Here is a 57,671-nt window from a genome sequence, read left to right as displayed (position 1 = left end):
CTGCGCGACAACTCCGGGAGAAGTAGTAACCAACGGCTGGTCGCCTTCCAAACGAAACAACCCTTACGCCAATTCTGGCATTGTCGTGACTATCGATGATGAAGAATTAGCTGATTTTGAAATTTACGGGGCATTAAAAGGCTTAAAATTTCAGGAAGCTATCGAAAAAAAATGCTGGCAGCTGGCTGGTGAAACTCAGCGGGTTCCTGCACAACGGCTTCAGGATTTCATTTCCAGACGAAAATCCGCTTCCATACCCAAAAACTCTTATCAGCCAGGAACAACTTCAGTAGAAATGGACCAGATTTTCCCCAAAGCCATGACCAAAAGACTTCGTGAAGGCTTTAAGAAGTTTGCCCAAAAGATGAAAGGATTTGATCATCCCGATGCCGTAATTCTGGCACCAGAGTCCCGAACCTCATCTCCGGTAAGAATTCCAAGAGATGAAGCTAGTTTGGAACATCCTGAACTGAAGGGTTTATTTCCTTGTGGTGAAGGCGCTGGATATGCCGGGGGCATTATCTCTGCAGCCATTGATGGAGAACGCTGCGCCGAAGCGGTGTCTAAACTGTTATCCAAAACCAATCCTGGTATATCCTTATAAAAAAACGACCCGTCCAAAGACAGGCCGCTTATTAAGAATCTAATTTTGGCTAATTAATCCGCTTGATAGATTTCTAAAACTCTGGCAGAAGGATCTTTTACGTCCCCACACCATTTTGGCAACCACTGGTAAGGTGTTAATTGAAAATGAGAGCCATAAGTCTTTTCAAAAGTTTTCAGGTAAAAGAATGCTTCTTTGGAAGGTGGCTCTGGTGAATACTTGAACTTTTCAGATTGAAACTCTTCATCGGTCACCAAAGTTTCAATGTGGTCTTTGATCACCTGGCTCCACGACTTCTGCCTGCTGCTCACACTATCCGAAAATCCGTTTTTACGTCTCCATAAGACTTCGCTAGGGATTAGGTCCTCCCCTTCAAAAGCCTTTCTGATTAGGTATTTTTCAATTTTCTGATCTGAGAACATTCTATGTTCCGGAGGGATTGACATAAAGAATTTCACAAAAGCTTTATCAGCAAAAGGAACCCTGGCTTCCAGGCCTGCACTGGAAATCGATCTGTCGCCTCGTTTCATATCAAAAAACTGGATATCTTTTAACAACCTGATGGATTCCTGCTGAAAGCTAACTGAATCCGGGGCGTTCTGGAAATACAGGTAAGACCCAAATTCGTCGGCCGTTTCACCAGAGAACAGGACCTTCACCTCGGAGTGATCCCTGACGTATCTGGAAACCAACTGGTGTCCAACCGAAGCTCTAATCGTTGTTACATCATAGCTTCCAAGCATATAAACGGTATGTTCCAGTTCATCCAAAAAATCTTGTTCGGTACACACGATGCTGTGATGTTTGCTGCCAATATGATCTGCAACTTTCTGGGCTGCTGTGATATCTGGACTTCCTTCCAGACCAATCGAAAAGGTTTCCAGTTGTTTTCCTTTTTCTTTGAGTTTTCTGGCCAAAATTCCTGCTACCAGACTACTATCCAATCCACCGCTAAGCAAACAGCCTAAAGGGCGTTCGCTCATCATCCGTTTTTCTACAGATTCGGTAAGGAGTGTATTGATCCGCAGGCAGTATTCCTCTTCAGTAAATGCTGTAGCCTGATAGTCATGAGTAAAATAAGGGGTAATTTTATCTGTATAAGAGTTCCAGTAGTGACCCGGAGGAAATTGGTTGAGCTGTTTAGTAAAAGCAATAGCCTTGCTTTCTGAAGCAAAATAAATCCCGGCATCTTGATATCCCATATACATGCCTCTCACACCAAGATGATCTCGGGCGGCGATGTAAAAGTCCTTAGCTTCATCATAAAGAACAAAAGCAAACTCACCGTCTATCTCCTGAAGCATTTGCTCCTCACCTATCAAGTTATAGAGATCGATAAGAATTTCGCAGTCGGAACCTGTTTCTAACCTGATATCGTATTTTGCTGCTAATTCCAAAAAGTTGAATATTTCTGCATTTGCCACCAGCCAGACTCCATTTTTATACATAGGCTGATTACCTTTTGGGGTCAAACCATTGATGGCTAAACGATGAAAGCCAAAATAGGTATTTTCCCTGATACTTCTAAAGTCTGAAGCGTCTGGTCCACGATGCTTTATTTTCATGAACTCGTCAATTAAAAACTCACTTGATTTAGGACTTTCGATGGCAACAAATATTCCACACATAATAAAATAATTTAAATTATATAAAGCAAATAAGGCATATTACTTAATATAAATCAATACATATGCTTAAAATATTAAAAATAAGTTTTAAATTAGCTTTTAACTAAAAAATATAAAGATGATAGACCAAACTGACAGGAAAATCTTAAATATATTAAGTAAGGACGCTAAAGCTTCCTTAAAAGAGCTTGGAAATGCCTGTAATATGAGTCCTACAGCGGTACATCTGCGTCTTAAAAAGCTTGAAGACCAGAAAATTGTCACAGGATCCAAGAGTTTGATCGATACTTACCAGCTGGGATATCAGACTCAGAGTTTTATCGGGATCTATTTCAACAAAGCCAATATTTACAGAACGGTGAGCAAAGCCCTGCTTGAAATTGATGAAGTTGTAGAATGCAATTATACCACGGGTAATTTTTCGCTATTGATAAAAGTGGTCTGCAGAGACAATAAGCATCTTACCGAAGTTTTGAGTAATAAAATCCAGACGATAGATGGCGTCGCCAGAACGGAGACCTTCATTTGTCTGGAACAAACCTTTACAAGAGAAATTGAATTCTAAGCATTTCTTGCCAAAAATTTATTCCGTATAATTTGATCTACAGGTACATTATTGATTTTGCTTTCCAGCCAGGAAATGATATCTAAATATAAAAAAGCCCTGCGTTCGTAAGGATCATGTTCATACTTTTTCAGTTTTATAAGCACGGATTCAAAAGCTGCTTTGACATCATGCGGATAGATATCCGGTAATTTTTTCAGAAATGTAATGATTTCAGTTTGAACTTCGTTGAGTTCATTCATTTTCATTAAAAATTTGTAGGTACTTCTCAATTGGATTTCCAGATGATAATCCATTCCTGCATCATAGTGAGCAAAAAGGCTTAAAATTCTCGAAAAACACATCAAATCTTCCCTCATACTCAAGGATTTGTTGTTGATGATATAATTCAGAAATCGAATGCATTCTTTATTATTTCCCACACAAAAGTGCAAACTGGCTATTTTATAATAAAACACCATGATATGATGCTCATCAATTCTATTTTTGAAGCGTTTGATCCCTTTTTGGATGTTATCCACAAGAGCAAGCCCTTCATCAAAAAGACCTTTCATAAAACATAAATTCAGTTTATCCGTATTCAGGTATAAAAATACGAGCCCTTCTATATTATCATCTTTGGGAAAGGATTTATCCTGGATATTAGCTTCAAGCTCCTCCATCACCAGTTCAAACCGTCTGTGGTCCTGAATAAAAAACAAGGACTCCAAAAGGTATTGATTTCCCTTAAGATACCATACGGGATTAAGTGAAATCATCTTTGGGAAATCTTGAAACAGCTCTACCCATTTTTTCGAATATTTATAACAGGCTGAAAAATCCTGTACCAGGAAACTCAGCCATAAATAGGAGTTATAAAGCCATAACTTTTCTCTAAATCCTATGTCTTTAATATCAAACTCCGGTAAGTTTTGTCTAAAATAATTGAGAATTTCAATTTTTTGCTCATCGCTTTTGACGTAACCGGATTTGAGTATGATGCTGTAAAGTTTTAGGGATAAATTGGAAAGCCGCCCTGCAATAATATTGAGTTCGCTTACCGAATTGGACTGATCGATCAAGTCATCTGCCCGGCTTTCAATACTTCTGGTAATATATTGCGACTCGATAAGTTTTTCCAATTCCACAATCTCATAAACCAAGGTCTTTTCCTCATGGGTAAATGCCAGTTCTTTGGCTTTATCGAGAATCTTCAGACTCTGCTTATAGAGCCCTTTATGATAGAGAATAGTCGCAAATTCTGTTTGTTCCCGAACCTGAGAACGCAGGTTTTGATGTAATGGATTGAGTTTTAAACTGATTAAAATTTGCTTATACAAATGTGCTTTTACGTTGGCTAATTGTTGTTTTTTAACAAAGCCAGTATCCAAAATTTCTTTCTCATTATATTTTGGAGATTTATCTAAAAAATTAAATAAGTTTAAAAATTTGGCATCTGTATTTCCTTCTATTCGCCCTACATAAAGCTTGAATTGACGCTTTTCGGACTTCGTCAACGACTTAATCAGTAAAAATAAGTTGTCTTTTTGATCTCTTATCATCACTGAATTATTTTCTTATAATACTGATTATTAGGCATTTAATTTAATTAAAAAGTATTGAACATCGTAAAATGTCAAAAAACTGATTATGCATAAACCTAAGCTATCTATAGTTTTGAAAGTGAAACTTATAAATAAATTTGATATGTCACCTCATAAAGTTGAAATTTTTGACACTTCGCTAAGAGATGGAGAGCAAGTTCCTGGCTGCAAGTTGAATACAGAGCAGAAACTGATCATCGCTAAAAAACTCGATGAGCTGGGTGTTGATGTTATTGAAGCGGGGTTTCCCATGTCAAGTCCGGGAGATTTCGAATCTGTTGCTGAGATTTCTAAGCTTGTGAAAAATGCCTCCGTCTGTGGTTTGAGTCGAGCTGTAAAGAATGATATCAAAATTGCTGCTGAAGCCCTAGCCTTTGCCAAAAAGCCAAGAATACATACCGGGATAGGCACCTCAGACTCACACATCAAATATAAATTCAAATCCAACAGAGCAGAAATCATAGAACGCGCTTATGCAGCTGTAAAGTATGCCAAATCATTTGTAGAAGATGTGGAATTTTATGCTGAAGACGCTGGAAGAACAGATAATGCCTACCTGGCCAAGGTTTGTGAAGCTGCCATAAAAGCGGGTGCAACAGTCTTAAACATTCCCGATACCACAGGCTATTGCTTACCAAACGAATACGGAGCTAAAATAAAATACCTAAAAGAGCATGTCAAAGACATAGATAAGGCCATCATTTCCTGTCATTGCCACAATGACCTGGGGCTGGCAACTGCCAATTCTATTGAAGCCATTATCAATGGTGCCAGACAAGTAGAATGTACCATCAACGGCATCGGAGAACGTGCAGGAAATACCGCCTTGGAAGAGGTGGTGATGATTTTAAAACAACACCCTTACCTGAATTTTGATACCAGTATCAACACAAAACACCTTTTTACTATCAGTCAGCTGATTTCCAAACACATGGGAATTTCGCCTCAACCCAACAAAGCTATAGTAGGTGCCAATGCCTTTGCGCATAGTTCAGGCATTCATCAGGACGGCGTCATAAAAAGACGAGACACCTACGAGATTATAGACCCTGCAGATGTTGGTGTTACCGAATCGGCTATTGTACTAACTGCCAGAAGCGGACGTGCCGCACTGGCTTATAAAGCCAAGAATGTTGGCTATAATCTGACTAAACTACAACTGGATGAGGTCTATCTTAACTTCTTAAATTTTGCAGATCAGCGCAAGGAAGTAAACGATAATGACATTCATCAAATCATAGAAACAAGCAGAGTTTATCGTGAGATAAAATCAGCTTAAGCCAAAACGAGTTTTATGAGTAAAACCTTATTCGATAAAGTTTGGGATGCCCATAGGGTTCACTCCATAGAAAACGGCCCTCAAATTCTGTATATAGATAAACACCTGATTCATGAGGTCACTAGTCCTCAGGCTTTTAGAGAACTGGAGCTTAGAGAGATTCCTCTCTTTAGACCTCAGCAGGTGGTTGCCACAGCAGATCACAATACGCCCACCAAAGATCAGCACCTTCCTGTTAAAGATGAGTTATCCAGAAAACAACTGACACAGCTTTCTGAAAATTGTGAGAAGAACGGGATTCGATTGTATGAATTAGGTCATAAATACAATGGTATTGTTCATGTCATGGCGCCGGAGCTTGGCATTACCCAGCCTGGAATGTCCATCGTTTGTGGAGATTCCCATACGTCCACTCATGGGGCCTTCGGAAGTATAGCTTTTGGAATAGGCACCAGTCAGGTCGCACAGGTTTTTGCAAGTCAGTGTTTACTGCTTACAAAACCTAAAAGCATGAGAATTACTGTCAATGGAAAATTAAGAAAGGGAGTTTTACCAAAAGATGTGATCTTGTACATCATTTCAAAAATTGGCACCAATGCCGGAACAGGTTACTTCTGCGAATATGCCGGAGAGGTGTTTGAAAACATGTCCATGGAAGGACGAATGACTGTCTGCAACATGAGCATTGAAATGGGAGCCCGTGGCGGAATGATCGCACCCGACCAAACTACCTTTGCTTATGTAAAAGGAAGAAAGTTTGCGCCTAAAGGCGAGGACTGGGAATCTAAACTTGCGTACTGGAAAAGTCTGCCTAGCGATGACCAGGCTGAATTTGATAAAGAATACGCTTTTGATGCGGAGGATATTGAACCCATGATCACCTTTGGCACCAATCCGGGCATGGGTATCAAAGTCAGTGAAAATATTCCCAGCCGGGATGATGCTTCATTTGAAAAATCTCTGAAGTATATGGATTTTAAGAAAGGAGAATCCCTGATTCACAAACCCGTAAACTATGTGTTTATAGGAAGCTGTACCAATTCCAGAATTGAAGATTTTAGAGTAGCTGCAGAATTTGTAAAAGGCAGGCAGAAAGCTGAACATGTAACAGCCTGGCTGGTTCCGGGCAGTAAGCAGGTTGAACAGCAGATTGAAGCCGAAGGCTTAAAAGCCATCTTTACTGAAGCCGGTTTTGAATTACGCCAGCCCGGATGCAGTGCCTGCCTGGCTATGAATGAGGATAAGATTCCAGCCGGTGAATACTGTGTATCGACCTCCAACAGAAACTTTGAAGGAAGACAGGGACAGGGTTCCAGAACATTGCTGGCCAGTCCGCTTTTGGCAGCGGCGACAGCGATAGAAGGAAAAATAGTAGACCTTACAAAATTTTTGAACTAAGATGGAAAAGTATATAAGCCTAAGTTCAACGGCCGTACCTCTGCCCCATGAAAATGTGGATACAGACCAGATTATTCCTGCGCGTTTTTTGAAGTCGACCAGTCGTGAGGGTTTTGGAGATAATCTCTTTAGAGACTGGAGGTACCAGAAAGACGGAAGTTTGAATGCTGACTTTGTTTTAAATGACAATCGCTATAGCGGACAAATTTTGATTGCTGGCCACAATTTTGGATGTGGATCCAGCCGTGAACATGCCGCCTGGGCACTAAGCGATTATGGTTTTAAAGTGATTGTCTCCAGTTTTTTTGCAGATATATTTAAAGGAAATGCTCTCAATATCGGTGTTTTGCCCGTGCAGGTGAGTCCAGCATTTCTGGATGTTTTACTGAAGACGGTTCAAGAACACCCGCAAACCAAAATTGAAGTCAATTTGGAAGACCAGTACATCAGTGGTAAGCCTTCAGAAGATAAAGAACATTTTGAAATAGATAGTTATAAGAAAACCTGCCTTATCAACGGATACGATGATATCGATTTTTTATTGAGTAAAAGAGCTGAAATTGAACTGTTCGAGAAACAACAAGAATTAGCTCGCGTTAGCGATTGAACGGTTTGTTTGAGCTCTTTTTTCTTCTTGTTCTGAAGAAAAAAAGCGAGTAGTGAAAGCGCGACCTCCTCCCCCCAAAAAAAGTTTTTGGGGGGGAGGGGCAACGCCCAAAACATAATATTGATTTTATACATCTTTACACATGAAACTAAAAATTGCAGTATTACCCGGAGACGGAATTGGACCTGAAGTCACGGAACAAGCTATAAAGGCGTTGAACGCCATAGCCTTGGAATTCAATCATCAATTTTCTTTCAAGCAGGCAGATGTAGGAGCTATTGCCATAGACAAAACAGGGGCTCCTCTACCCGATGTGACTTTGGAACTTTGTAAAAGCAGTGATGCGATATTATTTGGCGCTATTGGCGATCCCAAATACGATAATGCAGAAGGGGATGTACGTCCAGAGCAGGGTTTGTTAAAACTAAGAAAAGAATTAGGTTTGTTTGCTAACATTAGACCTGTAAAGGCTTTTGAAGCCTTACTGGATTTTTCTCCCTTAAAAAGACATCTTATCAAAGGTGTAGATATAAGCATTTACAGGGAGCTGACCGGGGGAGTTTATTTTGGCAAAAAAGAAACTGCTGAGGATGGCAGTTATGCTTCTGACCTTTGTGAGTATTCTACTTCTGAAATTGAACGTATTAGCCATCTAGCTTTTAAAGCAGCGATGGAAAGACGTAAAAAAGTCACTTTGATCGATAAAGCCAATGTATTGGACACGTCTCGATTATGGAGAAAAACGGTCACTGAACTGGCTAAATCCTATCCGGAAGTCACCTTGGATTTTTTATATGTGGATAATGCAGCCATGCAGATGATTCTAAATCCAAAGCAATTTGATGTCATTCTAACCGAAAACATGTTTGGCGATATTATAAGCGATGAAGCCAGTGTGATTGGAGGTTCTATTGGACTTTTACCTTCAGCGTCTATTGGAGCAAAACACGCCTTGTTTGAACCCATCCATGGATCTTATCCCCAGGCTACAGGTAAAGGAATAGCCAACCCTATTGCAGCTATACTCTCAGCGGCAATGCTCATGGAACATTTTGGATTATTTGAAGAAGCTGAAATGATTAAAGGCGCCGTTGAAAAATCGCTAAAACTCGGTATCACCACGCCAGACCTTGGGGTCAGGCATGAACGTATGACCACCTCCAAAGTCGGTGATTTTATCGCTGATTTTATAAGTAATCCATCAGACTCCAATCATAATTTTTCTAATATCCATATCGGGCAATCCACCATTATTTAGAACATGATTTACTTTTATTAACACTTAAAACACCAGTTTGAAATCTTCAAGTCTGGTGTTTTATTTTGCGCAAAGCGGTTTCTGGTCTTTCTTGGTGTTCCTGAATTAAATGCATGATTTTTGGTCAACCCGTTTCAGGAAAAAATCTGTCAAAAAATCGACCGAGGTTTGGCCTTAGGTTTTTAAGCTGTTCGTTGCAATACATATCCATCTTTTCACCTGATTTAGTTTAGGCCAATGCTATTCTGTAATTATTTTTTTAAGCTTTTATATCTGGGGTTTAAACCAAAAATTGAAATAAATCCGGCTTGTTATTTAAATAATCCCCGTAAAAATTATTGTCCTTCATCCGTTGAACCAGAGGTTCGAAATCGTCTTTGGATTTTAATTCCAGGCCAACCACCGCGGCACCGTTTTCTCTGTTGGTCTTTTTGGTGTACTGAAAATAGGTAATGTCGTCTTTAGGCCCTAAAATCTCAGCCACGAATTGTCTCAGAGCACCTGCGCGCTGAGGAAACTTCACGATAAAATAATGCTTCAAATCGGCATAAAGCATAGCTCTTTCTTTGATTTCTGCCGTTCTGGTGATATCGTTATTGCTCCCGCTGATGATACAAACCGCTGTTTTCCCTTTGATTTCCTCAGCATAATGCTCTAGCGCAGCAATACTCAGTGCTGCTGCAGGTTCAGCAACAATAGCTTCTTTGTTGTAAAGATCTAAAATGGTCTGACAAATATGTCCCTCATCCACCGTAATCATATCGTGAAGATTCTCCTTAGCGATGGAGAAGGTAAGGTCCCCTACGCGTTTCACAGCAGCGCCGTCCACAAAGTTTTCAATCTTTCCCAGCTCAATATTTTTATCATTCTTGATAGAATTGGACATGGAAGGTGCACCCTTTGGCTCTACCCCTATGATTTTGGTTTTAGGGGAAAGAATTTTAAACATTTGAGACAATCCGGAAGCCAGACCTCCACCTCCCACAGGGAGAAACACATAATCGATCGGGTTATTTTCGATTTGATCCAGTATTTCCAAACCGACGGTAGCCTGACCTTCGATGACTTTGGGATCATTGAAGGGATGAATAAAGGTCTTGTTTTCCTCCAGACACTGTTTCATAGCTGAGGAGTACGCATCATCGAAACTATCGCCAACCAAAACAATATCTATATATTCCTCGCCAAACATTTTAACCTGCTCAATCTTCTGGTTTGGCGTGGGCGAAGGCATAAAAATAATTCCCTTGATCTTTAATAGTTTACACGAAATCGCAACGCCCTGCGCATGGTTTCCCGCACTGGCACAAACGATCCCCTGATTTGCTTCTTTTTGGGTAAGCGAAGACATTTTGTTATAAGCTCCCCGAATTTTATAAGACCTTACCTGCTGTAAATCTTCTCTTTTGAAATATACTTTAGACTCATACTGCTTGGAATATCTCAAATTCAGACTTAACGGAGTCACTGTAGAAATGCCTTTAAGTTTCTCCGCAGCAGTTTTGACATGATCAAGCTCCGGAACATATGCTGTTTCTAGCTTCATATTAATGTCTTTTCATTCTTCACAGATTTTACTGCTTTCATGGCGATCATGGCCGTTCTCAAACGTTTACCCACATGCTCAATGGGGTGATTTCTTATCTGAGCATTTACCCTGATGAGTTTGACATTATCCACCTGATTTCCTTCCGAATAAGCCTTTCCTATGACTGAGGTATCCAGGGTAGCCATAAAATCCTTAAGTAAAGGTTTGGCGGCATGGTCAAACAGATAACAACCGTATTCTGCCGTGTCAGAAATAACCCGGTTCATTTCATATAATTTTTTTCTTGCAATAGTATTCGCGATTAAGGGTAGCTCATGCAAAGATTCATAATACGCAGAATCTTCAATAATCCCGGCGCTTATCATGGTTTCAAAAGCCAGTTCGACACCAGACTTAACGAAAGCAACCAGCAGTACCGCATGATCGAAATACTCCTGTTCACCAATCTCTTCAGAGGTTAATGTGGTCTTCTCAAAAGCGGTTTCCCCGGTTTGTTCTCGCCATGTATGCAAATCGGCGTCATCATTTGCCCAGTCTTTCATCATGGTTTCAGAAAAATGGCCTGAAATGATATCGTCCATATGCTTTTCAAATAAAGGTCGCAAAATGCTTTTCAAATCTTCGGAAAGCTCATAAGCTTTAATCTTTGAGGGGTTAGAAAGTCTATCCATCATATTGGTGATCCCTCCGTGTTTAAGAGCTTCAGTAATGGTTTCCCAGCCGTACTGTATCAATTTCGCCGCATAAGCTGGCTCGATATCCTCTTCTACCATTTTATCAAAGGATAAAATAGCTCCGGTTTGTAACAGGCCGCAAAGGATAGTTTGCTCGCCCATCAAATCACTTTTTACCTCAGCCACAAAAGAAGACTCCAAGACTCCTGCTCTATGCCCGCCTGTAGCCACAGCATAGGCTTTAGCTTGCTCCAAACCTTTGCCTTCCGGATCGTTTTCCGGATGAACCGCAATAAGTGTAGGCACCCCAAAGCCTCTTTTATATTCTTCACGAACTTCCGTGCCTGGACATTTTGGAGCTACCATAATGACCGTGATATCTTTGCGTATCTCCATGCCTTCTTCTACAATATTAAAGCCATGGGAATAACTTAGTGTTGATCCTTTTTTCATGTGGGGCATCACAGAATTGATCACGCTGGAATGCTGTTTATCGGGGGTTAAATTCAAGACTAAATCTGCCTTAGGAACCAATTCCTGATACGTAGCAACTTCAAAATGATTTTCTTTGGCGTTTTTATAAGACTCTCTTTTTTCATCAATCGCTGCCTGGCGTAAAGCATAGGAAATATCCAGGCCCGAATCTCTCATATTTAAGCCCTGGTTAAGCCCCTGAGCCCCACAACCAATAATGACTATTTTTTTACCTTCTAAAGCTTTTACACCATCCTCAAATTCTGAAGAATGCATAAATCTGCATTTACCCAATTGCTCTAATTGCTGTCTTAAGGAAAGTCTGTTAAAATAATTTGACATGTTAATGTGGTTTAATTTGAAAATGCTTCCAGCATTTTACTTATTTTCATTTCTTCTTTAGATACGGCGATACGTCCGGAACGCGTGAGTTGCATGATCCCAAAAACTTTCAATTCTCGATGCAGCAGTTCTATTTCTTCACTTCTCCCTGACTTCTCCAGTACAAAAAACTCTTTGTTGACCGTAACAATATTGGCATTGCTTTCTTTGATTATGTTTTGAATCTGACGTTCTTCAAAAAGCAATTCTGATTTAATTTTAAACAGACATGATTCCTGATAGATGATTTCATCTTCTCTATGGTAGTAAGCTTTAATCACTTCCACCTGCTTTTCTATCTGGCCGATAATTTTTTTCATCCGCTCTTCTGTCAGTTGTACCACAATGGTCCATTTTGATATGTTTTCAATTTCAGAAACCGATGAATTTATACTTTCAATATTGATATGTCTACGCTGAAAAATAGCCGAAATCCGGTTGAGTAAGCCAATATTATTTTCAGTGTAAATTGAAATCGTATAGGTTTTATTTTCTTCCATATTATTCTAATCTTATATCCGATACACTGGCTCCTGCCGTAATCATGGGAAACACATTATCTTCTTTTTCTACGCAAACCTCCAAGAAATAAGCTCCCTCCGATGTCATCATTTCCCGGACTGCATCAGAAAGCTTTTCCCGGTCCGTTACCTTTTGAGCATCTATTTGATAGCCTTTGGCTATGGCCACAAAATCGGGGTTGGTCATTTCAGTGGAAGCATAGCGCTTGTCAAAGAACAGCTGTTGCCATTGCCTTACCATTCCCAAAAACTGATTGTTGAGAACTACGATTTTCAACGGAATTCTTTGCTGAAAAACGGTGCCGAGTTCCTGAATGGTCATCTGGTAACCCCCATCTCCAATAACAGCCACTACATCCCGGTCCGGGGCGGCCATTTTGGCTCCGATTGCAGCAGGTAAGGCAAAACCCATGGTACCCAGACCCCCGGACGTGATATTGCTTTTGGTTAAATTGAAATCCGCATAACGGCAGGCAATCATCTGATGCTGACCTACATCGCTTACGATAGCTGCATTGCCTTTACTCCGTTTATTGATTTCTTTCAGCACTTCTCCCATCGTCAAACCTTCTTTAGTAGGGTGAAGATCGTTTTTTATGACTTTCTCATATTCAATTTTATAGAGGTCTTTAAAGCGTTGATGCCACTCAGTATGCTCTTTTTCGTTGAGGTAAGGCAGCAGTTGCGTCAGGCTTTCTTTCGCATCACCCAGGACAGCAATATCTGCCTTTACATTTTTATCTACCTCAGCAGGATCAATTTCAAAATGAATGATCTTAGCTTGTTTCGCATAAAAATTCAAATTCCCGGTCACACGGTCATCGAAACGCATGCCTATAGCGATAAGCACATCACATTCGTTGGTAAGCACATTGGGAGCGTAATTACCGTGCATCCCCACCATACCCACATTTAGAGGATGAGAAGTTGGCAAGGCTGAAACCCCCAGAATGGTCCAGGCTGCTGGAATACCGGACTTTTCTACAATCCCTTTAAAAATAGATTCCGCTTCGCTTAAAATAACACCCTGTCCCCAGACGATGAGTGGCTTTTTAGCTGAATTGATCAGAGCCGCAGCTTCCTGAACTTTCTTTTCCTCAACCATAGGAACAGGCTTATAACTCCGTATGCCCACACATTTTTGATAAGAAAAATCAAATTCTTCAAATTGAGCATCTTTGGTGATATCAATCAGAACAGGACCGGGTCTTCCGCTTTTGGCGATATAAAACGCTTTAGCTAAAACCTTGGGAATGTCTGAAGCTTTGGTGATCTGATGATTCCATTTGGTAACCGGAGTAGATATCCCAACAATATCGGTTTCCTGAAAAGCATCACTTCCCAACAACTGAGAATTCACCTGCCCGGTGATACACACCAAAGGTGTAGAGTCAATTTGTGCATCTGCTATTCCTGTAATGAGATTGGTGGCACCGGGACCTGAAGTGGCTATAACGACGCCCACTTTGCCAGAAATTCTTGCGTAGCCCTGAGCAGCATGTACCGCACCCTGCTCATGCCTGGCTAACACATGATGAACTTTATCCTGATACTGATGCAGCTGATCATAAACCGGCATGATGGCTCCTCCAGGGTAACCATACAAGGTTTTGACTCCCTCTGCAAGCAAACTTTTGAGCACAGCTTCGCTGCCCGATATTTTTTCGGTTGTTACGACATCCTCCTTGTTTTCTAATGTAAAATGCTCTTTCATATGTGTTTTTTATGGGTCTTTGGGCTTAACTGTATATGAGATACAGGCTTGTCGACTAAATACTTGTTTTAAAACTCGTCAGTGACGCATCCTTTGGAAGCTGAACTCACGCTTCTGGCATATTTATAGAGTACTCCGCGTTTAAACTTTAAAGCTGGTGTCTTCCAGTTTTGTCTTCTTGTTTCTAATTCCTCTTCGGTTACTTCCAGGTTTATGGTATTGCTTTCCGCGTTTATACTGATAAAATCACCATCTTTAACCAAAGCTATGCTCCCTCCTTCCTGAGCTTCGGGAGTAATATGCCCTACAACAAAACCATGGGTACCCCCGGAAAAACGTCCATCTGTAATCAGTGCTACTTCTGTACCTAAACCTGCTCCCATGATAGCAGCCGTTGGCTTGAGCATTTCAGGCATCCCTGGTCCGCCTTTAGGTCCTTCATATCGGATGACAACCACGTCACCCTTTTGAACTTCACCGTTTTTAATTCCAGCGTTGGCAGCATACTCGCCTTCAAATACTTTGGCTTTCCCTCGAAATTGAAGCCCTTCCTTACCCGTAATTTTTGCCACGCTTCCCTCTTGGGCCAGGTTTCCATAAAGCATTCTTAGGTGTCCTGATATTTTAATAGGGGTTTCAATGCTATGAATCACATCCTGACTTTCTTTAAGATCATCGACTTCCATTAGATTTTGAGCTAAAGTTTTTCCTGTGACCGTCAGACAGTCTCCATGCAAAAGCCCTTTTTTAAGCAGGTATTTCATAACTCCCGGAATTCCACCAACTTCGTGTAAATCTTCCATCAAATATTTACCGCTGGGTTTTAAGTCTGCCAGAAATGGGGTGGCATCGCTAATTTTTTGAAAATCATGCAAACTAAATTCAATTTGAGCTGCGCGTGCTATAGCTAAAAAATGAAGCACTGCATTGGTAGAGCCTCCCAGGATTGTAATCAATCGTATGGCATTTTCGAGAGATTTTCTGGTGATGATGTCTGAAGGCTTAATATCTTTTTCAATCAAAAGCCGCAGGGCTTCTCCTGCCTGTATGCTTTCCTGTTTTTTCGCCCTGCTTAAAGCAGGATTTGAGGAATTATAAGGCAGGGCCATGCCTAAAGCTTCGATAGCAGAGGCCATGGTGTTGGCCGTGTACATTCCTCCACAGGCTCCCGCACCAGGACAGGCTTTTTCTATAATACTTTGGTATTCGCTTTCTTCCAGAGTTCCGGCGACTTTAGCTCCCCAGGCTTCAAAAGCAGAGACCACGTCCAGTTTTTTGCCATTATGACATCCAGAATCTATCGTACCGCCGTAAACCAATATACTGGGTCTGTCTAGACGAATCATCGCCATTAAGGCGCCCGGCATATTTTTATCACAACCAACAACGGTGACCAGACCGTCATAACTCATGGCTTGAACAACCGTTTCCATAGAATCGGCTATGATGTCTCTGGACGGTAGTGAATAGCGCATGCCCGGCGTTCCCATAGAAATGCCATCACTTACACCAATCGTATTGAAAATCAACCCAACAACTTCTACATTTTTGGTGCCCTCTTTTACAAGTTTTGCCAGATCATTAAGATGCATATTACATGGATTGCCTTCGTATCCGGTACTTGCGATACCAATGATAGGCTTGTTGAAATCTTCCTTGGTTAAACCTATAGCATGAAGCATCGCCTGCGCTGCAGGCTGGGTAGGATCCTGAGTAAGGGTTTTACTGTACTTGTTCAATTCCATTCTACTGAATTAATTTAAAGAACGAAATTATAGGTTCAATAGAGTTTAGTAGTGGTGATTTGTAAAACCTCTGTTAAATTCAATAGCTGCTATTACTTTGTAAATAGCTTAATTACAGTAAGTTAACTACTGAAGATTGGAATACTCAATTCCTCAAAATAATTGACATTTTTAAGTTTGAGGTTTTTGTTTGTCTTAAAGCACAAGACTGCCTTCTCTCCTTCAGTTGTATCTAAAGGTAAAGACGGCTGTTGAAATGAACTTGTTATCTCAAGCTGGATGTCTAAAAACTCAGATTCCTGCAGTGGCAAAATCAAAATAAAAACTTTTAAAAATCACCGAGAAGAATGGCTTTAAGCTCCTTGTAAGTGGATATAGGAATGGACTTTTTCTCCTGATTCATCACCGCTTTGATTTGAGTTGGTAATTCGATTTGCTCTGGAATCACTTGTTTCACAACGTCCAGAAACTTGGCAGGATGAGCGGTTTCCAAAAATAGGCAGTGTGTCCCTGGATGGTCTTTTTGATAAGCTTCTGCAGCCAAAAAGCCAATAGCCCCATGAGGGTCTGCGGTGTAATTGTAAGAATCGTAAAGCCTTTTCATAGCTTCCAGAGTTTCCTGATCTGAAAAACTGAAGGAAGTCAGGTTTGATTTTAAGGCCTGAAATTCATTTTTAAAGATTTCCTGAATCCTAACAAAGTTGCTTGGATTTCCTACATCCATAGCATTACTGAGGGTCTGGATCGTTGGCTTTGGGCTGTAATCTTCAGATTCCAGATATTCGGTCACGACCTGATTGCTGTTGTTGGCTGCGATAAAGTGATGAACCGGCAAACCGAGTTGCTGAGCCATAAAACCGGCACAAATGTTTCCGAAATTACCACTTGGTACGGAGAACACTATGTTTTTATGATGTTTATAAAGTTGCTGATAGGCAAAAAAGAAGTAAAACATTTGCGGTAACCAGCGCGCCACATTGATGGAATTGGCAGAGGTAATCTGAACTTTGTCGGTGATGGACCTGTCTAAAAACGCCTGCTTAACCATGTCCTGGCAGTCGTCGAAAACACCATCTACTTCCAGCGCAGTAATATTCTGTCCCAGCGTAGTGAGTTGTTTTTCCTGGACTTCACTGACTTTTCCACTGGGATACAAAATCACCACATTAATACCCTCGACACCTAAAAACCCGTTCGCAACTGCACCGCCGGTATCGCCAGAAGTGGCAACCAAAACAGTAGTTTCTTTTTTCTGATCACGGGTGAAGTATCTTAAACAGCGTGACATAAATCGAGCACCTACATCCTTAAACGCCATGGTGGGACCGTGAAATAACTCTAAAGAAGATATGCTATCCTTGATTTTCACAACAGGAAAATCGAAGCACAAGGTCTCTTTAATAATTCTTTTGAGCTCATTTTCAGGTATTTCAGGACTCACAAACTGTTTGATCACTTCAAAAGCAATGGCATTGTCTGATAAATCTGAGAGGGAATCGTAGAAGGAGGCTGGCAGCTTTTGGATAGACGTTGGAAAATACAGTCCTTTATCGGGTGCCAGGCCTTTGATGACCGCTTCCTTAAAAGACGTATTAGGTGCTTTGTGATTGAGCGAGTAAAAATCCATGACTTAGACTTATTTACTTATGGTTTTAATGCCTTCTTTATTGATTTTGGACAAATAGGTTTCAAATTGGAGGCTTGAACTTTCGTAAACCTTTCGCATTGCAGCCTCTACACTTCTGGCTGAATCCTCACCTTTCGTAATCGCAAATATAGACGGTCCAGAGCCAGAAATTCCAAAACCTAATGCCCCCTGCTTTAAGGCAGCTGTTTTTACCTCATCAAAATGAGGAATGAGCTGACTTCTATAAGGTTCGATCACTACATCCTGAAGTGAACGCTGTAACAGCGAATAATCATCGCTATGAAGTGCATGTACCAGGCTGCCAAGATTTGCCCATTGCGTGATGGCCTTCTGCAGGGGAATATCTTTTGGCAAAATAGCTCTGGCTTCTAAGGTTTTGATTTCGATTTGAGGATGGATAATAACAGCATAAAGTTCTTCTGGCGTGGGAAGATTCAGAATCTCTAATGGATTCAAACTCTTCACCAGGACAAAACCTCCAAAAATAGCCGGGGCCAGATTATCTGCATGTTCACTTTGGCTGGAAACAGCCTCGCCTTTCATCGCAAATGCTGTAAGCTGGGTTTTGTTATAAGGTTTGCCCAAGAGTTCATTGATAGCAAAAACACTTCCTGCAGCACTGGCAGCACTGCTTCCAATACCGCTTCCTGGTTTTATACGTTTGTAAATTTCAATCTCAAATCCAAAACCTGGCTGGAAATCCTCGATCAGTGCCAACGCAGAAACCCCGGCCACATTTTTTTCTGTCTCGTAAGGCAAGTCGTAGCCTTCTATTTTAGTGATGGAAATTCCTTGTTGTGGAGTTGTTCTCACCAGCATCTCATCACCAATATGGTCCAGACAAAAGCCTAAGACATCGAAACCACAAGCGACGTTAGAGACCGTTCCCGGAGAAAAAATTCGAATTTCTTTATTCAAAATAAACTTGATTTTATTTATTGCTAACTCTTATGATATCCGCAAATAATCCGGAAGCTGTCACATCGGCTCCAGCACCGGCCCCTTTTACAATGATGGGTTGTTCCGGGTACCTGTGAGAATAAAACATCACGATATTGTCTTTCCCTTCCAAATTATAAAACGGGTGTCCCTGTGGAATTTCTTTTAGACCAACTTTTGCCTTTCCCTTATCGAATTCAGCAACATACTTCAACTGAGAATTATTGGCTATCGCAGCGCTGAATAACTTCTGAAAATGCTCTTCATCTTCGCTTAAACTCTCATAGAAATCATCTACTGTATCACTTTCCAAATTGGCTTTAGTTAAAAAAGAGTCGTTTTCGATGTCTTCCAGATTCATCTCATAACCGCTTTCTCTGGCAAGAATAAGAATTTTTCTAGCCACATCTACTCCGCTCAAGTCTATTCTTGGGTCTGGTTCTGTAAAGCCTTCTTTCTGAGCTTCTTTCACCACGTCATGAAATTTGGTAGAACTGTCGAAATTATTGAACACAAAATTCAAACTTCCAGAAAGCACAGCCTGTATCGAGGTTACCTTATCTCCTGAGGCAACGAGGTTACTCAGGGTATCTATTATTGGTAAGCCTGCACCCACATTGGTTTCAAACAGGAAAGAAGCATTGTATTTTTTGGATAAATTCTTAAGTGTTTTGTAATTATGAAATTCACTGGAACAGGCAATTTTATTACAGGCAACAACAGAGATACTCCGTTTAAGATAGCTGGAATACATCTGAGAAACGGCTTCACTTGCCGTAATGTCTACAAAAATGCTGTTGCGTTTGTTGAGCTGAGTGGCTTTCTCCAGAAACCCGTCCAGAGAAGCCTGCTCTCCCTGTTCTAAATGATCTTTCCAGTTTCCTAAGTCTATGCCTTCTTCATCGAAATACATTTTCCTGGAATTTGAAATTCCCATCACTCTCAGATTGATTCTCAGTTCGTTTTTAAGAAACTTGCGCTGTTGTTCAATTTGAGAAAGTAAGCGATGTCCCACATTTCCAACTCCGGTTATAAAAACGTTGAGTTGCTTGGTCTTGACTTCAAAAAAGGATTCATGCAGTGCGTTTAAAGCTTTTTTTACATCGTTCTCCAGAATGACAGCAGAAATATTTTTTTCTGAAGCACCCTGAGCGATAGCTCTTACATTGACATTGTTTTTGCCTAAAGCACTAAACATTTTGCCGCTAATGCCCTGGTGATTTTTCATGCGATCACCTACCAGGGCGATAATGGACAAGTTTTTTTCGACCTCTACTGGACGGATTTTACGAGTAGAAATTTCATATTCGAAACATGCGTTGACGGAGGTCACTGCCAAATCGGCATCCCCTTCCGATATTCCGAAACAAATCGAATGCTCTGATGAGGCTTGAGTTATAAAAATGACGTTGATTTTTTCTAAGGCTAAGACCTCAAATAAGCGCTTAGAAAAACCGGGAATACCCACCATTCCGTTGCCCTGTAAGGTGAGTAAAGCAATATGGTCTACACTGGTTATACCGCTTACACTTCCAGAGGTTGAATTGGAGTGTGTTTTGATTAATGTCCCTTTATCTTCTGGCTTTAAGGTATTTTTAATCAGAATTGGTATTTCCAAGTCCAGTGCAGGCTGAACGGTTGGAGGAAATAACACCTTAGCTCCAAAATGGGAGAGTTCCATAGCTTCCTGATAAGATAAAACTTCAATAGGAACAGCCTGTTTAACCAGCTTTGGATTAGCAGTATACATTCCACTGACATCCGTCCAGATTTCAAGTTTTTTTACTTGGAGTGCAGCGGCTACAATCGACGCCGTAAAATCTGACCCGCCACGACCTAAGGTCGTGATTTCCCCCAGATTGGATTTGGCTACAAAGCCGGGCAACACCGTAAGTTGATGAGCGGTTTTAAAATAGTCCCTGATATTTTTATTGGTGACCAGATAGTTGACTTCAGCTTTGGTAAAGTTAGAATTTGTCACAATAAGCTCCTGACTGTTCTTGCGAACAGCATCAATACCTCTGTGTTTAGCTACTTCAGTAATGATGAAAGACGACAGCAATTCGCCAAAACTCGTAAGTTTGTCTGATGTTTTTGGGGTTAACTCATTAATGAGATAGATGCCATCTAATAAGTTTTTTAAATAGCTTAATTCCTCTTCCAGGTACTCCAAAACGTAATCATTAGCGTTTGGGATTAACTCTGAAACCAGTGATAAATGTATCTTTCTAATCTCATCAAATTCAGCAGCAAAAGACTCATTTTTTTCTAAGGCCAGCTGGCCAGCTTTAAGAAGTTTATCTGTAATACCTCCCACTGCAGAAACCACACAAACCACTTTTCCATGTTTTGAATACCGATCAAGTATTTCTACCACTTGATGTATTCGCTTTGAACTTCCTACTGAAGAGCCGCCAAACTTTAATACCTCCATCGCTTTTGATTTTAAAATACCCCTTTGAGAATATTTAGTTAAAAACAGTTAAAATATATTACAAATGACGGCATATTTCTTCTTAAACAAAAGACCATTCATACTTATTATCAAAAATTGACTATTTAATAATTTAAAGGCTCTTATTGTATCGTAAATTCATTAAAAGAAAAGAAAACTGAACAATCTCTAACGGACTGCACAGATGGATTTAAATTCATAAAAAAACTCCTCTTAAATATATAAAAGAGGAGTCTGAAATGAAAATCATTCTGAACGCTTAAGGTTTTAAAACCACACGAAATCTTGATTTGTTGTTGATCATTCTGTCGTAGGCTTCCTTGACGTCGTCCAGGCTATACTCTTCAATCATAGGCCTGGTATCAAATAAGGCACTAAAATTTAAAGTGTCTTCAGAATCTGTTGGCGTTCCGCTTGGCCATCCCGCCACAGATTTTCTGCCCATAAGCATCTCCATAGGAGACACTTCAACGGGATCTGGTGTTGCGCCTACCATCAATAATTTACCGTCGATACCAAGTCCGCCGATGACCGAAGTCATCGCTTCACCACTTGGCGCTGTTCCTAAAATCAATTTGGCACCCCCCAGTTCCTGAAGTTTTTCTGCGGCATCTTCGGACTTGGCATTGATGAAATGATGAGCCCCAAGTTGGGTAGCCAGTTCTTTTTTATCGTCACTTGTAGAAATAGCAACCGTTTTCATACCCATTTTATGAGCATATTGAATGGCTAAATGTCCAAGTCCGCCAATACCCTGAATAGCAACTAAGTCACCTGCTGTAATCCCAGAGTTTCTCAGCGCATTAAAAACGGTAATTCCGGCACATAACAAGGGTGCTGCTTCTTCAGATTTTAGTTCATCGGGGACGGCCACCAAAGCTTCCTGCGGGGCACACATATACTCGGCATAACCGCCATCGTAAGAAATTCCACTCACTTTGGCATTTTCACAGGAAATGAAATCCCCTCTTCGGCAGGGCTCACATTCAAAACAATGTCCGCCATGCCAGCCAACACCAACGCGCTGATCTGTATTCCATATAGTTACCTGTTCTCCAACCGCTTCAATAGTCCCTATCACTTCATGACCGGGAACTCTTGGGTATTCCAGACCCGGAAAAGTACCATCTTTTACAAAGGCATCTGAATGACAAATACCGCAAGCCTGAACCTTGATTAAAACTTCATTGGCTTTTGGAGTTGGTTTATCCAAATCTACAATATGAAACTCTCCTTCTGCTTCTTTAATTTGTGCTGCTTTCATGTTTGTTTGATTTTATAATTAATATTATTTGCTCTGAAGATGAAAATGTCATTGGCCTTTACAGCTTATATCAATTACTTTTCAGTAAGACCGGCTACTTCTTTTACAGTCACCTGTTTGCTGTCTATATCTTCGTTTCCGAAACTGTTCAGGATATAATTCATCACATCGGCCACTTCTCTGTCTGTCAAGCCCATCGACGTCATGTTGTTATTGTAGGTTACACCATTCACTTCAATTTCTCCCTTTAAGCCATATTTTACAGACTTTATGCTTTCAGTTCTTTTTTCTGAAAGCCAGTTGGAGTTTGCCAAAGGCGGATAAACCCCTTCCACTCCTTCTCCCTGGGGTAAATGGCAACGCATACAAAATTCAGAATAGATTGCTTTTCCATCTGCTATGCTTTGCTCCATATCTTTTTCCTGAACAATTGGCTCATAATGAGAGGATGAATAATCGGTTTGATACTCTTTGAGAAAGAAACTCATAACCACTATAATCGGTATTATATAGAATTTCATACTTAAGATTTTGGAAGCATTTTAATAATACCTACACCTTCAACACCTACATAAATAAATCCATCAGGGCTTTGTTTGACACTTCTTACACGCCCGATTTTATCCAGTAGTTTAACTCTTTTCTGAACCGTGTTTTCTTCCAGATCCAGATGTTCCAGGTACTGAAATTTGAGTGATCCTACTAAAAGATCGCCTTTGAGTTCAGGGTATTTATCTGAAGTGACAAAGCTCATTCCACTAGGGGCGATGGAAGGCACCCAGTAATGAAATGGCTCTCTCAGACCCGGCATGGACGTTTCATCCGTAAATTCAGTACCATCGTAATTGATACCATAACTGACAATAGGCCATCCGTAGTTGGCAGCCTTTTTTATAATATTGATTTCATCTCCACCTCTTGGACCATGCTCGTGTACCCAGATTTCACCGGTTTCGGGATGCATATCCATACCTTGTGGATTTCTGTGACCGTAGGAATAAATGGCTTTTTTGGCGTTTTCCAAAATGTAAAACGGATTGTCTTCCGGGATGGACCCGTCATCATTGAATCTATAAATCTTCCCGCCATCTCGGGTGATATCCTGGGGATTCACTTCTCTGGCTCCGCGTTCACCAATCGACATATAGAGATAACCTTCTCTGTCGAATTGTAAACGGCTGCCAAAATGAACACCTTTGGTCGTATTGGGAGAGGCTTTGTAAAGCAACTCGATTTCACCCATCTTCCCGTCTGTGAAAGGAGCTCTTACCAAAGCGGTATGGCCTCCTTCTTCTTCGCCGAGGGTTGAGGCGTGCGACATATATACCCAGGGCTTTTCGGGATATTCGGGGTGTATTTTTAAATCGAGTAAACCACCCTGTCCCCTGTTGTAAACATTGGGAATTTCCGCCACCTTGGTGGTCTCTCCGTTTTTATGGTAATACACCTGACCTTCCTTGGAGGTTGCTAAAAAGCTTCCATCCTTGAAAAAATCCAGTCCCCAGGCTATATCGATAGCATCGATAATGACTTCGTGCTCATAATCGTTTTCCAGGCTTTGAATACCTGTATCTTCTTGTGCACAAGCAAGAAAGCCTGCACAACATACAAAAAGGGTAATTGCTTTAATCTTCATCGTTATAAATTTTGCACTAATTTCGAAAAATGCTTTATAACGTGGACCTAATTATGAAAAATTTATTTTTTTGATTCTAATAATTCAATTTCATTCTGAAGTTCCCTGATGGTTTCTTCCTGATCATCGATAATTCTTTTACTGTTGTAATAAAGGAAGACGGCCAGCAAGGCACTTAATACAAAAAGGTAGAGGTAAATCGTTTTGGCCATTAGACTTCAATTTGGAGATTATCATAAGCCAGGTAGATGCCTTCAGGGAGTTCTTTCTGAACCTCTTCATGAAAACCCATGTGGTGACTTATGTGGGTAAAATACGCTTTTTCAGGTTTTAAAATATCAACCACATCGATGGCCTGTTCGAGACTGAGATGCGATCTGTGCTCTTCTTTTCTCAAGGCATTAAGCACTAAAGTTTTCACCCCTTTAAGTTTATCGAGTTCCTGATCGGGAATCACTTTAGCATCTGTGACGTAAGCAAAATCACCAAATCTAAATCCGTACACCTGGAGCTCGGGATGGTAGACATTGACGGGAACCACCTCTTTATTTCCCAGCATAAAGGGTGAATCGTCGATGATGTTGGTATCCAGCGTCGGGGCTCCGGGGTATTTATTTTCGGTTTCAAACACATATTCAAACCTGTGTTTTAAGCTTTCCAAAACGCGTTTATGGCTATAAGTTGAAATATTTCCCTGTCTAAAATAAAAAGGACGCACATCATCCAGACCTACCACGTGGTCATTGTGCTCGTGGGTATACAATATACCGTCAATTTTTTTAACATTATTGGCCAGCATTTGCTGTCTGAAGTCCGGACCACAATCGATGACATACGAATAGTCTTCCCATTCCAGCAAAACAGATACGCGCAATCTCTTGTCTTTGGGGTCTTTACTCAAACATACAGGATGTTCGCTTCCTATAATAGGCACCCCCTGAGATGTTCCTGTTCCTAAAAATGTTACCTTCAAAACGTTATTTTTGATACAAAACTATTGTTTTTTTTCCTTAAGCTAGGAGTATTAGTTACATTTGTTTAGAGTTTAATCACAGTTTAAGATTTTACAAAAACACAGCATATGTCTATAACAATAATGGGTGACAAAGATTTTGAAAGCGCACCTTCCATCAAAGACAAATCCCTTAGAATAAACCTTAATGAAAATATTTACGGCACCTTTGCAGAAATAGGAGCTGGCCAGGAAATAGTAAGAAATTTCTTCAGGGCTGGTGGTTCTTCCGGAACTATTGCCAAAACCATGAGTGCCTACGATAAAGATTTTAGTGATGCCATTTATGGAATTGAAGAAGACAGGCGTTATGTGACCGAAAGCAGACTTCAAAAAATGCTGGACCACGAGACCAAACTTATAGAAGAGCGGATTTCAAGAAATAAACATCCCAATAAATTATTCTTTACCTATGCCAATACGGTAGCAACCATCGATTTTGCGAAGCGTTACAAAGGTCACGGCTGGGTAGGTATCAAATACCAGTTAAAACCAAAATCAGAGTACAATAAAATTGTTTTACACATTCGTTTCAAAGAAAACGATGCCCGATTACAGCAAAATACACTGGGGATATTGGGTACAAATTTGATTTATGCGGCATACTATGCCCACAACAATCCCAAACAAATCCTAAACGAACTTTACGATCATCTCCATAAAGATCAAATTGAAATTGATACCATCAATTTTTCAGGTCCTGTGTTTGAAGAGGTGGATAACCGACTCATGAGCTTACAGCTCGTCAAAAACGGCATGACGGAAGCGGTTATGTTTGCACCAGATGGAAATAACATTCTACCTGCCAAAGCGCTTTACAAGAAAAACATTCTTGCTTTGAGAGGGAGTTTTAGACCAGTGACCAAAGTGAATATGGATATTTACGATACCGCTTTGGAGTTATTTGAAAAGGAAAAGAAAGTTAAAAAAGACAATATCCAGGCTGTTTTTGAAATTACATTATCCAATTTGAGATCTGAAGGAGAAATCAACGAGGAAGATTTTATGGACAGAGCAAAACTGCTTTGTGCTTTAGGGCATACGGTCATGATCTCTAATTTTCAAGAATATTATAAGCTTGTTGAATATTTTTCAAATTATACTAAGGAAAGAATGGCACTTGCGATGGGTGTCAATAACCTTATTGATGTCTTTGACGAAAAATACTACAGACATCTTAGCGGTGGAATTCTCGAAGCCTTCGGTAAATTGTTCTTTAAGGATTTGAGGGTTTATCTCTATCCGTATAAAGATCCTAAGACAGGAAAAATAACTACCAGCGATAACTTAAAGGTTCATCCTAGAATGAAAGAGCTTTACAAATTCTTCAAATATAACGGCCGAGTAGTTGACATTGAAGACTATAATGACGACTTATTAGGTTATTTTTCAAGAGAGCTTTTACAAAAAATATCCAGTGGAGAAGATGGCTGGCAAAAAGCTGTACCTGAAAAAACGGCCAAAATGATTGAGGAGCAGGAACTTTTTCAGAGAGATTATAAAAAAATAGCTGAAAAAGTAGGTTATTAAATTTTGACTCAAACCTTGGATAAACACAGCTGTCTCACTACTGAGGCAGCTTTTTTTTTAGGTGTTCTTCCAAAAATAAGGCGTGAATAGGATAAGCACTGTAAACAATTCTAGTCGGCCAATCAGCATAAGAAATGAACTCCAGTACTTTCCAAACACTGTAAGCGAAGCATAATTGTCTACCGGGCTTAAAGTCCCAAAGGCAGGACCGACATTGCCCAGCGAAGACGCTGAAGCACCCAATGCAGATTCGAAGTCTAAACCTGTTCCTGCAAAAACAACGGCACCGATGATAAAGGAAAGGGCATACAGGATAAAAAAGCCAAGTATGTTGTAAACAATTTTTTGATCTACGGAAGAACCTTTATACCGAACTGGTAATACCGCATTGGGATGCAGTATTCTTCTAAATTCCTGAAAACCGTTTTTAATCATAATAACGTGCCTGACCACCTTGACGCCACCAGAAGTAGAACCGGCTGAACCTCCCAGGAAAAAAAGTCCAAAAAACAAAAGGGTAATCAGTGGCGTCCATAAAGTGTAATCTGCCGTGACAAATCCCGTCGTGGTTATCACCGCTAAAACCTGAAACAATCCGTGTCTCACTGCACTTTCTGCTTTACCCAGAACCATGGGATAATCTATACTTGCTATACTTGGATCTGACATAAAGTAGATAGAAAGCGACGTGATTGCAGTAAATCCTGCGATAAAGAAAAAGTACCACTTGAATTCTTCATTATGCAATACTTTATTAATCCTTCCTTTGAAAGCATAGTAACTCACCACAAAATTGGTTCCCGCCAGAAACATGAACAAAATGATTATATACTGAATGACCGGAGAATCATTCCAATAGGCCAGACTTGCATTTTTGGTTGAAAAACCTCCTGTTGAAAGAGTGCTTAAGGCATGGTTTGTCGCATCAAACCAATTCATACCCGCCACTTTTAACAAAATGGTTTCAGAAAGGGTATAACCAAAATAAATAAACCACAGGCGCTTTGCTGTATCTGCTATTTTAGGCTTGACTTTATCTGCACTCGGACCGGGAGATTCTGCAGAAAATAACTGCATTCCCCCTATGCCTAAGAAAGGCAAAATAGCCACTGCTAAAACGATAATACCCATACCACCAATCCAGTGGGTTAAGCTTCTCCAGAGCATAATCCCCTGAGGTAAAGCTTCAATATCGTTCACTATCGAAGCCCCCGTTGTCGTGTAACCAGACATGGTTTCAAAAAAACTATTTTCAACACCGCTGATTTCACCGGAAATCACATAAGGAAGCATGCCGCTTAGCACCATGAATAGCCAACCCAAACTGACAATAAGATAACCCTCTTTTGGAGAAATGTCTTTGTCGTGTTTTCTTGTAAAGAACATGGCAGAAAGGCCTGCAGATATAGATATTAAGGCAGAAACAGCGATATCCAGTGCGACTAATTCACCAATAATCCAGCTATAGATTGAAGGGATGAGCATAAAGCCTCCATTGAAAAGAAGGAGAATACCCATGACGTGAGCTACGATTTTTAAATTTAAATTTGACACTAGCAAAACAAATTTTCTACACTCTTTATTGATTTAGGGAGCGTACAGACCACTACCCTATCCCCCTCCCGAATTTTGAAATCTCCAAGAGCGATAATTCCTTTCCCGTCTCTTATAACCCCTCCTACTACGGCTGTTCTGGGAAAATCTATATCTACGATTCTACTGTTTGTAGCTTTAGAACCTGCCTTCACGACAAACTCTAAGAGTTCGGCGTTCATATTATTAAGCTTGGTCATGGCAACGACTTCCCCTTTTCGTAAGTAGCGGAAAATACTGTTAGCCGCGAGTAATTTCTTATTGACCAGAGAATGAATTCCAATGGTATGACTCAAGTGAAAATAATCCATATTTTCAACTAAAGCTATGGTTTTACGAACTCCTTTTGAATTAGCTACCAGACAACTGATGATGTTGGTTTCAGAGTCTTCGGTGACCGATACAAAAGCATCCATCTTGCCGATGTTTTCCTCTTTCAAAATTTCAACATTTCTCCCGTCGGCATTAATCACGAGTGTTTCGGGAAGGATATTAGCCAGGTCGATGGCTTTTTTATGGTTCTTTTCGATCAGTTTTACAGAGAAATTATCATTGGAAAGGTCTTTCGCCAGGGTTCTTCCTATATTACTTCCTCCAAGAATCATCACTTTTTTAATAGAGCGCTTGACGGCTCCAGTCAATTTATACAATTCCTCAACGCCTTCCGTATCGGTAATAAAATAGACTCTATCGCCTCTCTTAAACTCTGTATCCCCTCTGGGAATTATGGTTAACTGAGTGCCATAGCGTTGTAAAGCTATAGGAACAAAGTGCAGTCCCGGAAATATATCGGCGGCTTCCTGAACTGTGTTCCCCACAAATGGTGCTTTGGATCTTAAGGTAAGCCCCATCATGGTGAGGGCGCCATCATCAAACTTAAAGGTATCGGTAAATGCCGACTGGTTCAGAAGCATTTTTACTTCATTGGCAGCCAGGGCTTCCGGTGAAATCATTTCGTCGATGCCTAAAGCTTTCATATCGATGACATCTTCAGAATCCAATAACTCCTGGTTAGACACCCGGGCAACGGTTCTGCCGGCTCCCATTTGTTTGGCAAATACGCACACAGAAATATTGATGGACTGATTGGAAGTGACGGCAATAAGCATATCGGTATGAGCAATATCCGCTTCTTTCAATATACTTGGCAAAGTAGCGTCACCAACAGATATCTTGATATCCAGGTGTTTATTGGCATACTCTAATCGTTCCTCATCGATATCAACCAAAGTGATTTCGTGAGATTCATAGGAAAAAAGCTGTGCTAAATGAAAACCCACTTCACCTGCACCTGCAATGATTATTTTCATAGAGGCAAAACTAAGGTAAAATTTTAAAAAAGCAGGCTTAAGTCATTTCTTATTAAGCAAGTGTATTCTTCAGAAGATGTATCTTCGCAAAAAAAAATTACATGAGCAAGAATGTAAAGCCCTATAAAGATTCTGAACTGGAAAAGAAAAAGCAGGTTGAACAGATGTTCGATAATATATCAGGAAATTATGATGACCTGAATCGGGTTATTTCCTTTGGTATTGACCAGAAATGGAGAAGAAAACTCATACGAATGGTCAAGAAAACCGACCCTAAATACATTTTGGATGTAGCGACGGGGACAGGAGATCTGGCAATTGCCATGGCAGATTCTGATGCCGAGAAAATTATAGGACTCGACATTTCTGCAGGTATGCTTCAGGTGGGAAAACATAAAATCAATGCTAAAAACTTGGATGATCGTATAGAAATGGTCCAGGCAGATTCCGAAAACTTACCTTACCCCGATCATACTTTCGATGCGATTACTGTGGCTTTTGGGGTTAGGAATTTTGAAAATTTAGAAAAAGGACTTTCAGAAATTTACCGGGTGCTCTCCCCGGGAGGCATTTTCGTTGTGCTGGAAACTTCCGTTCCTACCCAATTCCCTTTCAAGCAAGGCTACAGGTTGTACTCCAACTATATATTACCAGGCATAGGAAGGCTTTTTTCTAAAGATAAAAGCGCCTATCAATACCTAAGCGAAAGCGCTTCTGTTTTTCCCTATGGAGAAGAGTTCAACAATATTTTAAGGAAAATCGGGTTTACAGATGTAGAAAATCATCCACAGACATTTGGAGTTTCTACCATATATTCTGCATCTAAAACATAATTATGAGGTTTCTTATTGTTTTGATTTTTCTTTTGGGATACCATAGTACAAGCGCTCAGCTTTTCAGTAAGGAAAAAGTCTTGAATAAAGAAAATTTTGATAAACCCCGCTGGTCCTGGGGATATTTTCTAGGGAGTAATGTTTATGACTTTCAGATTAAGTATAGAGACGAGATGCAGGATATCGAAGTCGAAAAAAGTCCGAGTTTTAATGTCGGCTTAATCGGTAATTTGAGAATCAATGATTATTTAGATCTAAGACTGGAACCTGGAGTTGTATTTTCCAATAGAACCCTAGCTTTCCAAAATTTCGACAATGAGAACGATCGCATCAGAGAGGTAAATTCGACCTATATACATATTCCCTTATTGCTGAAATTTTCCTCTAAGCGGATCAATAACTTTAAGCCTTTTATGGTTGGCGGCGCGTCTATATCTCACAATTTATCCAGTAATGAAGACAATCCTCAGGACAATTCTGCAGGTCAGTTCCGGCTAAAAACACAAAATTATTATTATGAAGTCGGTTTTGGGATAGATTTCTATTTCGATTATTTCAAATTCACACCCTCCATACGAGGAGTTTTTGGAATGACAGATGAATTAGTTAGAGATGAAGACCCCAATAGTCCATGGACCTCCAATATAGAATCCTTAAAAACCAGGGGGATTTTTATCAATTTCACTTTTCAATAGCCTAATAGCCTATCGCCTATCGCCTTTTGAATTCACTCAAAAGGATTGCTCCAGCCATGGCCACATTGAGACTTTCAGCTCCCTGAGATTTTCCGTAACTCGGAATGGAAATCCGTTCATCTATATGAGGCTGAATAGCAGTACTAATGCCATTGGCTTCGTTGCCTAAAACTATAATTGCATTCTTGGTTTCCAAAGCTGCGGTGTAGACGTTGGTCCCTGTCATATAAGCACCATAGGTATATGCCGCAGATTCGGATAAAAAAGAATCCAAATCGGTATACGTAAATTTTACTCTGGTAAGAGATCCCATAGTGGCCTGTACTACTTTGGGATTGAAGCAATCTACCGTATCCTGAGAGCAAATAAGCTGCTCGATGCCAAACCAGTCGCACATGCGAATGATAGTCCCCAGATTTCCCGGATCCCTGATACCATCCAGAGCCAGGCTTAATGGAGAATTTGCATGAAGACTCAGGGGTTTTGGAATTTCAAAGACAGCCAGAGCGGTTTGCGGGGTTTTCAAATTTGAAATTTTGCCCAATTCTTTTTCAGAGACAATGTGGCTTTCGCCTTCTTCAATATGAAAAATATCCGCTACAGAATACAAAGCTCTTAAGGTGAACGAACTTTTTAAAAATTCTTTGATTACTTTTACACCTTCAGTTACGAAGAGACCGTGTTCCAAACGGTGCTTTTTTTTGTTTAAACTATTGATAAGTTTAATTTGATTTTTACTGAGCATTGAAAATTATATTTTTGAAAACATCACACACTTGAACAACGGACTCACAAAACTACCATTAATTCTTTTAATTACTTTCCTGTTTTTCTCCTGTGATGTCACAAGAAAATTAAGCGAAAACGAATTTTTAATTACTAAGCAAACGATTAGGAGTAGCGACACTTTGGTAACAAAGAACGAAATCTACAATCAGCTTTCTCAACAAACCAACACCAAGCTGCTGGGCTTCCCTCTTAAATTACAGATTTATAATTTAGCGCAAACCAAACCTGAAGAGCGTTTTATCAACTGGGTTGGGAAGCGAAAAAAACGTACAAACAGGTTAGTGTCTTTATTATCTAAAAGACAAGTTATTCAGCTTAAGAAATTCTGGGTTAACGCAAATAACACTATTAAAAACACGGGTGAACCACCTGCTTTATTTGATGAAGAACAAACTAAAATCTCACTGCAGCAACTGGAATCCTGGTACTGGAATCATGGCTGGTTTAATGCTAAGGTAAATTATAAAATCCAAAAAGACTCCTTAAACCAAACGGTTAAAATCGATTATAATATAGATCCTGGAGCTTTGTACACCATAGACAGCATATCAGAAAACATAGAATCTGAGGCTGCAGACTCTTTATACCAGCGCATCAAAAAAACCAACAGCATAGAGGTTGGAAAAGCTTATAGCACACAGGATTTTAATCGCGATAGAGACTTCATTAGCCGTTATTTTAGAAATCACGGGCTCTATCATTTTGAGAAAGAGTTTATTTCTTTTTATGCAGATACCTTAGGTAACAATCAAAAGATCAATCTTGAGCTTAATATTTCTAACCGCAGTGTAAACCTCCAGGATACAGTTGCTTCCATTCCCTTTAAGGTTCATAAAATAAGTCAGGTCAATGTTTTTCCGGACTATGATGGAACTACCAGAAAAGTGGAGGATTCCGTCAGATATAAAAAAACCAATATCTATACATTTGGAAATTTAAAGCTGAATCCAAAGGTCTTGTCCAATTTTATTTTTATTAAAAAAGACAGTCTTTACAGAGATATTGACAGGGCGAGAACCAATAACCGGATTTCAGAAACTCGAATTTTCAAATACCCCAATATACTTTATCAGGACGACCCCAGAGACTCTACGGGAACTGGTTTAATAGCTAACATTTTCCTAACCCCAAAGGAAAGATTTTCCACCAATTTTAGCGTGGATGTAAGCCAAAGTAACATACAGCAGTTTGGCATTGGATTCAACACATCTATTTTAGCTAGAAATGTTTTTAGAGGCGCAGAAACTTTAGAACTTTCTGGAAGAGGAAATTTCGGTTCTTCCAGAGACCTCGCAAATTCTGAAGATCAATTTCTAGATATTATAGAATATGGAGTGGATTTAAGGTTGAATTTTCCAAGAATTATTTTTCCCTTCTCTACTCAGAAAATTATCAAAAACACCATGTCTCCCTTCACTTCTGCCGGTATTGGTTTTAGCACCCAGAAAAATATCGGCTTAGACAGAAGAAATCTTAACGCCACCTTTGGTTATAGATGGAAACCCATGGATAGAACCTCCTATCAGTTTGACCTTATGAATATCCAGTTTGTGAACAATCTGAATGCAGCTAATTTCTTCAACGTTTTTAGGAATTCATATTCCGAATTAAACCAGATCGCAAGGAATAATATCGACGAGGTGAATCCTGAATTTCTTAGTGAGAATAATGAAGGCGAACTCGATTTAATCATACCAACAGGAACTCAAGGATTTATTGAAGCAATTAATAATCAAGACATAGACTTAAGCGATGAAGACCAACAAACCGCCGGTTCTCTCATCGAACGCCGAGAACGCTTAACAGAAAACAATTTGATTGTCGCCTCCAACTTTAGTTACGATTTTAGTACAAGACGAGACATTTACGATCAGGATTTTTCTCAATTCCGGGGAAAAATAGAACTGGCAGGAAATTTACTCTCTCTTTTTGCAGGTCCTTTAAAGCTGGAACAAACTCCGGAAGGCAATTACAGGCTATTCGATGTTCAGTTTTCCCAGTATGTCAAAACCGAACTCAATTATATAAAGTATTGGGATTTAGGAAGTCAGCAAGTGATTGCTGCTCGTGCTTACGGGGGGATTGCTATTCCTTACGGCAATGCGAATTCAATTCCATTCCCCAGAAGTTTTTTTGCTGGTGGTCCCAATGACAATAGAGGGTGGAGACCTTATGATCTCGGTCCCGGAAGCACCAATGCCGTCAACGATTTTAACGAAGCTAACTTCAAATTAACTTTCAATGCTGAATATAGATTTAATTTATTTGGAAGTTTAAACAGCGCTTTATTTATTGATGCTGGAAATATCTGGAACGTGTTCGATAATATAGATGACCCCGCGGCTACCTTTGATGGTTTACAGGATCTCAGCGAACTTTCTATCGCCTCCGGATTCGGTTTGCGGTATGATATTGATTTTTTTGTGATCCGGATGGACCTGGGTTTTAAAACCTACAATCCAGGGAATGAAGGGTCTAAATGGTTTAAAAACTACAATTTCAGCAATGCGGTTTTCAACTTTGGAATTAATTATCCGTTCTAGTAGATTTATATTTATTAATTTTACAAATCTGAATATTAATAAAAACAATACATTATGAGTCATAATATAAAGCCTGGCGTAGCGACTGGAAAAGAAGTTCAAGCTATTTTTCAACATGCGAAAGACAACAATTACGCTCTTCCTGCAGTAAACGTTGTAGGGTCCAATACCATAAATGCCGTTCTTGAAACCGCTGCAAAATTAAATTCTCCGGTAATTCTCCAATTTTCAAATGGAGGAGCTCAGTTTAATGCTGGTAAGGGTTTATCCAACGAAAATGAAATTGCTGCGATTAAAGGCGCTGCCTCTGGAGCAAAACACGTTCACGACTTGGCAGAAGCTTATGGAGCAACGGTGATCTTACATACCGATCATTGTGCTAAAAAATTGCTGCCCTGGATCGATGGATTGCTGGATGAGGGGGAGAAATTTTACAAAACTCACGGCAAACCACTTTACAGCTCTCACATGATAGACCTTTCTGAAGAACCTTTAGAAGAAAACATTGAGATTTGCAAAACCTATCTGGAAAGAATGAAAAAGATGGGAATGACTTTAGAAATTGAACTCGGTGTTACTGGTGGTGAAGAAGATGGTGTTGATAATACAGATATTGATTCCTCTAAATTATATACCCAACCTGAAGAGGTAGCCTATGCTTATGAGGAACTGAGCAAAGTTTCAGATCAATTTACAATTGCAGCAGCCTTTGGAAATGTACATGGCGTTTATAAGCCAGGAAACGTAAAACTCACTCCAAAAATTCTTAAAAATTCTCAGGAATATATCTCCAATAAATATGACGTAAAAGAAAATCATATCGATTTTGTATTTCATGGCGGTAGTGGTTCAACTGTTGAAGAAATAAAAGAAGCCATCGGTTACGGGGTTATCAAAATGAATATCGATACAGATTTACAATACGCATTTACAGAGGGCATTAGAGATTATATGACTTCGAAAATAGACTATATTTCTGCCCAGATAGGCAACCCTGAAGGAGATGATGTCCCTAATAAAAAACATTATGATCCAAGAAAATGGCTTAGAGAAGGTGAAAAAACATTTATCACCAGATTGGAAAAAGCTTTTGAAGATCTCAATAATATCAACACATTATAATATAGTACCTACAACATATGGCGGCAGCTTGGTTTAAAAGAAAGAAAAAAGGAATTCAAACAGCTACAGAGGATAAAAAAGATGTCCCTAAAGGGCTTTGGTATAAATCTCCTACTGGTAAAATTATCGATGCAGAACAACTTGCAAAAAACTTTTTCGTAAGTCCAGAAGATGATTATCATGTTAGAATAGGAAGTGCGGAGTATTTTGATATCCTTTTTGATAGTGGAAAATATGAAGAATTGGATGCTAAGTTGAAATCGAAAGATCCTTTAAAGTTTGAAGACACCAAAAAATACAAAGACCGGTTAAAAGAAGTCGAAGGAAAAACAGAACTTAATGATGCGATCAGAACGGCTATCGGTAAGTCAAAAGGAAAGCAAATTGTGATTGCTGCTATGGATTTCAAATTTATAGGGGGTTCCATGGGGTCTGTTGTCGGTGAAAAAATCGCCAGAGCCGTGGATCATGCTATAGCCCATAATTGTCCCTTGATTATCATTTCCAAATCTGGAGGTGCGAGGATGATGGAAGCGGCCTTATCGCTGATGCAGCTGGCAAAAACATCGGTCAAACTCACACAATTAGCTAAAGCTAAGTTACCGTATATTTCGCTCTGTACCGACCCAACAACTGGCGGAACAACAGCTTCGTTCGCCATGCTTGGAGATATTAACATTGCAGAACCCGGTGCCTTAATCGGCTTTGCAGGCCCTAGAGTCGTCAAAGACACGACAGGAAAAGATTTGCCAAAAGGTTTTCAATCTTCTGAGTTTTTAAAGGAGCATGGCTTTTTAGATTTTATTTCTCACAGAAAAGAACTCAAAAACAAGATTAATTTGTACATCGATCTTGTTATGAATCAACCTGTGCGAGCATAATTTTTAAAATTTCATATTCCATTTCATTTTAAAAGTTTACTTTTGCAGGATTGAATAGAAAATCTATTCTAGCATAAAAATTATTGAAATAATATTGGCATGTACTTAACATTAGAAGAAAAGGGCAAATTATTTGCTAAACACGGTAAGGACGAGAAAGATTCTGGTTCTGCTGAAGGACAAATCGCATTGATGACGAAGAGAATTGAACATATCTCTCAGCACCTTAAAACAAACAGAAAAGACTTTAATTCTGAAAGATCTTTGGTAAAATTGGTTGGTAAAAGAAGAAATCTTCTTGATTATCTTATGAAAAAAGACATTATGAGATACAGAGCAATAGTAAAAGAATTAGGATTAAGAAAATAAAATTAAAGGGGCAATTTGCCCCTTTTTTAATTTAAAAGCGTTCCTAGGGACGACTTCCAATGGTTTTACATTTTTTTCTAAACCACAACACAACAACACGTATTAAGAAAAAAGTATAACCTTAAAATCATTATTATGATTCCAAAAACATTTAATGAAGTTATCGATCTCGGTGATGGAAGAGAAATCAAACTTGAGACCGGTAAATTAGCAAAACAAGCACATGGCTCTGTAGTTGTCCAAATGGGTAACGCTATGCTATTGTGTACTGTTGTCTCTTCTTATAAAGAAAGCAGTTTAGATTTCTTTCCACTAACCGTAGACTATAGAGAGAAATTTGCAGCAGCTGGCCGTTATCCTGGTGGTTTCTTCAAAAGAGAAGCAAGACCAAGTGATGGCGAAGTGCTCACGATGAGAATCGTAGACCGTGTATTGCGTCCGCTTTTCCCATCAGATTATAGAACAGAAACTCAGGTTATGATTCAGTTGATGTCTCATGATGAAGATGTCATGCCGGACGCTCTGGCCGGACTTGCAGCTTCCACAGCCATTCAGTTATCTGATATTCCTTTTGAAACTGCTATTTCTGAAGCCAGAGTTGGTAGAGTCAATGGAGAATTTGTGATTAACCCAAGCCGCAGTCAGCTTCTGGAATCAGACATCGATATGATTATTGGTGCTTCTGCAGATTCTGTGATGATGGTTGAAGGTGAAATGGATGAAATTTCAGAAGAGGAAATGGCTGAAGCAATTCAGTTTGCTCACGAGCATATCAAAAAGCAGGTGGAAGCTCAATTGAGATTAGCCGAAGCTTTTGGTAAAAAGCCTACAAGAGAATACAATCCCGGCAAAGAGGATGAAGCTATCGAGAAAAAAGTTCACGAGGCTGCTTATCAAAAAATATATGATATCGCAAAAGGCGGTCATAGCAAAAGAGATCGCGGAGAAGCCTTTTCTGCTGTAAAAGAGGAAGTTTTAGCTTTATTTTCTGAAGAAGAACTGGAAGAAAACGAAAAGCTGATCAAAACCTATTTCAATAAAGTAGAAAAAGAAGCCGTAAGGGAACTTACACTTGCTGAAGGTATACGATTAGACGGTAGGAAAACAGATGAGATTAGACCTATCTGGTGTGAAACCGATTATTTGCCATCAGTTCACGGTTCTGCCATTTTTACCAGAGGTGAAACTCAGGCACTGGCAACGGTAACACTGGGTACGTCCAGAGAAGCCAACACCATTGATATGCCAACGCATCAAGGTGAGGAAACCTTTTATCTGCATTACAACTTCCCTCCTTTTTGTACCGGAGAAGCTTACCCTATACGTGGAACTTCCCGAAGAGAAATAGGACATGGAAACCTAGCTCAGCGTGCGCTTAAAGGAATGCTTCCAGAAAATAACCCGTATACGGTAAGAGTCGTTTCAGAAGTCCTGGAATCCAATGGTTCTTCTTCTATGGCAACGGTTTGTGCCGGAACTATGGCTATGATGGACGCCGGTATCAAAATGAAAAAACCAGTCTCTGGTATTGCCATGGGATTGATTTCTGATGGTGAGCGTCATGCTGTATTGTCTGATATCCTTGGAGACGAAGATCACCTTGGGGACATGGATTTTAAAGTAACCGGAACTGCAGATGGAATTACAGCCTGCCAGATGGACATCAAAGTGAAAGGTTTACCCTATGAGATATTGGTGAAAGCATTGAAACAAGCCAGAAATGGAAGACTTCATATTTTAGAAAAACTGACTGAAACCATTTCAGAACCAAACGAATCTGTGAAAGCTCACGCTCCAAAAATCATCACCAGACGAATTCCAAACGAATTTATTGGTGCTTTAATTGGACCCGGAGGAAAAGTCATACAAGAATTACAAAAAACAACGGGTACAGAAATCGTTATCAATGAAGATCCCGTTACAGAAGAGGGCATCGTAGAGATTCTTGGGACTAAACAAGAAGGTATCGATAAAGTTCTTGCAAAAATAGACTCGGTTACCTTCAAGCCCGAAAAAGGCAGTGTTTATGAAGTAACTGTTGTAAAAGTCCTTGACTTTGGAGTAGTCGTAGAATATAATGATGCACCAGGAAATGAAGTTCTGCTTCACATTTCAGAACTTGCCTGGGAACGCACAGAAAATGTTTCCGATGTATTAAAACTCGGAGACGTATTAGACGTAAAATACTTCGGTGTTGATCCTAGAACCAAGAAACCTAAAGTTTCCAGAAAGGCGCTTATGGAAAAACCGGAAAGAAGTCCAAGAAAAGAAGACGAAGACAAAAAGTCTTAATTCTGATTTAATCTACTAAAGCGGTTTAGAACATTCTAAACCGCTTTTTTTTACTGACAAACTAGCGCAACTGACATAATTGCATGAGTAAATCCTCAGTAAAATGAAGTCTTATTGGCAATAATGGCTGTTTTTTCTTAAAACATGTTTAATAACCTAATAAGCCAAAAAAATATAGGTATTTTAGTATTTGTGCATCATGCTTGCACAGTATTAAACAATCATTTTTATTAATCATTAAAAAAATAAAATGAAAGTATTAGTAATAGGAGCAGGTAATATGGGATTAACCTACTCTGAAGGAATGGCAAAATCCCCTTTACTGAATAGAAAAAACTTAATGATCTATGATGTTTCAAAAGTCTTATTGGATAAACTAAGTGAAGTTTCTTATTATGACACCTACGAAAAATTAGAAAATTGCTTACCAGAGGCAGACGTCGTTTTTGTAGCTGTAAAACCATACCATAGCGAAGAATTATTCGAAAAAATGAAACCCATGCTGAATGATCAGCAAATCATAGTTTCGCTGATGGCTGGGGTCACTATAGAGAATATTCAGAATAACCTGGGCATTAAGAAAGTGGTAAGAACAATGCCAAACCTTCCTGCCAAAGTAGGGAAAGGAGTAACTTCATACACAGAGTCTAAAGAAGTCTCAAGAGTTGAGCTGCTTATGATCAGAAATCTTTTAGATACGACTGGTGAATCTATTCGTGTAAAAAACGAGGATTTCATCAATAAATCCACAGGGATTTCCGGGAGTGGACCAGCCTACATCTTTTATTTTATGGCTTCGATGCTGGATGCTGCAAAGAAAATGGGATTCTCCGATAACGATTCTAAAATCCTTGTCAGCAATACATTTGAAGGTGCTGTTCAATTGTTCAATGAATCCGATTTAACTCCTGAAAAATGGATGGATAGAGTCGCTTCTAAAGGAGGGACAACAAGAGCAGCTTTAGATTCTATGGATGACAATAATGTAAAACAGCTCATTCAGGATGCCGCTTATGCCGCATTTGACAGAGCAGTAGAATTAGGGGATGAATAACTTAAACTCAGATAGAATGCATAAAAAACGTATAGTAGTTAAAGTTGGAACCAATGTAATGACCAACAGAAACAATAGAATCGTTGGCCCAATCCTTAAAAATTTGGTCAGACAAATAGCTTATCTCTATGAACGCGATATCATTACAATACTTGTTTCATCAGGTTCAGCTATTGCTGGTAAAGAAGTGCTTGGTTCGTGTTCATCGGAAGATAAATCTACCCGTCGGCAGGTATACTCTTCGGTTGGACAACCAAGAATGATGAGACATTACTATACTATGTTTCATGATTTCGGAATGCGATGTGGACAGGTTCTGGCAACAAAGAGAGATTTTGCTCCGGGAAAATACCGCGAAAACATGATCAACTGCTATGAAGGCTTATTGAAGGAAGGTATCGTGCCTATTGCAAATGAAGATGATGCTGTATCCCTCTCTATGTCGATGTTTTCTGATAACGACGAACTGGCAAGTTTAGTTTCTGAATTGGTTGGCGCTGATATGCTGATCATGCTAACCGACATTGAAGGCCTTTATACAGGTCATCCAGAACACGAAGATTCAGAATTGCTTAGACATGTTCGTGTACATGATAATGTTGAAAGATACGTTCAAGAAAATGAAAAAGGAGAAGGAGAAGGTCGTGGTGGAATGGAATCCAAGCTGAAAATTGCAAAAATGACAGCAAGTAAAAACATACCCACTTACATCGCGAATGGAAAGGATGAGAATATTATTGTAGATATTCTTGAAGGAAAAGAAGTAGGAACAAAATTTACTGTTTAAAAACAATTAGAATGAAATTATTAAATACAAACAAAAAAAATGATGTTCTTCAGTCAATGATGACCATCATTGATAAAAGAAGAAACGAAATTGTAGAAGCCAATAAAAAAGACCTTGAATCCTTCAACAGGAATGATCAGGCTTTATACGATCGGCTGGTCGTGGATCAGAATAAAGTTGATGGCATGATTCAAGCCATCAAAGAAGTAAAAGAACAAGAAGATCCTGTAGGAAATACGATTTCTGAAAGAACACTGGATACAGGTTTGAAAATTGTAAATAAAACTGATCCGTTCGGGACCATCATGATTATTTATGAATCCAGACCAGATGTAACTATTGAAGCTGCAGTACTTGCTTTTAAAGCAAATAATAAAATATTTTTGAAAGGGGGTAAAGAAGCCAATCATAGTAATATAATTCTTGAAGAATGCTGGCATCAGGCCTTAGAGGAAAACGGATTGTCCAAAGAATGGATAACCCTGCTTCACCTCAACCGAGAAGAAACCAGAGAATTCTTAAGCAATCCACCAGAAAAAATGGACCTAATCGTACCAAGAGGCGGTGAAAAATTGATCGATTTCGTCAAGAGAACTGCGAACTGCGCTGTATTAGTCAGTGGTCGGGGTAATAATTTCCTATATGTCGCCCCAGATGCTGACTGGGATATTGCCAAAAAGGTAATCATCAACGCTAAAACCGATAAAATCTCTGGTTGTAATGCTTTGGATAAAGTTTTATTTGACTCTCATCTTCCAGATTTAGATTCCAAAATAAAAGAATTGGCTGAAACTTTGGAAAATGATTACAAAGTTGAAATTCTTGTCGATGGAAAACCTGCAGAAATAACAGACTACCCTACTCTTCCAACGGAAGACACGTGGAAAGAAGAGTTTCTGGCCTTGAAAATTGTTTTAGGCTCTGTAGACTCTTTCGATGAGGCAGTTGAAATGATAAATAAACATTCTGGCGGCCATTCTTCAGTTATTATCACTGAAGACCATGAAAAAGCGCTTGAATTCATGCAAGAAATCGATTGTGCTGCAGTTTATCAAAATGCATCCACCCGTTTCACCGATGGTGGACAAATGGGTGTAGGAGCTGAATTAGCTATATCTACTGACAAATTGCACCACAGAGGTCCACTTGGACTTAAGCAATTGGTGACCAACAAATATTATGTGTGGGGTGATGGTCACATAAGAGAATAATTTAAATATTATTTTAAGTCTTAAAAGCCTGCTTATCACTATTAAGCAGGCTTTTTTTAGTCTCATTTTGTAAATATTTAAATTATTTGAATCGGTTGTGTAACATTTCATCAGCTTCGTTCGTAAAATATATAGATAAACGATAATTGAGCACATATCTAAATGAGACAACTTAAAATTACCAAGCAGGTTACCAACAGAGAAACTGCATCCTTAGACAAGTATCTTCAAGAAATTGGAAAAGTAGACTTAATTACGGCCGAGGAAGAGGTTGAATTAGCTCAACGCATCAAAGCTGGAGACGATCTTGCCCTGGAAAAATTGACCAAAGCGAACTTGAGATTCGTGGTTTCTGTATCCAAACAGTACCAAAACCAGGGTCTTACCCTACCCGATTTAATCAATGAAGGAAACTTAGGTTTGATTAAAGCAGCGAAACGCTTTGATGAAACACGAGGTTTCAAATTTATTTCCTATGCAGTTTGGTGGATTAGACAATCGATTCTTTCGGCTTTGGCTGAGCAGTCTCGTGTGGTAAGGTTACCGCTTAACAAGATTGGGTCTATTAATAAAATCAACAAAACTTTTGCTATTCTGGAGCAGCGCCATCAAAGACCTCCAAGTCCGGATGAGATTGCTAAAGAACTGGAAATGACCATAAACGACGTCAAAGAATCCTTAAAAAATTCTGGTCGCCATCTATCTATGGATGCTCCACTTATTGAAGGTGAAGATTCCAACCTGTATGATGTTTTAAAATTTGGGGAATCTCCAAGTCCAGAAAATGATTTGCTACACGAATCCCTCCAAACTGAAATTGAACGAGCTTTGGAAACCTTAACCACACGTGAAGCAGATGTCATCAGGCTTTATTTTGGTTTAGGCAATCAGCAACCGATGACACTTGAAGAAATTGGTGAGACTTTTGGTCTGACCAGAGAGCGTGTTCGCCAAATCAAAGAAAAGGGAGTTAGACGTTTAAAACACACCTCCAGAAGTACTATCTTAAAAACTTATTTGGGATAATTTTCAGAATATAATAATTTAAAAGCCCTCAATGAGGGCTTTTTTTATGCTGTAAATTTCGAATTAGTTCTGGTCCACCTCTACCGAAGAATTGGTTTCCGCAGCATTGGTCTTTATGGATTGCAGCAATTCTTCTGCTTCTGAAATAACTTCAGGATAAGATTGAAAGTTTTTGATGATGTTTTCAAGAATATAAGTCGCTTGATAATTATCTCCAAGGGCATTGAAGTTTTTGGCCATCAGCAATAAACCTTTGACACCAAACTCTCTATAGCGGGAGTAATTTTTGGTCAGGTCCTGGACTACCGCAGTTGATGCTTCATACTCTCCAGATTTATTTTTGAAATAAGCATCGTAATACAAGGCTTCTGCTTTCAATTTTCCGGTTGCCATCTCCAGCACCTCTTTATAAGCTGATTCTGCACGCGCTTCATCTCCGGTTTTGAGCGATGAACGCGCAATAAATACCAAGGCATCACTCATAACTTCTTCATCGTTTATATCCTTGGATAAAATCAACTCAGCATAAGCTAGCGCTTTATCATAATTTTCAATTTCATAATAGGCTTTCATCAAGTTGGATTGAGCAAAGAGTATGTTTTGTGAGAAACTCGCTTCATTTTCCAATCTGGATAAGGTTTCTATAGCTTCCTCATAATTCTCATTCGAAAGATAAATCTGTGACAGGCGTCTTAAAGATTCCTCAGTAAACTCGTTTGAACTTCTGTTGATTACTTCGATATAATACGAAAGGGATTCCTGGACGTTACCTTCATTGTAAAGCAACTGAGCCAAGTAGAAATTTGCTTTTAAACTGTTTCTTCCTGTTGGAAACTCCTCCAGATAAATTTTAAATAATGAAATTGCCTTTTGAGTGTCATTATCTAAAAACTTATTTTCTGCAGCCTGGTAAGTAGCCTCTTCTATATCTGAATCTGCGACTTCCACAAAATCTAGGGTATTGACCCAACTTGCGTACTGATCGATTTCACCCATATCGATATAAATCAATCGAACAGTTTGTACAGCTTGTAATGCTTCTTGTGAATTCGGGAATTCACTCACCAGCTGCTTAAACTTAGACAGGGCGGCCTTATAATTTTCGTTGTTGAAATAAATTAAAGCCTGCTTAGAAAACGCCTTGGGATAATACCTGCTTTGCTTGTAGTTGGTGATGATATTTTGGTAAGCACTGATGGCTTCCTGATCTTTATTCTCAGCAACATAAGTATTTCCTAGTTCATATAAAGCATCGTCTTTATAGATTGAATTTGAATACTTATCTATAAACGCATTTAAGCTTTCTATCTTCTGTTCATTTCTATCTACAAATCCATAGCTATAGGCTTTTTGGAAGAAAGCATAATCGCTTTTGTAATTTTTCATAGCGATGGCTTTGTTATAAGCTTCCATCGCCGGCCAGTATTGTCCCAAAGCAAATCTAGCATCTCCCAGCCTCACATAAGCATCATGAAGTTGTTGCGAAGGCCTCTCAATCTTTATAAAATCTTCGAAGAATGAAGCGGATAATCTGTAATTTTTGGTCTTGAAATAGGAGTAAGCTATGTTATAATCAATTGAATAATATTCTGGCAATTTCTGCGCGGAATTCATCCCTTTAAATTCCTTGTAACCAATCAAAGCCATGTCATAGTTACCCAAAGCGTAATCCGCCTCTGCTTTCCAATAAGTCGCTTTTGCAGTGTATTCCGGATCCAGACGCTGAGCTAAAGATTTATTGAAGTAGGCTATAGCTTCCTGGAACTGATTATCCTTAAACAGTTCAATGCCATAATAATAAGCTACCTTTTGTAAGGCTAATTTGTTAGTGTAATCTCTACTGCCTTCTAGCATTGAAATGGCTTTCAAATAATTTTTGGAGGTCAGGTAGGAGTCGATTAAAAGATTCTCAATCACATCCACCTCTTCAGAATCCGGATACTTTTCTAAGTAGGTTTGCAAAACTTCAGGTGTAGGCTGATAACTATTCCCTATCTCGTAACTCAGTTTGGCATAATTCAAATAAGCGTTCTTTTTCAATTGCTCATCATAGGGCATCTCAGTAACATTTTTGAAAGCATTGAGCGCCTGAGTTTTTTTGTCTGTTTTTAAATAAGCTTTGGCTAAATGGTAGTAAGCATTTTGAGCAACAAAGTCTTGTCCATCAATGATTTTAGAAAATTCATCTATAGCAGATTCAAAATCTCCAGTTTCGTAATAGGCGAAACCAAGTTGGTAGTAATCTGTATTATTCCACTTTCCTCTGTCCCCTCTGTAATCTTTTAAATATTCAATTGCCTTTGCATATTCTTTCAGGTTGAAATAACTTTCCCCTATGATTTTATTGAGTTGAGAACGCTCACGCGCATTCGACTTGGGAAGCTGTTTCAGACCCAGTTCTATGGCTTTCTCAAAATTCCCTAACTTAAAATTCATATCGCTTTGGAAATAAGAAATATTATTTCCCTTTATACCTTCCCGCCTGGCTTCATCAAATAATGCTGAAGCAGATTCGTATTCATTTTCTTCATATGCTATAAAACCAATATAATACTTAGCTTGAGCGCCATAGTCCTGGTCATTTCTTACATTCTCAAACAGCTGACGAGCTTCTTTATAATTTTTTAATCTAAAATTGGTATACCCATAATTGAAATGAAAAGTTTTCAGTTCGCTTCTTGACAATGAATTCGTGTTCACTTTGCTCAACCAGGTGTTAGCTTTATTAAAGTTTCTATTTTGAAAGTAATACTTACCAACTTCAAGATAAGCTTTGTTTGTTTTTAAGCTGGTAGGATGACGCTCGATAAAAGTTTCCATCATTTCATCGGCTTGGGGTTGACCGAGTTCAATAGCACATTTAGCCAGATAGTAATCCGCATCAGACTTAAGCTTATCGCTATTTAATTCAGAATAGATTTCACGGAAAGCTCTGCTTGAAGCGTCAAATTGATTTTGTTCATATAAATGAAGTGCTTCTTGGTATTCCCCTAACACGTCCACAAACTTTTCTGTCTGCTGAGCTTGGGCAGAAGTAAGAGCAAACAAAATGAGTACAAAGAAAATTTTTGACATGGATATACGTTTTTTTAGTAACACTCAAAGATAAAATTATATATACATATAACGCTGAAGCTTTTTTTTAATTATGACTAATCTCAAAATGATTTTTCATGCTCAACTAAATAATCTTATATTTATAACGTCTAATTTTTCTATTTACTCATATGCCAGAAACCATTCTAGAACTCAGTGATGCCAGTATTTTCCAAAGAGAAACTCTTATTTTATCACAAGTCAATATCGAAATCCAAAAAGGTGAATTTGTTTACCTCATAGGGAAAACAGGGACTGGTAAAAGCAGCTTCATGAAAACCCTTTACGGAGATTTACCCTTACAAAGCGGTTATGGACAAATTGTAGGAATAGAATTGCAGAATCTAAAAGAAAAACAGATTCCATTTTTGAGGCGAAAACTCGGCGTCGTCTTTCAAGATTTCAAATTGTTGAATGATAGAAATGTAAAGGAGAACCTGATTTTTGTTCTAAAAGCTACAGGCTGGAAAGACAAATCTAAGATGGCACAAAAAATAGACGAGGTGCTTGATAAAGTTGGCATGAAAACTAAAAGTTTCAAATTTCCCTACCAGCTTTCCGGGGGTGAGCAACAGCGTGTAGCCATTGCCCGGGCTCTGCTCAATGATCCTGAACTTATCCTGGCAGATGAGCCCACAGGCAACTTAGATCCTCAGACTTCTGTAGAGGTTATGCAGGTTTTACAGGATATAAATGCCCAGGGAAATACCATCTTAATGGCCACTCACGATTACGCTCTACTCTTAAAATACCCTTCTAAAACCTTAAAATGTGACGGACAACGTCTTTTTGAGGTCGTTCAAAAACAACAACAAGCTAAATTATAACCTATGAAATTACATTTTAAATTGCTTATTTTAAGCTTTCTAGCCTTAAACCTCGCCTGTACACAAGAAGAATCTAAAGATAAAATAATGACAGAAAATACGCTTCTAAAAGACTGGGATGGTCCTTATGAAGGCGTTCCTAACTTCGACTCTATGAAACTTGAAGACCTGGAGCCGGCCATGGATTATGCGATAAAGAAACACCTTCAGGAAATTGAAGACATCGCTAATTCCAGTGAGCCTGCTTCGTTTGAGAATACCATTGAAGCTATGGAAAGGGCTGGCAAACTGATGGACAGAGTTTATACTTATTATGGTATATGGAGCAGCAATCTATCTTCTGAAGAATTTAGAGAAATTCAGCAGAAATTATCTCCAAAACTATCCGAATATCAATCTAAAATCCGTCAAAACGAAAAATTATTCAATAGAATTAAAGCAGTTTACGACAGTACCTTGGAAGAGAACCTTGAGCCACAGGAGCAACGCGTGGTCAATTTGGTCTATAAGTCGTTTGAGATGAATGGCGCCAACTTGGATAAGGAAGGGAAAGAACGTTATGCCGAAATCAATAAAGAATTATCCAAACTGTATACAGATTTCTCCAACAATATTCTACATGATGAGGAGAACTATGTCACTTTCTTAAACGAAGATCAGCTGGAGGGATTATCCGATTCTTTTGTCAAATCGGCCAAAAAAGAAGCCGAACAACAAGGCAAGCCGGATCAGTATGCCATCGTGAACACCAGATCGTCGATGGATCCTTTTCTAACCTATTCTGAAGAAAGAGACTTAAGGGAAAAGGTTTGGAAAAATTACTACTCCAGGGGAGATAATGCTGACGAATATGATAACAATAAACTCATAAAGGAGATTTTAAGCCTGAGAGATGAACGGGTCGAACTTCTGGGGTATGAGAACTTTGCGCAATGGAGGCTTCAAGACAGAATGGCAAAAAATCCTGAAAATGCCATGAATTTATTGATGGCTGTCTGGCCATCTGCCATAGCGAGAGTTGAAGAAGAAGTTCAGGATATGCAGCAAATCGCCGATGAAGAAAAAGCCAATATTGAAATCAAACCCTGGGACTACCGATTTTACGCTGAAAAAGTAAGACAGGAAAAATATGATCTGGATTCTGAAGAAGTGAAACAATACCTGGTCTTAGAGAACCTCACCGATGCTATTTTTTATGTGGCAGGGAGATTATTTGATTTTGAATTTTCAGAAATTACAGATGGCAGTGTTCCTGTATTTCATGAAGACGTGAAGGTATATGAAGTCACCCAAAAAACAGATGGCAGTCATGTCGGTGTGTTCTATTTAGATCCTTATGCCAGAAAAGGCAAGCGTTCCGGAGCCTGGGCAACCACTTACCGGTCTTACACAACTTTTGATGGTGAAACCAATGTGCTGGCCTCCAACAATTCAAATTTTGTGAAAGGCGCTAAAGACGAACCTATTCTGGTCTCCTGGGATGATGCTGAAACTTTTTTTCACGAATTTGGGCACGCGCTGCATTTCCTGAGTGCCGATGTAAAATATCCTACGCTAAACGGCGGAGTTCGAGATTATACCGAATTTCAATCTCAACTTTTGGAACGCTGGATTTATACAGACGAAGTCATCACCAATTACCTGAAACATTACGAAACGGGTGAGCCAATGCCTGAGGAGCTGGTCGCAAAAATTAAAAATGCATCCAAATTCAATCAAGGCTTTGCCACTACAGAATTTTTGGCCTCTGCCATCATGGATATGAAATACCATACTACAGATCCAGGTGAAATCGATCCAAAAACCTTTGAGAAGGAAACCCTGGAAGAACTGGGCATGCCGGAAGAGCTGGTCATGCGTCATCGCAGTCCGCATTTTGGTCATGTGTTTTCGGGTGAAGGTTATGCTACCGGTTATTACGGGTATTTATGGGCTGATGTATTAACTTCCGATGCAGCTGAAGCTTTTGCTGAAGCCGAAGGTGGATTCTATGATAAAACCCTGTCTGAAAGACTGGTTAAGTTCTTATTTGCGCCCAGAAATGCAGTAGATCCGGCTGAAGCTTACAGACAGTTTAGAGGCAGAGATGCGGAAATCAATGCCTTAATGCGCGACAGAGGTTTCCCGGTTCCGGAATAATTTTTATAGTATATAAGCAAGCTCATTAAAATCTATGATCTCGATTTTGATTCCTATTTATAATTTTAATGCGTCAAATCTACTCCAAGAGTTATTTGAACAATCTAAATTAATAAAAGACAAAGTCGAGATTATTATTTATGACGATCACTCTAACGTCTTCGAAAACGTCAATAGGATTACAGCAAAAAAGCTGAATTTTGATTACAGCTATCTGGCCAATAATATTGGAAGGAGTAAAATTAGGAACATGATGGCCAATAAAGCAACATCTGATTATTTGCTTTTTCTTGACGGTGACATACTACCAAAATCTAAAAAATTCATCCAAAACTACCTAGACGAAATTGAATCCGATACCGAAGTCATATATGGCGGAAGAATTCACGTGCCAGATGAAAGGCATCAAAATAAGTTGAGGTGGAAATATGGGTATTTTAAAGAAGATAAGACACCAGAACAGCGTCAAAAAAAACCATACCTGTCCTTAGTTTCCAACAATTTACTTATCAGGAAGACACTTTTTAAAAGTATTTATTTTGAAGAATCCTTGACTACCTATGGTCATGAAGATACACTTTTAGCAATTCAACTTAAAGCTAGAAAATGTAATTGTGTTCACATTTATAACCCTGTCATCCATCAAGATATTGATGAAAACGATGTTTTTATAGACAAAACAGAGTCCGCTCTTAAAAATTTAATGGCAATCCATAAGACACATCAGTTGCAGATGAATGAAATTAAAATCCTGAAAGTTTATAAATCGATAGAAAGATTCAAATTAAAATCAATAGCTTTTAATTTATTTAGATTACTTGAAAAACCCTTGAAATTTCATTTGATTAAAAATAAAAGTAATTTATTTCTCCTTGACGTCTATAAGCTGGGTTACTTTATCAAAATCAGCCGATCATGAATTTATTTTTTTCTGTTGTTATTCCGCTTTACAATAAGGAAAATTATATTCTTAACACACTGAATAGCGTTCTGCAGCAAGACTTCATAGATTTTGAAATCATTATAGTAAATGATGGTTCTACAGACGAAAGTGCGAATAAATTAAAATCAATTACAGACTCTCGATTAAAAATCATAACACAGGAAAATCTCGGGGTTCCCCTAGCAAGAAATAAAGGCATTTCTGAAGCTAATGGGATGTACATTGCTCTTTTGGATGCAGATGACTACTGGTATCCTCATCATTTAAGATCTCTAAAAGAGCTTATTGAGTTATTTCCCAGTGCTGGTTTATATGGAGATCGGTATGAAATAAGACTTCAGAATAAAACTACGCGTTTGGCCAGAATACCAGGCTATGCAAAAAACGAACCTTTACTAATCCAGGATTATTTTGCTGAAAGTTTAGCAGATCCAATCTTATGGACTTCGGCTAGCGCTTTTAAAAAAGAGGTGTTTTATGAAATAGGAAAATTTGATCCAGACTTGAGGACCGCACAGGATTTAGATTTTTTTATAAGAGGAGCTTTAAAGTTTCCGGTGGCATTTCATCCCAGAGTGGGCATGAGATACAATAAGGATAGTGAAAATAATTTGGCAAAATCAAAATTTAATAGGGATCGCCTTCGTTTTATTTCAAAATATAAAGCTGAAGAAGAAGAAAATACTTCATTAAAAAAATACTTGGATATCAATAGATATGCCCTGGTGATACGCTGTAAATTAGAAGGGGACCCCATCTGGAAAAAAGTGATTTCTGAAATAGAATTTGATCATTTAACGAGTAAACAACAATTTCTTCTCAGCTTTCCTGCTTCTATGTTGAGCGTTTTCAAAAAAATACAGATCTTCTTTATTACAAGAGGTATTTACCTAACAGCTTTTAGATAAATTATTTGAAAGTGTCATTTCGGTTGTCAAAATAAACATCGAAGTCGAGTTTACCGCTTATGATCCGCTTTGGCACTTTGTATTCTTCAGAAAAAATACTCTTCTGCCTGTCGAGTTTAGAAAAGCTTATCTGGGATAAATCGCTTAACGAGTGGATAAAATCACTTAAAATATAGGATCTCTCAGCCTCAAAATCTATGGTATAAGAGGAATCAAACTCAGTTGAAGTCCAAACGAAAAACGGAATCTCAAACATAGAACGGGTAGGAATATCGGAAGCATTATGACCTACGAAATCTCTGTCAAAAAACACTTCCTCCCCGTGGTCTGAAAAGTATAACACATAGCTTTTATCTTGCTTGGCCTTGACTTTATCTATGATTGTACTCACCATATAATCGACGTAACTGATAGAATTATGATACTGGTTGATGATCCTGAAATTTTCTTCAGAAGGAAATGGCGTAGCAGGTTCAGAATTAAACCGATCAAAAGCCTGAGGATACCTCAGCTCATAATTGGCATGAGTTGCCAAAAGGTTTAAGACGATGAATTTTTTTGGTGCCTCATCTGCCAGAGCCTTGTCCAGGTGAGGAAGTAGTACCTCATCTAAAGGGGTGACAGAGCCCCAGCGTGTCGTATTGGTATAGACATACTCGTCGGAAGCTTTGGAAAGCTTGGTCAGAAAGGTTTCATAAATACCAATCGGCCTTTGATTGGACAACCAGAAGGTCTTGAAACCTGCCTGGTTCATGAGCTGGATGACAGAAGATTCCGTGCCGGATTCAAGGTCTTCAAAAATCAGGGCCTCCTGTAAAGAAGGAATGGTATACGATTCGGAACTGATCACGTCTTCATAAATCATCAGTTCATCTTTTATCTGCGAAAGACCTGGAGTGGTTTCTCTTTCATAACCATAGAGTCCCATTTGCCGTCTGGCACTGGACTCTCCTATGATCAGGACAAAGGTATGCGAAGTAGGGTCTCCTTTAAACTCTGCGTTTTCAAAATGACCGAGAGGCTGATCCAGCTTAAGATCGGAAAACTTATAGGTTTCATAGATGTAACTCACACTACCTCTCAGGAGCTGAAAGGGAAAACTGGCGATGATAAAACCACTGATTTTAAGTCCCAGAACAAGCAGGACCAAGAGTGCTACTCTGGTGACAGGCTTTAAGTTGAGCTTTGAATAAAAGGCTGGCTGCTCTGGTTTAACTATAAATAAACTGATGAAAGACAACATGGATAGAAGGTACAGGACCAGCTTTTGGTCAACATACAGGTTCAAAAACTCTTTCGTTTCTGCTGAGTTGGTTTCGAAAAAAATGAAAAGGGATGAAGCAGAGAAAAAGGTATTGAACATGTAGAAAAACGAAGTTTCAAAAGCCAAAAAGAGAATAAAGACTGAATACAGGATTTTGGTGAGTATCCGTTTTAATCTCGGGGATTGTACAAAGCTTAGCAGTAACCAGATCAAAAAAAGAAGAACCAGATTTTCGATCAGATTTTGAAGGTTAAACCATCTGAAATCGGTGAATAAAAATTCGAATACAAAGCTGATAAGCACCGGCAGTATCCAAAACAAAAGTGACTTCAGGTTAATCTTCATCGCTTAATGTTTTGAGTTTAGAAATAGCTTTCATTCCGGTTTTATAGGCTTTTACCTGATCGTAAAAGGAAATATACTTATGCCTGAAGAGAAAAAACACATACTTTACTAACCACAAATAGGTCCAGTTATTGTAAAGCATATATTTTTGAGCCGTAGTAGCTTCAATTGACTTTTTACTTTCAAGACTAGAGGCCGAAGTTTTCCCTGGATGAATCAATAGAGGTGCAGCGACGTAAGCAGTTTTAAGATGGTTTTGCAGAACAGCATTTTTAAAAAGTTGTTCCTCTCCGGAAGGAAATATGGAACCAAGCCCAAAACGTTCATCCATCCTGATACCAAAAGACAATACATGCCTTCTTTTAAAACTTATTTCCACTGAAGACAAAGGGCGTTTTGAAGATTTCAAGTAGCCTTCTCGTTTTGGATATACTTTAGCTAAGTCTCGATGATCATTCAAAAACTGAAAAGAAATTAATGTAGCTTCTGGATAAGTTTTGTAAGCTTTAAAAATGAGGTTTTGGAAATCTGGTAAGTATATAACATCATCGTCTGAAAAAAGTAAGATATCCCCCACGGCATTGTCAATAGCCAGATTTCGGCTCTTGCTCAAGCCAAAGGTCCTGGAATTAATCACTCTAATCTTCGGGTTGGTGGACACCAGGTCTTCCTCAAGTTGAGTCTGATTGATGATCAAAATCGAATACAGCGATGTATCTAACTTAGGAAACAGTGAATCTAGAAAAGACAAATCTTTTCTGTTCATGGTTGAAATTAATACTTCTAAATTCAAATTTCTTTTCATACTCTGCTGAAAAATAAAGTCCTGCTAAACAGGGATAAAATGATCAGGAAATAAACCACATAGGTTAAAGCGTGTCCTATCACTACCCCTTCCAAACCAACTCTGGGTATAAAGTATAAGGCCGAAAAATACAATCCTAAAGCTAAAAATAAATCGGTTAAAATATAATGCCACATCATCTTTTTGGCATGAAACTGATAAACCATAACCAAGGCTAGTATTCTAAAAAAATCACCGAACATCTGCCACAAAAACAAGTCTGCTGCTGGCAGGAATTCTTCTGAAAAAATTAAACGGACAATTAAATCTCTCAGCAAGTAAACAACAATTAAACCTAAAGCAAACAGCGGTAAAATCTGTTTATAAAATGAAAAAATGATTTCTCTAAACTCTGATTTAGTCTGAGCTTCAGCCAGTTTTGGCAGGATGTATAAATTGAGCAGGGACAGCACGAAGAGCAAGTAATAATTGGATATCCTCAGTATGGCTTCCCAGTACCCGGCCTCTGCTTCTCCCAGCGTATTGATCAGGAAGTTTCTGATCCCTAAAAACACCAAGGGGAAGCTCACACTAGAAATCAGGGTCATAAAGGCAAACTGCCCCAGGTTTTTGAGCATAGGCGAGGAAAACTCACTCCAGGAAAAGGAGTTGAGTCTGCCAAAATAATTGCGAACATGGTATAGAGTAAAAAAAAGCATAGCCGAGGGTACCAAAACTACAGACAATATGGCTCCCTTCAAATCCACAGCAAAAACCAGAAGGGCAAACAACAGAAGATTTAGGATATGCGAGGCTATATTGATTTTAATAACTTTACTGAATTCACTAAAACCTTTTAGAATAGACATCAAGTAGATATTCATCACATGAAGTGGCAATACAAAAGCCATAACACGAATGATGAAAACAAAATCTCTGGAGCCGAAAATAAACGCATTGATAAATTCAGAAAACAGGAAGATCATGGCCATGACAAGACTACAGGCTATGATACCCGACCAAACCAGAGTAGATAAAAACGAAGAAAAGGCTTTGGGGTTTGATTTATTTTCAGCTGAATATTTCACGACTGCATTGGCTAAGCCACCGCTGGAAAATTTATGAAAAAGCTCAAGCGCATCTCTCATATTTCCAATGAGAGCCAGGCCCTGAGGCCCTAGTAAAAGCGCTGTAAGCTTAGAAACACCAAGTCCGGTCATCATTTTGATGAGCACAGAGAAACTATTGAAGGACGTCACCTTCAATAAAACGGATTGCTGGATGGCAGTTTTGAGACGTTTTAACACACTATGCATTGGTATTTCAGAATCGAAATTACAATTTTTAAATAGAGTTCGTTTAAAAAAACTGAGTCCCAATAACAAAAACAGCTTTATACATTACTGCATAAAGCTGTTTTTTCAAAAAATTGAAGAAGGTGTTATTGAAAATAAAAACTATTAGGGGCAATTCCAACGGTTTTTTCAGTAATAAGTTCACCAGTAATAGAATAGACTAACACGGTCCCATTGGAAGCAAAATCACCGGCATCGCCAACATAAATCCGGTTCTGACTGACCTCAAATCCATAGAATGAACCAAAGGTTGAAGTGCTTCCATAATCGAAAATGAATTCTGAAGAAAGTTGAGTAGCTGAAACGGGTGAAGCAAAGACCGATGTACCGGAAGTATAATAAAACTGGTCATTTTCAACTCTTAAGTTAGTTACAGACTCTAAGCTTTCAGGTTTAGAGATTTGATTTTCAACCGTAAACGTGGAAGGGTCAATTTTCTTAACGCCTTCAGAATCTAAAGCATACAGGCTTTGGTTATAAAGTTGCATGGAGTTAAGACCAGCCGCTAGCGTGAGGGTTTCGGTTATTGAATTTGAAGCCGTACTCAGCCTGGAGATTTGATTTCCAAAACCAAAGGCAGCATTTTGAATAAATAAGTCGTCGTTATAACTGACGATATGTTCTGCTACACCTCCCACAAGGACCGTTTCTTCAACTCCTAAAGTTTCGATATCGATGATAGCGACATAATCATCCTGATCTGAATCGAAAGCAGCCAGATTAGTGACATAAGCCTTACCATTCAGAACGACCCCGTATCTGGGAACACTAAGTCCTGAATCAACAGTTCCAAGCTTTTCAAAAGTATATCTATTCACAACGCTGATTAAATTGGACCCGTTGGCAATGATAAAAGCTTTGTCATCATCAAAAAATATAGATTGTAGATACAATCCTAATCCTTCATCAGGATTAACCTCCTCATAAATAGAGTTTGAAAGGTCCTGAAAATCTGAACTCAAAAAAGAAACCGATCCTCCTGCGCTTCCCCCTTCATTTAAAATGAGCGTTCCGTTAAAATAATCTCCGTCCGGAACTAGGGGCTCTGTCAGGTCGTCGTCATTAGTACAGGAGAGCATAACTGAAGCGAAAAAAGAGATCATGATAAATTTAAAATACGTGTTCATTTAATTTTGGTTTTAAAAATTGATTAAGGTTTGAATAAAAAAATGCCTTCCCGGCATAGGTCTGTTTTCAATCGTTTGATAGGCAACATCTCCTATATTTCTGACTCGAGCGGAGATTTTTAAATTTTGGAGTTTTGGAAATTTAAAGGACATTCCGGCATTCCAAAGCAGGTAATCTTCAAGTATATCACCTGGAGAATTATTGGTTCTTGTAAATACTTCTCCATTATATAAATTTTGAAGGTTTACCGAAAATCGGTTAATCTTATAAGTCAATTCGTTTGTGAACTTATGTTTGGGGACATAAGTAAGCTGAAAGCCTGTCTGTTTATTTTCAGAAATGGTATAAGCATAAAGAGAACTGAAATTGAAGTTATGCATACCCCACTCAAACCGAGAAGTGAGATGTGCTTCCAGGCCATAGGTTTCAACTGCATCTACATTTTCGGGTTGCCAGGTGTTTGTAGAATTGGGAACCCACCGAATGAGATTAGTGATGTCATTATAATGGCCTGTAAAAGACAACTGATGTTTGTTTTCAACCTCCGAAAAAACAACAGAAGCTTCCAGCTGATTTGAAGTTTCTGGCAGTAAATCAGTTCTTCCACTCCCCTCCCAGTACAAATCATTAAAGGTGGGTATTCTGAAATTTTTAGAAATATTAGCCTTGGTAGTTAAATTTTTAGAAAACTCATAGTTAAGCCCTCCGCTAAACAAAAACGGGCTTTCATACACATCTGAATATTCCTGTCGAAAACTGACTTCTGAGGTCAATTTTTTCCAGTGATGCTTGGTTAGTAATGCAAAACTTGCAATGCTCCTGCTTTCAGACAAGACGTTATCACCGTTGGCACTGCTATAATTGTATTCGCTTAAAACATTAAAGTCGAAATCTTTATAAGAATAGAATAGACTGTAGCGAGCTAAAGCAGTTTGAGCCCTAGCTCCGGTAGGGCTTGGAGTTCTCGAATCTGGAATATATTCAAAATACTCATCAAAAAAAGCGAGTTTCAACACTGAAGTCACTTCAGAAAACTCACTTTCCCATTCCAAAAGGTGTCTGTGGTCTTTATTCAAATAGCTGGATGGCGGATCGGATGGAAATAAAAGCGAGAAATTTCTATCGCCATCGAAATACATGCCGTAATAAGTGATTTTATTGTTTTGATTCAGTTTTCTGGCCAGACTCAAATTGGCATTATAATGCTCGAATTCAGCATTTAGGTTTTGTCGAGACGTACCTGGCCAGTCATAATCATTTTCAGAAGAAAACCGAGACAGAGCAAACGATAAACTCCATTTTTCATTGGAGGTTGACGCTTTTAGCAAATTTTGATAGGTCGAAAAACTTCCAATTCTTGCACTAAAAGTTAGATTGGTTTCTCCATCAAACCTAAGTCTGTTGGTAAGGTGAATACTCCCCCCTATTGCACCCGTTCCGTAAACCACACTTCCGCCGCCGGGTCTAACAGAAATCTCATCGAATCCATCTACAAGTAAGGTGTTGAAATCGGTTTGGCCGTTAAACTGAGAATTGATATTGAATCCATTCCAAACCACTGCTGTTTGCTGAGCAGTAGTTCCCCGAAATGCAGGAGAAGAGACCATGCCGTAGCCGTTTTGCTTAAAGAAAATGGGTGTGTTTTGTTGTAAAACATCTGTAAGCGTTCCGGGGGAATCCCGTAATATTGAGCTGGATAATGTAAACACGAGTTGCCCAGTAGAAAACCTGTTAATTTGGCGATCTACTACAAACACTTCATCCAGTCTCTGGATGGAATCTAACTGAGCGTAACCTGATAACGTGACAAAACACGCTAAGACGCAAAAACGTAACGAATACTTCATACACCACTAGACCCTTATCCCGAAAGTCATTGTTTAAAATTTACACATTGAGGCAGGTCTCCTGGC

45 protein-coding genes, 1 pseudogene and 1 riboswitch (2 of these 47 only partly in view) are annotated in these 57,671 nt (G+C 39.1%); of the genes and pseudogenes, 22 read left to right on the top strand and 24 right to left on the bottom strand.

Features of this window, described 5'->3' with window-relative positions; translation table 11 throughout:
* Positions 1-604: the 3' portion of an NAD(P)/FAD-dependent oxidoreductase gene (locus BLP81_RS04270; RefSeq protein ID WP_093366104.1), read on the top strand. Its footprint begins 992 nt before the window's first position; the window shows 604 of its 1,596 coding nt (coding positions 993-1,596); its start codon lies off the left edge, out of view; the stop codon is at positions 602-604.
* Between the two features lie 53 nt (positions 605-657).
* Here the strand turns inward: BLP81_RS04270 and BLP81_RS04265 are convergent, their stop codons facing one another.
* Entirely contained in the window at positions 658-2,232 is a 1,575-nt protein-coding gene (locus tag BLP81_RS04265) for an asparagine synthase-related protein (RefSeq protein ID WP_093366102.1), read from the bottom strand.
* Between the two features lie 118 nt (positions 2,233-2,350).
* Here BLP81_RS04265 and BLP81_RS04260 point away from each other — a divergent pair, with 118 nt between their 5' ends.
* Entirely contained in the window at positions 2,351-2,797 is a 447-nt protein-coding gene (locus BLP81_RS04260) for an Lrp/AsnC family transcriptional regulator (protein WP_093366100.1), read from the top strand.
* Here the strand turns inward: BLP81_RS04260 and BLP81_RS04255 are convergent.
* The gene (locus tag BLP81_RS04255) at positions 2,794-4,338 is read right to left on the bottom strand and encodes a hypothetical protein (RefSeq protein ID WP_093366098.1); all 1,545 of its coding nucleotides are present in this window, start codon (positions 4,336-4,338) and stop codon (positions 2,794-2,796) included. The two genes, BLP81_RS04260 and BLP81_RS04255, sit on opposite strands and share 4 nt — an antisense overlap.
* Before the next feature lie 145 nt (positions 4,339-4,483).
* On the opposite strand from BLP81_RS04255, the gene BLP81_RS04250 reads away from it, so the two are divergent.
* The 4 genes from BLP81_RS04250 to leuB all read left to right on the top strand — a co-directional run bounded on the left by BLP81_RS04250 (position 4,484) and on the right by leuB (position 8,922).
* Entirely contained in the window at positions 4,484-5,659 is a 1,176-nt protein-coding gene (locus tag BLP81_RS04250) for a 2-isopropylmalate synthase (RefSeq protein WP_093366096.1), read from the top strand.
* 15 nt (positions 5,660-5,674) lie between these two features.
* Positions 5,675-7,057 carry a 3-isopropylmalate dehydratase large subunit gene (leuC, locus tag BLP81_RS04245; protein WP_093366094.1) on the top strand — a complete coding sequence of 461 codons (1,383 nt, stop codon included), beginning with the start codon at positions 5,675-5,677 and terminating at the stop codon, positions 7,055-7,057.
* A 1-nt stretch (position 7,058) separates the two neighbouring features.
* Positions 7,059-7,664: a 3-isopropylmalate dehydratase small subunit gene (leuD, locus tag BLP81_RS04240; protein WP_093366092.1), complete on the top strand. Its 606-nt coding sequence runs from the start codon at positions 7,059-7,061 to the stop codon at positions 7,662-7,664.
* Between the two features lie 142 nt (positions 7,665-7,806).
* The gene (gene leuB, locus BLP81_RS04235) at positions 7,807-8,922 is read left to right on the top strand and encodes a 3-isopropylmalate dehydrogenase (RefSeq protein WP_093366090.1); all 1,116 of its coding nucleotides are present in this window, start codon (positions 7,807-7,809) and stop codon (positions 8,920-8,922) included.
* A gap of 280 nt (positions 8,923-9,202) precedes the next feature.
* On the opposite strand, the gene ilvA is transcribed toward leuB, so the two are convergent.
* The 13 genes from ilvA to BLP81_RS04170 form a co-directional block, all read right to left on the bottom strand.
* Positions 9,203-10,468, bottom strand: coding sequence for a threonine ammonia-lyase (gene ilvA, locus BLP81_RS04230; protein WP_093366088.1), 1,266 nt, complete (start codon positions 10,466-10,468; stop codon positions 9,203-9,205).
* Positions 10,465-11,961 carry a ketol-acid reductoisomerase gene (gene ilvC / locus BLP81_RS04225; RefSeq protein ID WP_093366086.1) on the bottom strand — a complete coding sequence of 499 codons (1,497 nt, stop codon included), beginning with the start codon at positions 11,959-11,961 and terminating at the stop codon, positions 10,465-10,467. Before ilvC ends, ilvA begins: the two co-directional genes overlap by 4 nt.
* 11 nt (positions 11,962-11,972) lie before the next feature.
* Positions 11,973-12,500, bottom strand: coding sequence for an acetolactate synthase small subunit (ilvN, locus tag BLP81_RS04220; protein ID WP_093366084.1), 528 nt, complete (start codon positions 12,498-12,500; stop codon positions 11,973-11,975).
* A gap of 1 nt (position 12,501) precedes the next feature.
* Positions 12,502-14,235, bottom strand: a complete 1,734-nt coding sequence (ilvB, locus tag BLP81_RS04215) for a biosynthetic-type acetolactate synthase large subunit (RefSeq protein ID WP_093366082.1) — start codon at positions 14,233-14,235, stop codon at positions 12,502-12,504.
* A gap of 68 nt (positions 14,236-14,303) precedes the next feature.
* Positions 14,304-15,980: a dihydroxy-acid dehydratase gene (gene ilvD / locus BLP81_RS04210; RefSeq protein ID WP_093366080.1), complete on the bottom strand. Its 1,677-nt coding sequence runs from the start codon at positions 15,978-15,980 to the stop codon at positions 14,304-14,306.
* A 328-nt stretch (positions 15,981-16,308) separates the two neighbouring features.
* Entirely contained in the window at positions 16,309-17,607 is a 1,299-nt protein-coding gene (thrC, locus tag BLP81_RS04200) for a threonine synthase (protein WP_093366076.1), read from the bottom strand.
* Positions 17,608-17,616: 9 nt separating this feature from the next.
* Positions 17,617-18,546 (bottom strand): homoserine kinase, encoded by a 930-nt coding sequence (locus BLP81_RS04195; RefSeq protein WP_093366074.1) that lies wholly within the window; start codon positions 18,544-18,546, stop codon positions 17,617-17,619.
* A 13-nt stretch (positions 18,547-18,559) separates the two neighbouring features.
* Complete coding sequence (thrA, locus tag BLP81_RS04190) at positions 18,560-21,001, bottom strand: bifunctional aspartate kinase/homoserine dehydrogenase I (protein WP_093366072.1); 2,442 nt, start codon at positions 20,999-21,001, stop codon at positions 18,560-18,562.
* Between the two features lie 280 nt (positions 21,002-21,281).
* Positions 21,282-22,286, bottom strand: coding sequence for an alcohol dehydrogenase (locus tag BLP81_RS04185; RefSeq protein ID WP_093366070.1), 1,005 nt, complete (start codon positions 22,284-22,286; stop codon positions 21,282-21,284).
* 74 nt (positions 22,287-22,360) lie between these two features.
* A complete protein-coding gene (locus BLP81_RS04180; protein WP_093366068.1) occupies positions 22,361-22,807 on the bottom strand; it encodes a c-type cytochrome in 447 nt (148 codons plus the stop codon).
* Positions 22,808-22,809: 2 nt separating this feature from the next.
* Positions 22,810-23,922: a PQQ-dependent sugar dehydrogenase gene (locus tag BLP81_RS04175; protein ID WP_093366066.1), complete on the bottom strand. Its 1,113-nt coding sequence runs from the start codon at positions 23,920-23,922 to the stop codon at positions 22,810-22,812.
* Between the two features lie 62 nt (positions 23,923-23,984).
* Entirely contained in the window at positions 23,985-24,134 is a 150-nt protein-coding gene (locus BLP81_RS13610; protein ID WP_176752682.1) for a hypothetical protein, read from the bottom strand.
* Positions 24,134-24,895: an MBL fold metallo-hydrolase gene (locus BLP81_RS04170; protein WP_176752681.1), complete on the bottom strand. Its 762-nt coding sequence runs from the start codon at positions 24,893-24,895 to the stop codon at positions 24,134-24,136. Before BLP81_RS04170 ends, BLP81_RS13610 begins: the two co-directional genes overlap by 1 nt.
* A gap of 108 nt (positions 24,896-25,003) precedes the next feature.
* Between BLP81_RS04170 and BLP81_RS04165 the strand changes: the two genes are divergently transcribed.
* On the top strand, positions 25,004-26,464 hold the full coding sequence (locus BLP81_RS04165) for a nicotinate-nucleotide adenylyltransferase (protein WP_093366062.1): 1,461 nt from the start codon (positions 25,004-25,006) through the stop codon (positions 26,462-26,464).
* 57 nt (positions 26,465-26,521) lie between these two features.
* Here BLP81_RS04165 and BLP81_RS04160 read toward each other — a convergent pair whose 3' ends face one another.
* Positions 26,522-27,982, bottom strand: coding sequence for a TrkH family potassium uptake protein (locus BLP81_RS04160; protein WP_093366166.1), 1,461 nt, complete (start codon positions 27,980-27,982; stop codon positions 26,522-26,524).
* A gap of 35 nt (positions 27,983-28,017) precedes the next feature.
* Positions 28,018-29,373, bottom strand: a pseudogene (gene trkA, locus BLP81_RS04155) (Trk system potassium transporter TrkA); the annotation flags it as partial.
* Positions 29,374-29,468: 95 nt separating this feature from the next.
* On the opposite strand from trkA, the gene ubiE reads away from it, so the two are divergent.
* Both ubiE and porT read left to right on the top strand, forming a co-directional pair.
* The gene (ubiE, locus tag BLP81_RS04150) at positions 29,469-30,200 is read left to right on the top strand and encodes a bifunctional demethylmenaquinone methyltransferase/2-methoxy-6-polyprenyl-1,4-benzoquinol methylase UbiE (RefSeq protein ID WP_093366058.1); all 732 of its coding nucleotides are present in this window, start codon (positions 29,469-29,471) and stop codon (positions 30,198-30,200) included.
* A gap of 2 nt (positions 30,201-30,202) precedes the next feature.
* Entirely contained in the window at positions 30,203-30,895 is a 693-nt protein-coding gene (gene porT / locus BLP81_RS04145) for a type IX secretion/gliding motility protein PorT/SprT (protein ID WP_093366054.1), read from the top strand.
* Positions 30,896-30,911: 16 nt separating this feature from the next.
* On the opposite strand, the gene BLP81_RS04140 is transcribed toward porT, so the two are convergent.
* On the bottom strand, positions 30,912-31,640 hold the full coding sequence (locus BLP81_RS04140; RefSeq protein ID WP_093366052.1) for a TrmH family RNA methyltransferase: 729 nt from the start codon (positions 31,638-31,640) through the stop codon (positions 30,912-30,914).
* Between the two features lie 31 nt (positions 31,641-31,671).
* On the opposite strand from BLP81_RS04140, the gene tamL reads away from it, so the two are divergent.
* From tamL to BLP81_RS04095, 9 genes are all read left to right on the top strand, one after another.
* The gene (gene tamL / locus BLP81_RS04135; protein WP_093366049.1) at positions 31,672-34,227 is read left to right on the top strand and encodes a translocation and assembly module lipoprotein TamL; all 2,556 of its coding nucleotides are present in this window, start codon (positions 31,672-31,674) and stop codon (positions 34,225-34,227) included.
* 54 nt (positions 34,228-34,281) lie between these two features.
* Positions 34,282-35,349, top strand: coding sequence for a class II fructose-bisphosphate aldolase (gene fbaA / locus BLP81_RS04130; protein WP_093366047.1), 1,068 nt, complete (start codon positions 34,282-34,284; stop codon positions 35,347-35,349).
* Positions 35,350-35,366: 17 nt separating this feature from the next.
* Positions 35,367-36,230, top strand: coding sequence for an acetyl-CoA carboxylase, carboxyltransferase subunit beta (accD, locus tag BLP81_RS04125; RefSeq protein WP_093366045.1), 864 nt, complete (start codon positions 35,367-35,369; stop codon positions 36,228-36,230).
* 99 nt (positions 36,231-36,329) lie between these two features.
* The gene (gene rpsO / locus BLP81_RS04120) at positions 36,330-36,599 is read left to right on the top strand and encodes a 30S ribosomal protein S15 (RefSeq protein ID WP_093366043.1); all 270 of its coding nucleotides are present in this window, start codon (positions 36,330-36,332) and stop codon (positions 36,597-36,599) included.
* A gap of 135 nt (positions 36,600-36,734) precedes the next feature.
* Positions 36,735-38,891 (top strand): polyribonucleotide nucleotidyltransferase, encoded by a 2,157-nt coding sequence (locus tag BLP81_RS04115; RefSeq protein ID WP_093366041.1) that lies wholly within the window; start codon positions 36,735-36,737, stop codon positions 38,889-38,891.
* A 250-nt stretch (positions 38,892-39,141) separates the two neighbouring features.
* A complete protein-coding gene (gene proC, locus BLP81_RS04110) occupies positions 39,142-39,945 on the top strand; it encodes a pyrroline-5-carboxylate reductase (protein ID WP_093366039.1) in 804 nt (267 codons plus the stop codon).
* 16 nt (positions 39,946-39,961) lie between these two features.
* On the top strand, positions 39,962-40,732 hold the full coding sequence (gene proB / locus BLP81_RS04105) for a glutamate 5-kinase (RefSeq protein ID WP_093366164.1): 771 nt from the start codon (positions 39,962-39,964) through the stop codon (positions 40,730-40,732).
* Positions 40,733-40,743: 11 nt separating this feature from the next.
* The gene (locus tag BLP81_RS04100) at positions 40,744-41,943 is read left to right on the top strand and encodes a glutamate-5-semialdehyde dehydrogenase (RefSeq protein WP_093366037.1); all 1,200 of its coding nucleotides are present in this window, start codon (positions 40,744-40,746) and stop codon (positions 41,941-41,943) included.
* A gap of 162 nt (positions 41,944-42,105) precedes the next feature.
* On the top strand, positions 42,106-42,969 hold the full coding sequence (locus tag BLP81_RS04095) for a sigma-70 family RNA polymerase sigma factor (RefSeq protein ID WP_093366035.1): 864 nt from the start codon (positions 42,106-42,108) through the stop codon (positions 42,967-42,969).
* Positions 42,970-43,032: 63 nt separating this feature from the next.
* On the opposite strand, the gene BLP81_RS04090 is transcribed toward BLP81_RS04095, so the two are convergent.
* Positions 43,033-46,044 (bottom strand): tetratricopeptide repeat protein, encoded by a 3,012-nt coding sequence (locus tag BLP81_RS04090; RefSeq protein ID WP_093366033.1) that lies wholly within the window; start codon positions 46,042-46,044, stop codon positions 43,033-43,035.
* A 152-nt stretch (positions 46,045-46,196) separates the two neighbouring features.
* Here BLP81_RS04090 and BLP81_RS04085 point away from each other — a divergent pair, with 152 nt between their 5' ends.
* Genes BLP81_RS04085 through BLP81_RS04070 form a run of 4 tightly spaced genes read left to right on the top strand, consistent with a single transcriptional unit; the run spans position 46,197 to position 50,882 of the window.
* Entirely contained in the window at positions 46,197-46,892 is a 696-nt protein-coding gene (locus BLP81_RS04085; protein WP_093366031.1) for a cell division ATP-binding protein FtsE, read from the top strand.
* Positions 46,893-46,895: 3 nt separating this feature from the next.
* The gene (locus tag BLP81_RS04080) at positions 46,896-49,031 is read left to right on the top strand and encodes a M3 family metallopeptidase (RefSeq protein ID WP_093366029.1); all 2,136 of its coding nucleotides are present in this window, start codon (positions 46,896-46,898) and stop codon (positions 49,029-49,031) included.
* Positions 49,032-49,065: 34 nt separating this feature from the next.
* On the top strand, positions 49,066-49,950 hold the full coding sequence (locus BLP81_RS04075; protein WP_093366027.1) for a glycosyltransferase family 2 protein: 885 nt from the start codon (positions 49,066-49,068) through the stop codon (positions 49,948-49,950).
* Positions 49,947-50,882 (top strand): glycosyltransferase family 2 protein, encoded by a 936-nt coding sequence (locus BLP81_RS04070; RefSeq protein ID WP_093366025.1) that lies wholly within the window; start codon positions 49,947-49,949, stop codon positions 50,880-50,882. The genes BLP81_RS04075 and BLP81_RS04070 overlap by 4 nt, the downstream gene beginning before the upstream one ends.
* A 1-nt stretch (position 50,883) precedes the next feature.
* Here BLP81_RS04070 and BLP81_RS04065 read toward each other — a convergent pair whose 3' ends face one another.
* The 5 genes from BLP81_RS04065 to BLP81_RS04045 form a co-directional block, all read right to left on the bottom strand.
* Positions 50,884-52,491, bottom strand: coding sequence for a sulfatase-like hydrolase/transferase (locus BLP81_RS04065; protein WP_093366023.1), 1,608 nt, complete (start codon positions 52,489-52,491; stop codon positions 50,884-50,886).
* Positions 52,481-53,257, bottom strand: coding sequence for a glycosyltransferase family 2 protein (locus BLP81_RS04060; RefSeq protein WP_093366162.1), 777 nt, complete (start codon positions 53,255-53,257; stop codon positions 52,481-52,483). Before BLP81_RS04060 ends, BLP81_RS04065 begins: the two co-directional genes overlap by 11 nt.
* 35 nt (positions 53,258-53,292) lie before the next feature.
* Positions 53,293-54,591, bottom strand: coding sequence for an O-antigen translocase (locus BLP81_RS04055; RefSeq protein ID WP_245686407.1), 1,299 nt, complete (start codon positions 54,589-54,591; stop codon positions 53,293-53,295).
* 125 nt (positions 54,592-54,716) lie between these two features.
* Positions 54,717-55,757 (bottom strand): YncE family protein, encoded by a 1,041-nt coding sequence (locus BLP81_RS04050; protein WP_093366021.1) that lies wholly within the window; start codon positions 55,755-55,757, stop codon positions 54,717-54,719.
* Between the two features lie 12 nt (positions 55,758-55,769).
* Positions 55,770-57,605 carry a TonB-dependent receptor gene (locus tag BLP81_RS04045; RefSeq protein WP_093366019.1) on the bottom strand — a complete coding sequence of 612 codons (1,836 nt, stop codon included), beginning with the start codon at positions 57,603-57,605 and terminating at the stop codon, positions 55,770-55,772.
* 34 nt (positions 57,606-57,639) lie between these two features.
* Positions 57,640-57,671: riboswitch (cobalamin riboswitch) on the bottom strand (it continues 185 nt past the right edge of the window).

Origin of the sequence: Psychroflexus sediminis (assembly GCF_900099815.1) — a bacterium.
Classification (GTDB): domain Bacteria; phylum Bacteroidota; class Bacteroidia; order Flavobacteriales; family Flavobacteriaceae; genus Psychroflexus; species Psychroflexus sediminis.
This window is presented reverse-complemented; position numbering and strand designations above follow the sequence as displayed.

Excerpts from the sequence above, each read along its gene's own strand:
- BLP81_RS04265 (WP_093366102.1), bottom strand. The coding sequence starts at position 2,232 with ATGTGTGGAATATTTGTTGCCATCGAAAGTCCTAAATCAAGTGAGTTT.
- BLP81_RS04260 (WP_093366100.1), top strand. The coding sequence starts at position 2,351 with ATGATAGACCAAACTGACAGGAAAATCTTAAATATATTAAGTAAGGAC.
- BLP81_RS04255 (WP_093366098.1), bottom strand. The coding sequence starts at position 4,338 with ATGATAAGAGATCAAAAAGACAACTTATTTTTACTGATTAAGTCGTTG.
- BLP81_RS04250 (WP_093366096.1), top strand. The coding sequence starts at position 4,484 with ATGTCACCTCATAAAGTTGAAATTTTTGACACTTCGCTAAGAGATGGA.
- leuC (WP_093366094.1), top strand. The coding sequence starts at position 5,675 with ATGAGTAAAACCTTATTCGATAAAGTTTGGGATGCCCATAGGGTTCAC.
- leuD (WP_093366092.1), top strand. The coding sequence starts at position 7,059 with ATGGAAAAGTATATAAGCCTAAGTTCAACGGCCGTACCTCTGCCCCAT.
- leuB (WP_093366090.1), top strand. The coding sequence starts at position 7,807 with ATGAAACTAAAAATTGCAGTATTACCCGGAGACGGAATTGGACCTGAA.
- ilvA (WP_093366088.1), bottom strand. The coding sequence starts at position 10,468 with ATGAAGCTAGAAACAGCATATGTTCCGGAGCTTGATCATGTCAAAACT.
- ilvC (WP_093366086.1), bottom strand. The coding sequence starts at position 11,961 with ATGTCAAATTATTTTAACAGACTTTCCTTAAGACAGCAATTAGAGCAA.
- ilvN (WP_093366084.1), bottom strand. The coding sequence starts at position 12,500 with ATGGAAGAAAATAAAACCTATACGATTTCAATTTACACTGAAAATAAT.
- ilvB (WP_093366082.1), bottom strand. The coding sequence starts at position 14,235 with ATGAAAGAGCATTTTACATTAGAAAACAAGGAGGATGTCGTAACAACC.
- ilvD (WP_093366080.1), bottom strand. The coding sequence starts at position 15,980 with ATGGAATTGAACAAGTACAGTAAAACCCTTACTCAGGATCCTACCCAG.
- thrC (WP_093366076.1), bottom strand. The coding sequence starts at position 17,607 with ATGGATTTTTACTCGCTCAATCACAAAGCACCTAATACGTCTTTTAAG.
- thrA (WP_093366072.1), bottom strand. The coding sequence starts at position 21,001 with ATGGAGGTATTAAAGTTTGGCGGCTCTTCAGTAGGAAGTTCAAAGCGA.
- BLP81_RS04185 (WP_093366070.1), bottom strand. The coding sequence starts at position 22,286 with ATGAAAGCAGCACAAATTAAAGAAGCAGAAGGAGAGTTTCATATTGTA.
- BLP81_RS04180 (WP_093366068.1), bottom strand. The coding sequence starts at position 22,807 with ATGAAATTCTATATAATACCGATTATAGTGGTTATGAGTTTCTTTCTC.
- BLP81_RS04175 (WP_093366066.1), bottom strand. The coding sequence starts at position 23,922 with ATGAAGATTAAAGCAATTACCCTTTTTGTATGTTGTGCAGGCTTTCTT.
- BLP81_RS13610 (WP_176752682.1), bottom strand. The coding sequence starts at position 24,134 with ATGGCCAAAACGATTTACCTCTACCTTTTTGTATTAAGTGCCTTGCTG.
- BLP81_RS04165 (WP_093366062.1), top strand. The coding sequence starts at position 25,004 with ATGTCTATAACAATAATGGGTGACAAAGATTTTGAAAGCGCACCTTCC.
- BLP81_RS04160 (WP_093366166.1), bottom strand. The coding sequence starts at position 27,982 with ATGGGTATTCTCCTTCTTTTCAATGGAGGCTTTATGCTCATCCCTTCA.
- ubiE (WP_093366058.1), top strand. The coding sequence starts at position 29,469 with ATGAGCAAGAATGTAAAGCCCTATAAAGATTCTGAACTGGAAAAGAAA.
- porT (WP_093366054.1), top strand. The coding sequence starts at position 30,203 with ATGAGGTTTCTTATTGTTTTGATTTTTCTTTTGGGATACCATAGTACA.
- BLP81_RS04140 (WP_093366052.1), bottom strand. The coding sequence starts at position 31,640 with ATGCTCAGTAAAAATCAAATTAAACTTATCAATAGTTTAAACAAAAAA.
- fbaA (WP_093366047.1), top strand. The coding sequence starts at position 34,282 with ATGAGTCATAATATAAAGCCTGGCGTAGCGACTGGAAAAGAAGTTCAA.
- accD (WP_093366045.1), top strand. The coding sequence starts at position 35,367 with ATGGCGGCAGCTTGGTTTAAAAGAAAGAAAAAAGGAATTCAAACAGCT.
- rpsO (WP_093366043.1), top strand. The coding sequence starts at position 36,330 with ATGTACTTAACATTAGAAGAAAAGGGCAAATTATTTGCTAAACACGGT.
- BLP81_RS04115 (WP_093366041.1), top strand. The coding sequence starts at position 36,735 with ATGATTCCAAAAACATTTAATGAAGTTATCGATCTCGGTGATGGAAGA.
- proC (WP_093366039.1), top strand. The coding sequence starts at position 39,142 with ATGAAAGTATTAGTAATAGGAGCAGGTAATATGGGATTAACCTACTCT.
- proB (WP_093366164.1), top strand. The coding sequence starts at position 39,962 with ATGCATAAAAAACGTATAGTAGTTAAAGTTGGAACCAATGTAATGACC.
- BLP81_RS04100 (WP_093366037.1), top strand. The coding sequence starts at position 40,744 with ATGAAATTATTAAATACAAACAAAAAAAATGATGTTCTTCAGTCAATG.
- BLP81_RS04095 (WP_093366035.1), top strand. The coding sequence starts at position 42,106 with ATGAGACAACTTAAAATTACCAAGCAGGTTACCAACAGAGAAACTGCA.
- BLP81_RS04090 (WP_093366033.1), bottom strand. The coding sequence starts at position 46,044 with ATGTCAAAAATTTTCTTTGTACTCATTTTGTTTGCTCTTACTTCTGCC.
- BLP81_RS04085 (WP_093366031.1), top strand. The coding sequence starts at position 46,197 with ATGCCAGAAACCATTCTAGAACTCAGTGATGCCAGTATTTTCCAAAGA.
- BLP81_RS04080 (WP_093366029.1), top strand. The coding sequence starts at position 46,896 with ATGAAATTACATTTTAAATTGCTTATTTTAAGCTTTCTAGCCTTAAAC.
- BLP81_RS04075 (WP_093366027.1), top strand. The coding sequence starts at position 49,066 with ATGATCTCGATTTTGATTCCTATTTATAATTTTAATGCGTCAAATCTA.
- BLP81_RS04070 (WP_093366025.1), top strand. The coding sequence starts at position 49,947 with ATGAATTTATTTTTTTCTGTTGTTATTCCGCTTTACAATAAGGAAAAT.
- BLP81_RS04065 (WP_093366023.1), bottom strand. The coding sequence starts at position 52,491 with ATGAAGATTAACCTGAAGTCACTTTTGTTTTGGATACTGCCGGTGCTT.
- BLP81_RS04060 (WP_093366162.1), bottom strand. The coding sequence starts at position 53,257 with ATGAACAGAAAAGATTTGTCTTTTCTAGATTCACTGTTTCCTAAGTTA.
- BLP81_RS04055 (WP_245686407.1), bottom strand. The coding sequence starts at position 54,591 with ATGCATAGTGTGTTAAAACGTCTCAAAACTGCCATCCAGCAATCCGTT.
- BLP81_RS04050 (WP_093366021.1), bottom strand. The coding sequence starts at position 55,757 with ATGAACACGTATTTTAAATTTATCATGATCTCTTTTTTCGCTTCAGTT.
- BLP81_RS04045 (WP_093366019.1), bottom strand. The coding sequence starts at position 57,605 with ATGAAGTATTCGTTACGTTTTTGCGTCTTAGCGTGTTTTGTCACGTTA.